This is a genomic window from Streptomyces sp. NPDC040410 (genome assembly GCF_055595715.1).
In genome coordinates this window covers 10,368-51,834 of record NZ_JBVIVK010000036.1, presented here as the reverse complement: position 1 = coordinate 51,834, position 41,467 = coordinate 10,368, and the positions used below count along the sequence as shown (strand labels likewise).

Sequence of the window (41,467 nt, the reverse complement as noted above, 5' to 3'; positions counted from 1 at the left end):
CACCGGCCGTCGACGGATCCTCCGCCTGGCCCGGCACTGGCCCTGGACCAGCCACATCACCACAGCTCTCGAACGGCTCGCACTCCTGCCGAACCCCGGCTGACCAACGGATTCCCAGTCCCCCCGACAGCAGCTCAACACTCGGAGCAGTGGAACCCGGCGCCACCCCGAGGCGACATTCGGGCCCTGGGCCTGCACAGCCTTCGCCCACGGCACGAAAACGGTCCACCGACTCCGTCGGCGGACCGTCAAGAAAGATCGAGGCTAACGCCACCCCGCCAGGCGCGGCCGCATGTCCGGCGAGTGTGGCCCTGCAGTGACAGCAGCGATTGTTGTGAGCGACAAATGAGACGTGCCCTTTTCATTGAGCGGTGTAAGACACCGGCCTGCGAGTCGAACAGACTGATTGCTGACCCAACATGACCCGCGAGGAATTACCCGACTGTCCACGCACTCCGACTCCCGAACCCCAGGTCAGGCTCACCATGTACATGGCAGAAAGTACTCTCCCCGAGAGGGTCTCGCTTCCGGTATCCGGCCAATTCGAGGCCTGGGTGTCGTCCCTCCGGCGGACAGCAGAGCGGGCTGTGATAGCACTTCCTGCCGAAGCGAGGCACGTGCCCGACGCGAGGCACTTCGTTCGCGCCTACGCGACCTACTGGGGTCTGGCAGAAGAAGACCGGGACCGGGCCGAGCTCATCGTCAGCGAACTGGCCGGAAACGCCGCTCGTCACGGCCTGAGTGACATGACGGTGTGCCTTTCGGTCAGCGGCCACGAGCTGAACATCGACGTCACCGACGCGGATCGGCCAGACACACCCTGTGCTCAAGAGGCTGCACCGCCCGTACCGCCGGACGAATCCGGCCGCGGGCTGGCCCTGGTGAGCCTCGTGGCCGACTGGAGCCACACCCAACGCCACGGGGACGGCTGGCGGGCGTGCGCCGGAATCAGCCTCCGGCAGTGACTCTGCCACAGCGCCCCAGGGCCTAAGCAGGCAGTGACGTTCGTGGCGGGTTCGTCGTTGTCTGCGGCAACGACAGCCCGCGTTCACGGCTGCGCTAGGCAGCCTGCGAGCCCATTGGCTGTCGGGGAGATCAAAATGTGCCAGTGCTGGTGGGCTCTGACGACAAACGCAGTATATTTCGGACATGGGGAACGCTCTCACCCTGGCGCGCCTGATAGAGGACATCGGGCAGCCGCTCCTGCGCCTCGCTTTCGATCTGAGTGATGCGGGGGAGCCCCTGACCGGAGTGCTGATCCACGACCCGTCCGACACCGTGGGATTTGAAGCGGGCTGCCTGGTGCTGTGCGTAGGTACGGCATCCGGGAGCGATCTTGTCGGTCTGGGGCGAGACGCCCAGCACGCCGGCGCGTGCGGACTGGCAGTGAAGGCGCCCCTACCGCCCGGAGCGACCGGATGCCCCGTGCCGGTCGTCGAGGTGAACCGAGAAGCCTCCTGGATGCACGTCGCAACGATCATCCAGCAGCGGATCCAGGACTACGCGCGCGCTCAGTGGGAACCTGCCGGCGCCACCAGTGACCTGTTCGCGATAGCCAATACAATTGGTGCGACGATTCATGCCCCCGTCACCATAGAGGACGCTACCTCGGCGGTCCTGGCCTGGTCAGCAGGGCAGGAGGACGCCGACGAGTCCCGCATAGAGACAATCCTGGGCCGCGCCGTGCAGCCGTGGCGGGTTCGCAAGCTTGCCGACAGCGGTGTGTTCCAGCGGCTCAACGCCTCCACGGAACCGGTATACGTCGAACCGTATGAGCCAACGATGCTGCCGCGGGTCGCTGTCGCTGTGCGCGCGGGTTCCGAGGTGCTGGGCTATGTCTGGGCGGTGACCAAGGGACCTCTGCCCAAGGAGCACGCACGCTGGCTGGACCTGTTCGCTCCGGTCGTCGCTCTGCACCTGGCCAACATGCGTGCGGATAGTTCCCCTTGGGCCCGCCAGCAGCGGCGCGAACTTGCCAGCGCGGTACTCGCCGGCGGAGAAGCCGGTGCGGGCGCAGCACACGATGCGGGTTTGCAGAACGGTCCGCTGTGTGTGCTCGCCGTGGGCCTGCGTCCGCGGAAGGGCGCATCGGCGGCGACCGTTGAGGGAGCGTCCCCCGGGGATGCCGCTGCTGCGGCGAACCTGCGCAGACTCGAGGAGGTGCTCACTCTCTATCTCGCTGCAGTGCATCCTTCAGCACTGGCAGTACGGGGCGACAGCGCTGTGTACGTGCTGGCCGCATGGCCCAAGTTGTCCCCGGATGAAGCCCTGGCGGCGGCCCGGTCATTGGCAGAGGACTTCCTCGCGCGCTCCCCCGGCGGCCCAGGCCCCAGTTACCTTGCGGCCGTCGCCTGGCCCGCTGCCGGACCGGGAGACGTCCCGGTCGTGAGGCGTCAGGCCGATGCGGTACTGCGCGCGCTGCGCCGGGCGCAACCGGCCCCCTCCGTGGCCACCGTCGAGGACATGGCGCTTCCCGTGCTGCTCCAGCATCTCGGGGACATCACGCAGTCACTCGATCTTCCGCGAGTAACTGGCCCGCTGCGCCGGCTTGCCGCCCATGACAGCCCGGAACATATCCTCACCACGACCCTGTCCGCTTTCCTGTCAGCTGGATGCGTAGCCGACGATGCGGCCGCACAACTGTGCGTGCATGTCAACACGCTGCGGTACCGGCTGCGGCGCATCCGGGAAGTGTCGGGGCTGGACTTCGAGGATGCGGACCAGATGGTGCTCGCGCAGCTGCAGCTGCGGCTGAACGAAGGGATCTTCCCGCCACCGCAATTGCGGTAAGGGGCATATGACGGGCCTTTTTGGTGCGCGATACGGCGTCTGGGATGTCCGGAAGGGTGAATGCAGCGCAAACGAGGCCGGCCCGGAGGGGGGAGGGCTCCGGGCCGGCCGGCTTGTCAGTGTCCTGCACATGCGTCTGGCAACGGGCGCATTCTGTGCGTCGTGCGTGTGCGGCCTGTCACCGAGTGCTGCGCCGAGACGGGCCAGGATTCGGTGACCACCGCCACCTCATGGACCTGGCTGCCGCTGCTCGGCTCTCTGGTGTCACCCGCCGGTCCGTGCAAGGACCTGCAGGAGGGTTTCCGCTTCGCGGAGAGGCTGGAACTGGACGTCTCCGTGCGGGTCATTGCGTACCCCATGGACTGCGGGGTCGGGCAGGCTGTTGTAGTGGAAAGGGGTGGATGAGTAGTAGGCGCCGGTGTCGAGGAGGGCGACGATGTCGCCGGGGGCGAGCAGGGGCAGGGGGCGGGCTTGGGCGATCAGGTCGCCGGCGAAGCAGCAGGGGCCTGCGATGTCCTGGGGGACGGATTCGGCATGCTTGAAGGTGCCGTCGGGGTCGTGGGCGGTGATGCGGATGGGCCAGGACCCCGGCATGAACACCGTGCGGGTTGCGACCTGGGCGCCGGCGTGAGTGATGGCGATCCGGCGACCGCCTGAGGTCTTGGTGTATTCCACGAAGGCGGCGGTGAAGCCGTTCTTGGCGAGCAGGGACCGTCCGAATTCGGTGATGATCTGGTAGTTGCCGCTGAACAGGGTCGGAGCGTGGGTCTGGAGGTAGGACACGTGCTCGTCGAAGCCGGGTGTCGTCTCGTCATCGGCGAAGTTGACGGGCAGCCCGCCGCCGATGTTGATGCCCGTCACCTGGCGCCAGCCGCATGAGGCGTTGACCTCGTCCGCGAAAGCCACAGCTTTCGCGATGCCCTGGGCGATCAGTTCCAGCGGGCAGCCCTGCGATCCGACGTGGGCGTGGACCCACGTGAGCCATGGGCGTTCGCGGTAGGCAGCGAGTAGCCGCTGCCTGCTTCCGTCGTCCTCCAGCGGAATGCCGAACTTCGAGGTCGCGGTGGCCGTACTCATGGCTGCGATGTCGCCGCTGCCGACTTGTGGATTGACGCGCACACCGATCCGTGAGGTGGGTGGCGAGGAGCGGGTGGCGAGAATCGTGTCGATGCGGGCGAGTTCCTGGAAGTTGTCCGCGTTTATTGCGACTCCCAGATGAAGGGCCTGGAGAAGATCCAGGCGCGTTTTCGCGGGGGAGTCGAAGACGATCTGCTGGGGTTCGAAGCCGGCTGCCAGTGCCTGGGAGAGTTCACCGGGGCTGGCCACCTCGCAGCCCATCCCCAAGGTACGCAGTTCCTTCAGCACCGGCACCAGACAGTTCGCCTTCGCTGCGAACGTGTGCAGAACCTCGACCGAGGCCGGGAAGGCTTTGTGCAACGCCGCAACGCTGTCCCCGACGCCGTCAAGGTCGACGAACGCGGCCAGTACGGCGTTGTCGGGTTCGAGCAGGCGCTCGCGTACGGCCGCACGCAGGATGCGTTGACGTCGCTCGCTTGCTGGGGAGGCCGTCATAGGGTGGTGTTCCGTTCCGTGTTGCGAGTGGCCGCGTACTGGGTGCTGTACGCCACGAAGTCGTCGAAGAGCCGGCGGTGGGCTGGTTGGTGGATCAGCTCTTCCGGGTGGTACTGGACGCCGACGATCCACCGGTCGGGGTCGGTTGACTCGACGGCTTCCACGACGCCGTCTTCGGAAGTTCCGACCGTCCGCAGTGTCGGGGCGGTCCTTGCGATGGCCTGATGGTGCAGGCTGTTCACTCGCTGCAGATCGTTGCCCGACAGCGTGCCGAGGCGGGAGCGGGCCTCCAGCCGGAGCTCATGGGTCTCTGTGTGCAGCGGGAGATCCTGGAGGTGGTTCACCTCGCCCGGCTCTAGGTGCTGGATCAGGCTGCCGCCGAGGGCGACGTTGAGGATCTGGCAGCCGCGGCAGACACCGAGTATCGGCATGCCCAGCTCGTTGGCGTGGGTGATTGCGGTGATCTCCAGCGCGTCGAGGTCTTCGTCGATGACTGTCTCGGGCTGCTTCTCTTCGCCGTAGTGGCGAGGATGGGGGTCGGGTGCGTCGACGCCGCCGGGCAGCAGCAGACCGTCGACGCGTGCCACTATGTTGCGGATGGCGGCGGTGTCGATGCCGCTCACGATGACGATGGGTGTGGCGCCGGCATCTGTCAGGACACGTACGTAGGAGTCCGTCAGGCGCAGGAGGGATGGACGGCCGGGTACGTCTCGCCCGACAGTGACCCCGATCAGGGGCCGGTGAGGGTCTTCAGTCACAGAAGTGGGGGCCTCTCGGAGTGGCACAGGGCTTAGAGGACGCTGTCGAGGAAGGCCCTCGTGCGCTCGTGCTGCGGGTCGCTGATGACCTTGTACGGCGGTCCGGACTCGACGACGATGCCGTCGTCCATGAAGACGACCTGGTCCGCCACTTCGCGGGCGAAGCCGATCTCATGGGTTACGACGATCATCGTCATTCCGCTTCGGGCCAGATCGCGCATCACGGTCAGCACGTCCCCGACAAGCTCGGGATCCAGCGCGGACGTCGGCTCGTCGAACAGCATCAGCTTCGGCTCCATCGCGAGGGCTCGGGCGATGGCGACCCTCTGCTGCTGGCCTCCCGACAGATGGGCCGGATAGGCGTCGGCGTGGTCGGCGAGGCCGACGCGCGCCAGTAGTTCCATGCCCCGCACGTTGGCGACGGCGCGGTCCTGGCCGGCCACCCCGACCGGGGCCTTGGTGATGTTTTCCAGGGCCGTGAGATGGGGGAACAGGTTGAACCGCTGGAAGACCATGCCGATGCCCCGGCGCTGGGCCGCGATCTGTCGCGGCTTCATCTCCCTGACGCGGGGCCCGTGCTTCTCGTAGCCCATGAGTTCGCCGTCGACGTATATCCGGCCGCCGTCGACTCGCTCGAGATGGTTGATGCAGCGCAGGAAGGTCGACTTGCCTGAACCCGAAGGCCCGAGCAGGCACATCACCTCACCGCTCTCCACTTGGAGGTTGATGCCTTTGAGCACCTGGTTTGCTCCGAAGTGCTTGCGCACGTCCCAGGCCTCCACCAACGGATTCGTGATCACGAGTCGGTCTCCGTCCTGGCGTTCCCGGGATTGCGGGGATCGGTGTGGGCGACGCGCGCGACGCGGCTCCGGAACCCGTCAGCCGTCTGCCGCAGTTGCTGCCATGGCGTCTTGGGCAGGGAACGGTTGGCCCCACGGCCGTAGCGGCGTTCGAGGTAGTACTGCGGTATGGAGAGCACCGAGGTGAGGAACAGGTACCAGGTACTGGCGACGATCAGCAGCTCTACCTGGCTCAGGTTCTGCGCTGAGATCCAGCTGGATCGCGTGTAGAGCTCGGGCACGGCGATCAGTTGGAGAAGAGCAGTGTTCTTGAGCATCGAGATCGTCTCGTTGCCCATCGGCGGGATGATCACCCGCATCGCCTGGGGCACGACGATGCGCCGCAAGGTGTACGCGGGGGACATGCCCAGTGAGTAGGCCGCCTCGACCTGGCCGTGATCGACGGAGAGCAGCCCGGCCCGGACGATCTCGGATGCGTAGGCGGCCTCGTTCATGCCCAGGGCCAGCAGGCCGGCGATGAAGGGAGTCACGACCACGTTGGTGTCGGCCGAGAAGAACTGGACGGAGGTGAAGGGAACACCGAGGCTGATCTGTTCGTACAGCAGGCCGAGGTATCCCCAGAAGACGATCTGGACCAGCAGAGGCGTGCCCCGGAAGAACCATGTGTACGCCCAGGACACCACGCGCAGCACCGGATTCGCGGAAAGCCGCATGACCGCCAGCATCACTGCCAGCGCTGTCGCCAGCAGCATCGAGCAGATGGTCAACGTCACCGTCAGCAGGACACCCTGGATGATCCGCTCGTCGAAAAGGAAGTCGGCGATCGTGGTGTGGTCGATATTCGGGTTGCTCCACAGTGAGAGCACCCAGCCCACGCACACGACGACCAGTGCTGCCGCTGCGATCCACCGCCCGGGGTGGCGCCGGGGCAGGGCGGCCATGTCGTGCGTGTTCGCCACAGCCATGGTGGCGGTCATCCGGCGTTCACCTGCGCGGTCTTGACGCCGTAGGACGACAGGCCGTACTTCGCCAGAAGCTTGTCGTAGGTGCCGTCCTTGATGACCGCCTCAAGTGCCGCCTGGAGGGCCAGGACGAGGTCGTGGTCCTTACGGAGCACGCCGATCCCGGTGTACACCGGTGCGTATCCGGTGGGGTTGGCGGAATCGCGTACGACCTCGAACTGCTTGCCGTTGCCGGACGTGCGGGCCGTGTACTCGGCAGCCGCGGCGTCGAAGACATCGGCAGTGGCCTTGCCCGCGCGGACGGCGACCAGGGCGTCGCCCTCGGTTGGCAGCTCGACCACGGTGACGGGCTTCTTCCCGGCGGCCTTGCACTTCGGCGCCTGCGCCCTCATGAGATCTGCCTGCGTGGTGGCCTTGGCGACCGCGACGGAAGTGCCGCACAGGTCGAGCAGGCCGGTGATCTTCTCCGGGTTGCCCTTCTTCACGACGATGTCCATGCCGGCATGGAAGTAGTCGACGAAGTACAGGCTCTTCTGTCGCTCCGGAGTGTCGTTCATCCCGTACATGATGATGTCGTGCTTACCGGACTGGAGCGACGGAATGATGCTGTCGAACGCCTGGTTCTTGAAGTCGAGGGAGACACCGAGCTTGGCCCCCAGAGCCTGCCCCAGGTCGTAGTCGAAGCCGGTGAACTTCTGCTGCGAGTCGAGCATCTCCATCGGCGGGTAGACACCGCTGGCCACATTGATCCCGCCCTTGAAGCGCGCGGGAAGCAGCTTCGCGATCTCGGTGTCGGCGCCGGCCGACGCGGCGGCCGCCTTCGACGCGGGGGCTTCCGGTGCGGCGTTGCAGGCCGTGAGGAACATGGCCGTGGCTACGACTGAGATCGCGGCGACGCGACGTGCTGTGATCATGATGCGTGTTCCGTTCGATTCGACAAGCGTGGTGTGGGCCGGCGCCGGGTGTACTGGCGCGGGCATCACTGAGATTCAGGCATTTCTGCGCATTTGTGTCCGCACTAGAGCCTCTGGAGGGGTAGGGCGATTCTCCATCCCGCTCAAGGCTGAATGTCACGTCCGACTGGACTACGATTTCCGTCATGCCTTTGTCTGATCGGACAACCGATGAGATAGTCACCGTCCGTCACCTCGCGGAGGCCATCGGATCACCGATGCTCACTGTGCTGGCCGCGCCCGGTGGCCTGGAACGCCCGGTACGCGGCACCGTCCTGCACGACGCCGCAGATCCCCTGCCCGGAGGCGCAGACCAACTGCTGCTGATGCCAGGACTGCGGGCCGACCAGCCTGCAGCGGCCGATCTCGTGCGCGACGCCGCCAGCCGCGGGTACAGTGCGATGGTCTTCAAGGTCAGAGGCACGGACACTTCCGCACTCGTCGCCCAAGCGACGCTGAGCGGTCTGGCTCTGCTGGCCACGGCCGATGAGGTCTCCTGGCGCCACCTCGACGCTCTGCTGCTCTCCGTCCTCGGATCGCAAGGCGTCGGCGGCGAACCCGCGACGGACGCCGGAGACGCGCTGTTCACCCTGGTCAACGCAGTCAGTGCCGCGGTCGGCGGATCGGTGGCGATCGAAGACCTGGACCGGCGCGTCATGGCCTACTCGTCCACCCCCGACCAGCAGATCGACACTCTGCGCCGAGAAGGAATCCTCAGCCGCAAGGTCCCGGAGATCGACCACAACCTGGAGCGGTACCGCATCGTGCTCGGCTCCGAGGGCGTGGTCCGGTTCCCGGAGGCGCTCGGTGCCCTGCCGCGAGCGGCCATCGCCATCAAGGCCGGCACCCAGCCCCTCGGTACGATCTGGGCCATCGAGGGCCCCAGTGGCATCGACGCCGAAGGGGAACGGGCCCTGGTCGACTGCGCGCGTCTGGCCGCCTTGCACATTCTCCGCAGCCGCAATGCCTCCGAACTGGAACTCCACAGGCGCGAGAGCGCACTGCTGGGGGCGCTGGACGGGCAGTGGGCCACCCACGAAACGAGCTTCCGGCTGTCCATCCCGCCCGGAGCGGAACTCGGACTCCTCGGATTCGCCGTCTCCGCCGACGCCACAGGCCTGCTCGCGCTGACAGCCCATCTCGGCTACGCCCTGTCCCGCTATGTCCCCTTCCGCCCCGACGCCAGTATCGCCACGACCTCCCGCGCGATCTACGTGCTTCTGCCCGGCGGCGGTGCCCAGGCCGCGACGCGGCTCGCCATGGACGCTCTCACGGCCATCCGCAGCACCTTCGGTGATTTCGTACGTGCGGCGGTAGCGCCCACCAGCACCGATCCAGCGGCCCTCCCCGCGATGCGTCGCGAAATCGACGACATCCTCCGAGTGACGACGGCTCTCCGGGGCGCACCGCGCATCGCCACCCTGACCGACGTCCAGGCGGGACTGCTGCTGGCCCGCGTCGGTGACGAACTCAGCCGCGAACCGCGCCTGCGGCACCCGGGTGTCGCCGCGATGGCCGCCCATGACGCCGAGCACGGAACGGATTTCGTCGCCTCACTGCTCGCCTGGTTGGAGGCCGTGGGCAACGTCGCCGAAGCCGCAGCGCGACTCGACGTGCATACCAACACCCTTCGCTACCGACTGCGCCGCTCCAGCGCACTCTTCGATCTCCCCTTGGACAAGCCCGACGAGAGACTCGCACTCTGGCTCCAGCTGCGCCTCATCCGCCCCTGAGCCGACGCTTCTTTGACGTGCGGCCCGGCGGGAGCGAAGTGTCCGCCCCGCGGCGTGTCGCCGGCGGCCGGGCAGTGGACGCCGCCCTTCGGGTCGACGTGGACGACGCCCGGGCGGCCGGCGGCGGTGGGGTCGTACGGACCCAACTCCCCCCACTGCTTGTAGAAGAAGGGCACGCCGGCAACCTCGCAGTCGATCCGCAGCTTGCTGGCCCAATGGGGGTGCATGGGGCGGGCGGCGGGGCCGCTCTCCCCGCCTGCGATCACCCAGTCCAGGCCCTCCCACCGGCCGCCCGCGGCGACGGGGCAGCGCACGCCGCGGTGGCACTCGGGGGTGGGGGTGGCGGGGTGGGTGCAGCAGCCGTCGCCTGGGTCGGCGAAGCCGCAGTCGAGCGCGGGCCGCAGCCAGCGGCTGAGGTTGACCGGTCCGAGGAGGGGTTCGGCGGAGACGAACCGTACGGCGGCGGGGACCTGCATCAGCTTCGGGAGTGCGGATGCAGTCGGCGATGGCGTACGCGGTCGCCGAGATCCGCCGCATGACCGGACGCGCGGTCGACCTGGACAACCCCGACCACGTCGACCTCAACGACCATCGGGCCTTCGAGATGATTAGGGCCTCGGACACCGTCGGTCTCTTCCAGCTCGATTCTGTGTCAAGTCCAGTCGTGTTGCCTTCCTTCATCCTCGTGCCGCGACGGGGCCGTCACCCTCATGCCGATCACGGCTGCCATGGGGATGGTTGGTCTTCTGTCGATCGCCTCCGAGCCGGATGCCTTCTGTGTCTGCATCCCGTGTCAGTACGCGCCGTCAAGATCAGTTGGCAGAAACTAGTGGGCGTCTGACCTGCTGTGGTACCCAGTCTTTGAGATCACCGGGAGCCGGTGACCTCAGTTGACCTCATTTCTGAGAGTCGAGAGCGGCAGCGTTCATTGCGAGCCAGTCACGGACTTCCTCCGCCTCGCGGTGACGCCCAAGGCTGCTGAGCAGGTCTGCCTGCAACCGCAGTACATTCCCGAGCTGTGACGCGAATTGGGTGGGCCTTGCTGCGACGAGCCTGCGGTAGAGCTCGACTGCCTCGCCCGTCACCCGTAGAGCTCCGGAGAGGTCCGGTTGAGCCTTAAACTGCACCCATGCCGGACTTCGGAGCGCTCGCGCGAGATTGGTCAGTGCGGCGGCTAGATCCGGTTCGGATGCGGCCGGGGTGTCGCGGGCGAGCCGACGATAGATGTCCACGGCCTGCTCCTCAGCGTCCAACGCCTCCTCTATGCGTCCCACGTCCATCAACCAGTTGCCGAGGTTGTTGAGTGAAGCAGCGAGGCCAGGTTCGTAAGCGGCTGGGTTATCTCGGGCCAACTGACGGTGGAGGCACACTGTTCGCTCCTCTACGGCCAGGGCTTCCTCTGTACGCCCCACATCCGACAGAAGAGGGCTGAGGTCGGACAGCGCTCTCGCGAGATTGGGTTTGTATGCAGCCGGATCCTCGCGGGCCAGCCGATCAAAGACGCCCACGGCCTGCTCGGCAGCGCTCAGCGCTTCTTCGAGGCGTCCCATGTCCGACAGACAGAGACTGATGTTGGCCAGTGAACCGGCGAATTCAGGCTCGTACACGGCGGGATTCTCCAGGGCCAGCCGCTGCCGGATCTCCAGTGCCTCCTCACCAGCGGCCAGTGCCTCCTCCGCGCTTCCGATGTCCCACAGCCAATTGCCGAGGTTGTTCAGCGAGGTGGCCAGATACGGTTCGTACGCAGCCGGGTTGCCGCGGGCGAGCCGACGGTAGATGTCCACGGCCTGTTCGGCGGCGTCCAGCGCCTCCTCCGCGCGTCCTACGTCCGACAAAAGATTGCTGAGGTTGTTCAGCGAGGAGGCGACATGGAATTCGTGCGAGGCCAGATTGTCGAGAGCGAGCCGTCGTTGGATCTCCAGTGCCTCCTCACCGGCGGCCAGTGCTTCCTGCCGCCGTCCCACATTTGCCAGCCGATTGCCGAAATTGCTCAGCGAGGTGGCGAGGTCGGCTTCGTACGCGGCCGGATCCTGACGGGCCAGCTGACGGTAGATCTCCACGGCACGCTGCTCCGCATCCAGAGCCTCCCCGTGACGCCCCACGGCCGAGAGGTCAGCGCCGAGATTGGACAGGGCTTGGGCAAGATCGGGTTCGAACGCGGCCGGGTTGCTACGGGCCAACTGCTGCCGGATCTCCAGCGACTCCTCGGCGGCGGCAAGTGCTTCCTGCGGCCGCCCCATCTTCGACAGCTGGATATCGAAGCCCGACATCGCATTAGCTAGTTCGGGTTCGTACACGTCCGGATCCTCGTGGGCGAGCCGACGGTAGATCTCCACCGATTGTTCGGCAGCGGTCAGCGCCTCCGCTCGCCGTCCCGTGTCCGACAACGCGAGTCCGAGGTTGGACAGTGATCTCGCGAGATCGGGGTCGAACGCGGCAGGATCCTCGCGGGCCAGCTGGTGGTAGGTGTGCACGAGAACGTTGGTGAGCCTCAACCCGAGGTCGCTCAGGATGGGCATCCGGGCGGGTACCGCAGTGTTGGCCTTCTCCACCGCGTCGATGTCGAGCGGGACGGTGTCCAGTGCGGCGGTCAGGCCCCGCAGGACGCTTTCGCTATCGGGGATGCGGTGGGCGTTGTAGTGGGAGACGGCCGCACGGGCCAGAACGGTGATCAATTGAGCTTGCTGGTCGGTGGAGGCATCGGTCATGAGGGCCGGCAGCGGGGTGCCGGGACGGGTCAGCAGCATTGAGGCGTGGTACTCGGCCACGCGGTCGGGTTGCAGAGAGCCCCAGTAGCGGTCAGGCCCGGGTGGATACAGGGACCGGAGCCAGTCGGCAGTGTCCAGCGCCCGGCTGGGTGGGAGGCCGGGGATTCTCCGTGCGGTTGCCTCGGCTTCGGTCTGGTTGGCGGCTCCGCACACGACCGCGACGGCCACCGCACGCTGGAGCGTGGCCGTGCTCAGGTCACTCAGTCGGAACGCCGGGGTCCTGGCGGTGTCCTCCCAATAGCGCTGCTCGTGGCGGAGCAGAGTGGCTTCCGCTGGCTGGCCCGGGCTGGCAGCGACCGGGGTGGGGCCGTGCTGCAAGAGGGTGGTCAAAGCCGTCATTTGCAGGGTGAGTACGGAGTCGTAACGCGGATCCGCCAGGTCGGCGGGGGGATGGACCCTGGCTGCCACGGCGGCCCAGTCGGTCCGGCCGAAGGTGGGAAGGTGCCGGAGGAGGGGGGCGAGGTCGACGACGGCATGAATGAATGCGGTGGCGCGGGCAATGGGTGGGGCGCCGCTCGGGAAGAGGGGGGCGAGTTCGATGACGGGCGCTGAGGCGAGGAGTTCGCGGGCCGGTGCGGTGGCGCCGAGGCTGTCGGTCCGCCACGGGCCGTCGGTGCGAGCCAGCAGCAGCAGGCGGGTGCGGTGGCGGGCGGTGCGCAGGCGCTCTATGAGGTGGCGGACCAAATGGGGTCGCGTTTCGGCGTAGTCGACGGTGAGCTGGAGCCGTTGAGCGGTGTCCAGGTTGCTCAGATCGGGCACGGTGGTGACGTCGGCCAGGTCGGCGCGCACATGCGCGCTGATCCAGTCCCGCGCGCGCAGAATGTCGGTGAGCTGCCGGGACAGCCGGGTCTTGCCCTGTCCGCCGGGGCCCGTGAGCACGCGCACCGAAAAGGTGTCCGTGTCCTGGTGGCACCAGCCGAGTAGCTGGTCCAGCTCATGTTCGCGGCCCCGGAATGCAACGGCTTCGGCATCGGCACGCAGGAGCATCGCCGGGGAGCGCAGGTCCCGTTCGCGGGCGGCGGGTGCAAGGAGAGCGGATGGTTCGGCTGGTTCCAGGACGGGTTCCCACCTGGTGTGTTCGGTGATCAGCGCGCGAAAGGCGTCGTCGGCCAGCAGCACCTTTAGCGGCGTGGCGGTCAGGCGCGTGCCGCCAGTGGCCTGGCGGTCCTGGCGCACGACGCCGCACAGCAGGTCGCCGCAGAGTAGGGCGGCTCCAGACATACCCGACCAACGGGTTCCTTTGGTCTCCAGTGGCGACTGGAGAGGGATGGTCGGGTCGGTGCTGAAGACCTCGTAGCGGCCCCCGAGGCTGCCGGTGCCAGGCCGGATTGTGCCGATGAGCTGCTCATCCAGGCGACGGCCGTCGTCGAAATCCTTCTGCATGCGAGGGAATCCAACGACGGCGACCGGGTGCGGGCGGGTGCCGATGAGCTGGCCCCAGCGCTGCGGTGGCCGTACCCGCAGATCCTCCAAGGATTCCGGTGTCTCCCAACCGTGGCCGACAGCTACCTCGACCAGTGCGGCATCCACCACGTCATCCTTGCGCCGCCAGAGGACAGATGCGGGAAACTCGCGATCCCCCATGTCAGGCCGGGTTACGGTCACCGAATCGGCCCCGAATGCGCCGTCGACGACATGCGCGGCGGTCAGCACCAGGCGCGGCGCCACCAGGTAACCCGAGCCGAACCCCCGCTTGTCCTTGCCCGGCCTGCGTGTTCGGATCTGCACCCGGCGGTCGAACTCCACAACAGCCCCCCATTCTTTACTTCCTGACGTGCGGTGTGCTGGCCCGGCCGGGGACTACTCCTCGTCGTGGACGTCGACGTCACCGCCGCCGGGCCGGTGCGGCTTCAGTTGCACCGTGACCGTGTGGGTCGCCTTGTTCCCGGTCTCCTTCTTGCCTCCCAGACCGACGACACTGAACCTCAAGCCCCCGTCCAACCCCCGGGTACGGGTCAGCTCCATGCCGAGCTCCAGCGTGATCTCCCCCAGAGTGAACAGCACCCCCCTGTGGCCAGCGCCCATACCGTCGGGGTCGGCGATCCTCGCCTGGGCCTCGGCGATCTGGTCCCGCAGCAGCGTGATTGCATCAGCCAGGTCCAGCCACTGTTGGTCCGTACCGTGTGCATTGCCCATCGCAGTCCCCCTCTTTGCCTCAACTACTCACAGTGACTATCAAGCACGACCGACATTTGCACATCCGTTTAGTGACGCCGGGCCGCGCGCCAGGTCCAGAGGAGGTGGCCGGCACCGAGGACACCCAGTAGGACGCCCCCGCTATTGGCCACTAAGTCCGTGGTCGGCGCGGTGCCGGCGGTGCGGACGAGAGTGTCGGCGCAGGCCAGCCCCACGCCGACAGCGATGCTGGCCACGATGAACCAGAACCCTTTGCGCGGCTGCGGGTCGCCGGTGGGCTCGCCGGTGACCTGGCCGGGGTGCGTCTGCCGGTACCAGCGTGCGAGGTGGTCCTGGAACTCGGCGTGCCGGAACTGGTACACCGGTCCCACTGCACGCAGCAGCCCCAGCCGGTGGGCGTCGTCGAGGAATGGCATGAGCCCGAAGGGCAGCCTGCGGCGGGCGGCGGCGTGTCCCACGGCCACCGCGTACACGAACCACGCCCGCCTGCCGGAGAACAGCGTCGTCCCGACGACGAGCAGGGCCCAGAAGATCATGCCGGCGAGGACCTCGTCGTCCGTGCGGTTCTCCCACGCCGTCCAGCCGATGAGCGGCCCCGCGATGAAGAAGACCGTCGCCATCCGCAGCAGGCCGCCGAACCGGTCCACCCGCAGCGAGCCGATGGGCGTGTGCGCCCATCCGCCTGCCAGCCCGGAGTCGGCCCCTAGAACAAGACCGAACAGCAGTCCGCCAAGGGCTCCGTACGGGAGCGCCAGCAGGAACGGCCTCACGCCGTCGGGCAGGAGCGCTCCGCCGAAGTCCTCGGTCACCGCCCGCTGGAGCCATTCCCCCGCGTAATTGAAGGCGACGATCGCGGTGACGGTAGAGGCGCCGATGAGTGTCCAGAGAAGCGTGAGCTGTCCGAGGCCGGGTCCCGACCGGGTGGTGACGAGGTGCGTGTAGCGCGGGCGGGAGTACAGGGCGTCGGGCGCGTAGTAGGCGCTGGCGCACCCGCCCAGTAGGAACGCTAGGAGCGCCACAGTCCACGTCCCCCCGTCCGGCATCTCGGTGGACGGCGCGTACCGTCCGATGGCCACGCCCGCGACCACGCCAAGCACGGTCCAGACCGCTGCCTGCACCGCGGCGAGTACCCGCCAGGGGAGCGTACGGGCGCCCAGGAACCACCAGGACAGGTCACGCCTGACGGGCTGGTCCGGCTGGGCCAGGGTCGCGGCGAGGAAGCCGAGCCACTCCCGGACGTGACGCGCCTTGTAGGGGCGACTCGGGCGCAGGTGCGCAGGCAGCTTCTTTGTCGGCGGTCGGGACCTCAGAACTTTCGGGATCAGCAGGTCGAAGAAGTGGCCGCGCAGGGCCGGCACATCCGCGTACGCGTCCGGCCGCAGCAGTTCCCCGGGCGACGTGCCCGGCTCCGCGTACGTGATGCGCAGCAGCCCGAGGTCGAGCGGACTGGCCACCGCCGCCGCGAGCACGCCGACAGGCCCGGTATGTGGACCGGGGCCCTCGAGCGCGGCGAGCAGCTCCTCCCAGGCGGACTCCGAGCCGGGGCGCAGGTACGCTCTGAGGTGTGCGGCGGCGGCCGCGGGCGTAAGCGGCTCCGGCCTGATCCTGAGTGCGTCGTGCAGCAGCCCGCCCTGCGTCTGCAGGGCCTCCTCGAACTCCTCGGTGCGGCAGGTCAGGATCAGCGGGGTCGTGACGTCGCTGAGCGCCGCGAACACCTCGGCCCGCTGCGAGGCGGGGATCTCGTCGAGGCCGTCGAGCACCGGCACCACGTGCGCGTTCTCGACGAGCCGCCCGGGGATGTCCCATCCTCTACTCGGCACGTCCGGACAGGACCGGGACACCTCCTGCGCGATCCAGTCGGCGAAGTCGGCCCGGCCGGCAGACCAGTCCGCAGCCGACACCGGCAACGGCACGACGTCGAGAGGCGGTCGCTCCTGGCCCGATGTGACCGGACGAAGCAGCGCAAGGGTCAGCTGCAGCGCGACCGTGGTCTTGCCGGTGCCGCGTGCCCCGACGACGATCAGCCGGCGCGACCGGGAGGCCAGGAACTTCCGGGCGAGAAGATCCGCCTGATCGAGCGCCTCGTCCCGCGTGGTCGCGCCGGCGAGTGCCACTTCCGTCACCGCGCCCTGCCGGTCGACGTACTGCCAGGTCACCGGTATCGGCCGGAAACCGTCCTGGTCGCGCATCCGCGCCTCGTCCTGCCAGATCGTCTGCATCTGCTGGGCCAGCCGCGCCTTGGTGGCCACGACGGCGTCGTCCGGCGCCGTGACGACGGCCCGCCCGATGGCCCGGCGGTGCCACAGCTGCAACGACACCGCAGCGGTGGCCAGACCGAGACTCGCACCCAGCACCTCCAGGCTGATCTTCCAGTGGTCGGCCCGCAACTGGCGGAGGATCGCCGCCAGTCCGAGCGCGACCAGAAGCAGCCCGACCCCGTACAGGGCGTAGTGCCGCCCCCGTCTGTCCATCAGGCCATGGTGGCAGGAGGCGGGGAGGGAGGGGGAGAGGTTTTGCGCGGCCGAACTCCAGCGGCGGGAAGGATTCCCAGGCGATGGCCTCCCACGTGTGCGACCTGGCCGCCAAGCTCGGGCTGCTGCACCGCGTCGTGATCGTCCACGCGGACCTCGCCGCAAGCTCGCTGCCGAGCAAGCCCGCCGCCTGGGCGTGCGCTTCGAGGTGGTCAAGGCTGGGGCGGAGATCTGTTGGCGCACACCGTCGCCCGGTTCTTCAAGCTGAAGGTCAAGGCAGAGAAGGAAGCCCGAGAGCAGGGCCTCGACCCGGCCACGGCGAAGATCGCTCCGGTCTGGCCTTCATCCTCAGCTAGTGTTCGTGATCCTGTTCGCGTAGCTCGCGTATGCATCCAACAAGGCCGCTGACCAGCGGCGTTGGGAGCTGCGGAAGTAGCAGTCAAGGAATTACGAGACACGGCACCTCATGACACCCGCCAGTTCAACTGGCGGGCCGCATCGAAATGCCGAGGTTAACGAGTCGAGGGCCGGTGCTGGGTGGGCAGCACTCGAACGACGCCGTCACTGTCGGCCGCCCCGCGCAGCTGCTGATTTTCGACTTCCAGGACGTGTATGACCCGCACCAGCTGCTGAAAGTCCGTGTGCAGTTGGGCGTGCTCGGTGCGCAGGCGGGCGAGCTTCCGCGTGAGCTCGTCATTCTTCTGCTTCAGATTGTCGACGACCTTTGGCCGGGCGTCCTGCATCCGTACCAGGGCGTAGAACAAGTCCTTCAGCCCGGTGTGCTTGTGGGTGAGTTTGTTGCGCTTGAGGCCCGTTTCCTCGGCGAGCGACTTGACCGTCAGCTGGCCGTCGGAGCGCAGTGGAGTGCCGACCAGTAGACGGATCATCGCATCGGTGATCGCCTCGATCTCGGCGGCATCGCCGGGGTGGGACGGACTCGCCGCGGCGGCGACCATCGCGAGCACCTGGCCCACCGTCTCGGCGATTCCTGCGGCGGCCAGCCTCCCTGGGTGATCCGCGCTGCCGCTGTTCTGCTCGGCGCCCGTCGGTGCGTTGTCCTTGGCTGTCGTCATGTGTCGTCCTTGCTGACCGTTCGTCCTGCGGCGCCCTCATGCGCGTGAATGATCTTCTCTCGGCTGGCGCAGCACAGCTCGAGCCGACGCCGTATCGGGTGGGGCAGGTGTGGGTCGGCGCAGTCGGCGTCGATCTGGGCAAGCTGCTCGTGGGCCCGCTGCATGTGGGTGTCGGTGCGGGAGATGTTTGCGCAGGCGGGGTTGCAGCGGCTCCAGTTCGGGGTGCGCATGGACGGCTTCGTATCCTTGGCCAGGTCGGGATCGCACAGCGCCTTGTAGGGATCGAGGTTGCAGGTCAGCAGTGCTTGCGGGTCTTCGAAGATCTGCAGCCGGGGGTTGTTCCGTAGCGCCTTCATCTGGCCCTTGGTGGCGAATCCGCCCGCGTAGTGGGCGGTGAACTCGTCCACGGCGGCGATGTAGCGGTCGGCGGCTGGCCCGCTGACCGTTTCTCCGGCGGATAGCCGGTCGCTGGCCTCCGTCAGCGCGTCCGCCAGGGCCAGGGTCTTCTCGAAGTCGAGGATCTCGAGCATGTCGGCCTTGGTGCGCCCGCCGTACGACTCGGCCAGGGAGCTTCCGACATGTCCGTACTGCAGGCCGAGGGCGATGCGGCCGCCGGGACGGCGGTAGATGAACCAGGCCACGGTGCGGCGCAGGCGGCGCAGTGTGATCGGTCCGTGAGGATCGGCCGGGATCAGCTCGTGCGGGCGGGCGAGCCGGGTGGCGGTCGCGTTCGCCCAGTCGATGAACGACTTGATGCGCCCGATGAACCGGTTCGGATTCAGCCCCTCCGCGCGAATCTCGGCCGCGGCGGGCTCGAGGGTTCGGACAGTCATAGACCGGGGGAACAGCAGGCGTTCGTCGTGGAGTTGCTCCAAGACCTTCACGGCGCGGTCCACGAGTTCGATGACCGTCCAGGGCTCGGGGCGGATCTCGCCTTGGGGCAGGGTATTGCCGTCTTCATCGGTGACGCCCTTGAAGTGCCGACCGGTGATGCGGTACCGGACGGTGCCGTCCTCGCGCTCCTCCTGACTGGAACAGCCGCGTTCGAGATGGAGGACTTCCTCGGGTCGCATCCCCGACAGGTAGCCGATGGTCAGCAGCGCGGCCGTCATCAGATGGCCCGCGAGCGACTGAGCCTCGGTGAAGTCGATGGCATTCGTCCAGACCTCGCCGTTGATCCGGCCGGTAGCGTCGACCGCGAGGGCCGCCTCATCGGCGACGGGCAGGCCGCCGAGGTCCGGGCCCAGCTCGAGCAGGCCCATCTCGACCTGGTGGCGGGTCACGCCCAACTGCCCGGCGAGGAAGGAGATATTGATCAGCGGCCGCTCGCCCGCCGCGCCGGCCCGCCAGTGGTTCCCCAGGCGCTGCCCGGTCTGGCCGATGTACGCCGGAAGCGTCCCGCCGCTCGCCTTCAGGTGCTGCAGGTAGGCGCGGACGAGCCTCAGCCCGTCCGCGCGTGCGGCGTTGCTGGGCCGGATGTTCAACTTGAGCCGGCGCCAGGCCCAGTGGGCGTCGATGATGTCCGGCGCGAGGTCGAGGACGCAGCGCAGCGCCCAGACCAGGAGCGGGGACATGGTGGCCGGGTGGATGACGACCTCTTTGTTCTCGCCCGAGTCCCGGCTGAAGTCGGCACCGAGGAAGTCGACGATGGCAGCGCCCGGGTCCTCCCACGGCGGCATCACCAGCCGGTCCTCGGGCAACAAGTGCGGCGCGTAGGCCCACACGCGGGTCAGGGCGAACAGCTGCCGCTCCTCGTGCACTCCGGTGGAGCCCTTATCGCCCAGGTATGCGGCGTACTGCGACAGCATTTCCTGGTCGACGTCGGTGAGCCGCGTGATGCCCCTGGCGTCGAGCCAGCGGGCGACCTTCCTGAACCCGGTCAACGTGGTCATCACCGTGCTGGCCGAGACCACCGCCCGCGACCTGGCGCCGAGCCGGGCATGCAGCACATCGGGGGTAGGGATGTTGATCAGCGCCCAGGCGATGCGCATGAACGAGCCCCGCAGCGAGGCGGGGAAGTTGGACCACAAGAACGCCTTGGTGCTGGCAGTGTCCGTGTGCTGCAGGTGGGCCAACTCCCACCGCAGGTCGCCGAAGCGGGAGACGGCGTCCTCCCGCACACCGGGCCGCCGCCGCTGCGCCGGCACCACCGGGACATCGGTGCCCGGATCGACGAGCGGCACCTCCACGCCGACGGTGGCGTCGAGGGTGCTCACGGATCGAGGCTCCTTTCCAGCAGACGGTCGATGAGCTCCCGCTCGGTCCCGGTGAGCCGCGCCAGCAGCGCCGGGTGCTGGCGCGGATCGGTGTGCTGATCGAGTAGGTCGCTCACACGCCGGTGGTGGGCTTCCCAGTCCGCCTTCCACACGGCGGCCGGCGCCACGGACCGCAAGGACTCAAGGGCCTGGAAAAGGTAGACGATCCGCGGCAGGTGGCGCGCGGTCGCCAACGCGTTGGGGCACGCGAAGCACAACAGGAAGGACACCCGGCACAGACTCCCGCCGCTGAGCGGGCTGTGCTCGACGTCCTCGCACGCGCCCACCGCCGTATCCAGGTTCCCGGCGGCCACTTGGCGGGCCACGTCCAGCGGAAGACCGGCCCGCTCGGCGATGACCCCCGCATCGTCGGGCCCGTCCGTCTGTCGCGCAGTGATCACGCGCATCCGCACTGTGGCGCGGGCGTGCCGCACCGCATCCTCGAGCCCGGCAGCCACCACATCCCGGGAATCTGCGATGACCTGCTCGTCCCGGCGCAGGTAGTGCTGGTCCTGCACCTGCCGGGTGTTGTGACGCGGCCGGCCATGCAGGACCTGGGCGGTGTGCCGCAGCAGCCGGCCATTCAGTGCCGTGGGCAGATCGGGGTGCGCCTCGCGCGCCCAGGCGTCGATGGCGTCGCGCAGCCCGACCGTGGCGTTGCTGAACATCGGGTGTCGCGCACCGCGGGACCACAACAGCAGGTCGCTGGGCTGGCCGAGCAGGGCCAGGGTCTGGCGGGCCTGCTCGGTCATGGAGATGATCTGCCGCATGGCCTCACCTGGGGAGTCCTCGCCCACGTCGACCAGGTTGCTGCTGGAGTGACGCCGCCGCGCGCGCCGCGGTTTGTCGGTGTCCACCCGGTGGATGGCCGGGTGCGCGTCGTCGCCGTCGGCGTTCGGCCACTGGCTCGGCACCGCCAGCTTCTCCAGGACCGACAGGTTCCAGCCCTCGTGGCAGATCAGCAGGACGGCGGCCGCGGCCTTCTCGCTCACCGACGGAAACAGCTGGGTGACCGCCGGCTGCAGACTCCAGGCGCCAAGTCGGCGGCGGCATTCCGCCTGCACCCAGTTGCGGACGAAACCGCTGGGGACCCGCGGCAGGTCCCCGGTCCGGGCGAGGTGATCGAGCAACTCTCCCCACCGCGCATCCGGATGTCCGTCGAGTGCCCCGGCCCGCCAGCGCTCCAGCAGCGCGAGATTGCCGCTGATCCGCCGCTCGGCGCGGCGCACTGTGTGCGCGGCGGCGCTGCGCACCCGCTTCATCTCGGCGCTCGACAGACTCTTCTTCGGCCGGGCCACCACTTGGCGGCGCCGCTTGGACATCTGGGTCACCACCGCCTGCGGCATCCCCGGCGCCTGCCGCAGGAGCACGCCCACGTGCTTCGCCCGGACGAGCCCGCCCGGTGCCTCCGCCCAGGCCGTCCACACCCCGGGCGTGAGCTCGGCCAGCGAGCCCACCGGTGGCTCGACGGCGGCCATGGACCGCAGAAAGTGCCGCACGCTGCGGTCGTAGCTGGTGCAGCTCTGCGCGCTGTCCCAGTGTGCCTTCGCCCGGCGGGCGAACGCGGCCGCCACCTCGCGCCGCAGCGTCTGCGACCCCGGCAGTGCGGAGTAGTCGTACGTGCCCAGGTCCTCGCCGCCCTGTCCCACCGGGCGTACCACCAGCCCGGATTCGTCCACGATCTCGCGCCGCCGGTAGCCGGAGGGCGGCAGCGGCGCCCGTCTCCCCGTCGGGCTCACGCGACATCCAAGATCAGACCGGTGCGGCGTGCCAGGTCGGCGAACAGCTCGCTGTTGGAGGGGTTGTCCTCATCGTTGAGCAGGCTCTCGATCTGCAGCCCGCGCACCGGCTCCAGATAGATCTCCCGCGTGGTCACTTCCGACCGGTGTCCCAGCAGATCCTTGACCATCGTCCACACCGTGCCGTAGGCGTCCTCGTAGTCCCGGCGCTGCGCCGGCGTCAGCCCGAGCCGGCGGTCCAGCGCGTGGTGCAGCAAGACCAGGACCCGCAAGGCCATGCTGTGCCGCAGCATCTTCGGCGTCGCGTACACCTTCAGCCCGGCGCGCTCGCAGCGCTCACTGGCCCGCTCGAAGACCTTCGTCCAGCTCTTGTACGCCATCGGCATCCCGGTCTCGGTCAGCCACAGCATTGCTGGCTCCAGGCCCTCGTCGCCCTCGATGAACATCCGCATGCGCTGCCGGGCCGTCAGCTCGTCGACATGAGCCTCGAACGTCCGGCCGTCCGGAGCCGTCCACCTCGCCCGGCGGTCGCGGGTGATCTCCCGCAGCAGCAGCCGGTCCGCGACCCGGTCATAGCGGCCCCGGCGTCTGGCCCGGCGCACCACCGCGTCCCGCGTACCCAGTCGGTACAGCTCCGCCTGCTGCAGGCCGGCGTGGCTGACGTAGTAGAAGCGCCCGGCACGCTTGGCCACCGCCTTGCCCACCCACCCCGAGTGGTACCGGTGGCCCATCCCGCTCTCGATCGGAGGCAACTCCCACACCAGCAGCGTCCCGACCTCCCGCCGCCGCAGGCCACTGGAGTAGGTGAAGTCGGCGAACGCCACATCCCGGCCGTCGTTGCGTCCCGGCCAGCTCTCGTTCTCCAGCCCGCTCGGCAGCATCCCGCCCAAGCCCACGTCCCGCCACATCCGGTAGCCGCGCGGGGAGAGCCACTTCACGTGCGAGCTGCGGACGTCCGTCGGCGCCAGCTCCGCGACCTCGACCGTGCCGCCGTCCGGTGTGGTCACCGTGTGCGTGAGCACGGGGGACGCCTGCATGAATCCCAGCCTGACGGCGATCTTGTAGAACAAGCCGAGCGCGGCCAACTCCCGCGCCCACCTCGCCCCACCGATGGGAGACGGGTTTCCCTCGCCGCGCAGCCGCCAGTCCTCCCAGTCCTCCAGCACGTCGGCCGTCGCCTCGTCCCAACGAAGTCCGCGGCGCCACAAGTAGGTGAAGAACAACCGGTAGTCCGGCGCATACGTCTCCTTGGTACCCTCCGCCTTCCGGGCGAAGTCCCGATGCCTGAAGACCGCGCTCAACCGGGGATCGACGCGGCCGTCCGGTGCGAGAAGGATCGGCTGTCCGGGGCGAATCCCGAGCGATCGCTCCCGCTCGGCCAAGTCGCCCCACGCGCCCAGCACATCGTCTCGACCGCCATCCGGGGAACCGCCCACTCCGGTCCAGAACAGACGCCACTCATCCACAACTCAGCTCGCTCCGTGCGCAACACAACCTGCCACAACACGGGGACCGTACACAGAAGCTCGAAAGTCCTGGCCAGTAGGATCTGGTGGGCCGGCTTCGGCCGCGGCACATGCAGGACGTGGTCGCCGACATCTCGCTGTTCAGGCCGGGGCCCATGCAGGGCGGCATGCCCGCGCTGTACATCGCCGCCCGGCACGGCGCCGCCCCGAAGTACCCGCACCCGGACCTGGAGCCGGTCCTCAACGACACCTACGGCGTGGTCATCTGGCACGAGCAGATCATCGCCATCCTCGCGACGATGACCGGCTGCGACCGTGCCGCCGGCGACGTCGCCCGCCGTGCCCTGGCCGATGCCGACCGGCTGCCGAAGGTCGAGGCATGGTTCCGTCGCCGGCCGGGGAGCGCGGCTACGCCAAGGACGTGCTGGAGGCGGTGTGGGAGGCCGTCTTCTCCTTCGGCGCGTACGGCTTCTGCCGCGCGCACGCGGTCGCCTTCGCCGTTCCCGCTCTGCAGTCCGCGTATTTGAAGGCGCATTTTCCGGCGTATCTGTATGCGGGGCTGCTGGAGCATGATCCGGGGATGTGGCCGCGCCGGGTCATCGTCGCCGACGCCCGCCGCCACGGCGTGCCCGTGCTGCCCGTCGACGTCAACCACTCCCGCGGGCAGCACAGTGTGGAGCAGACCGGGCAGGGCTGGGATGTGCGGCTGGCGTTCGCCACGGTCAAGGGCATCAGCGAGGCGGAGACCGTCCGCCTGGTGGCCGGCCAGCCCTACACCGGCCTGCAGGATGTGTGGCTGCGCGCCCGCCCCTCCCTGCCGCTCGCGCAGCGCCTGATCAGTATCGGCGCCTTCGATGCCCGCTCCCCCGGCCTGACCCGGCGGGATCTGCTGTTGCAGGCGGTCGAGTTGCACCGGCAGTCCCGCAACCGCACCGCCACGGACGGGCAGCTGCCGCTGGGCGGCGAGTTGGTGACCGCGGCCCCGAGCGGCCTGCCGGAGATGACCAGCCGGGACAAGCTCGACGCCGAACTCGACACCCTCTCCATCGACGTGAGCCAGCATCTGATGGAGCACCACCACCTGCTGCTGCGGGAGCTCGGCGCGACCGATGCCGCTCACCTGCGCGGCATGGTGCCCGGTCAGAAGGTGCTGGTCGCCGGGGTACGGGCCTCCACGCAGACGCCGCCGATCCCGTCCGGCAAGCGCGTCATCTTCTGCACCCTGGAAGACGGCTCCGGCCTCGTCGACATCGCCTTCTTCGAAGACTCCCACGACGCCTGCGCGCACACCGTGTTCCACTCCGGGCTGCTGCTGGTACGCGGCACCTTCGAGGCGCGCGGCCCGCGCCGCACTGTCGTCGGAGAGATGGCCTGGGACTTGGACGAGGTGGCCGCTGCCCGCCGTGACCACGGTCCGCAGCCCGCACTCGACCTGCTCGGCCGCACCAGCCCGGCTCCTACGCCGGCTCAGCCGGCCGCCGGGCAGCGCACGCTCGCCGACGGCACCGCCGGGGCCCGTCTGCACCCGTATGCCGACCTCCAGCCCGCCGGTACCCGCTCGGCGGACCTGCGTCGGCTCGGCCACCGCAGCCAGGGAAGCGCCGGGTGATCACCATGGGGTCCCGCCACATCCTGCACCTCCGCTTCGACGTCCCGGCCCACCACGACGCCGACCTCCCCGAGCGGCTGCGCCGCCTGCTCGAGGACATCACGCCCCGCGTGCAGATGATCGAGCCGGACATGGCTGTCCTGGACCTCACCGGCGCGCTCCCGTACTGGAAGAGGGACGCCCGTAGCCTGACCGAACTCGTCCAGCTGCGCGCACTCGCCCACTGCGGCCTGCACAGCTCTGCGGGGTGCGCGGGCAATCGGATGCTCGCCGCCATGGCCTGCGCCCTCACCCCACCAGATCGGCGCACCGTCATCGACGACTCCCCCGCGGCGATCACAGCGTTCCTGCGTCCCCGGCCCGTACGGGAACTGCCCGGCGTGGGCGCGAAGACGACCGCGACGCTCCCGAGTACGGCCTGCACACCGTCGGCGATGTCGCCGACGTCCCTCAGACCACACTGCAGTGCCTCCTCGGTGCCCGCGCCGGCCGCGCCCTCCACGAGCACGCCCAGGGCCGCGACACCACAGTCGTCGACCCCACCCCCACCCCGGCGAGCCTCAGCACGGAGCACCGCTTCCCCCGCGACGAACTCGACCCGGCCGCCCACCGGCGCATCCTGCTCGCCCTCGCCGACGACCTCGGTGCCCGCCTCCGCGCAACCGGCCAGATCGTCACGGGCGTGACCTGCACGATCCGCTACACCGACCTGAGTGCCACCCGCCGCAGCCGCACCCTGCCCGAAGCCACCCAGCACACCGTCCTCCTGGCCCGCGCCGCATACGCCGGTATACGCCTCCCTCGGGCTCCAGCGCGCCCGGGTCCGCAGCATCGCCCTACGCGCCGATGCCCTCCGTCCCGCCGACCGTGCCACCCGACAGCTCACCCTCGACGCCGGAGACGACAAGCCGCTCGCGATCGAGGCCATCGCCGACCGCGCCCGTACCCGTTACGGGCACCAGGTGATCTACCCGGCCGCCCTCGCCGTCAGCTCACGTCCCTCATCTGCCCGACGCCTGGGTCGAACGGTTTCCCAGAGGGCGGGCCAGGGTCTGGTGTGACCCGAGTCTGGTGCCGGAGGGAGCCCGCTTAGCACGGGACTGCACGCCTGGGCCGCCGCACTGCCTTACCCGGCCTGCTCGTCATCGACGTGGCGGGCTTCGACATTGACACTGTCTTCGCCTTCAAGGCCGCGATCGCCCGAACCTGGGGGAACCTCGGCCAAGGAGCACACCACCCGAGACGCCGGCCAGCCCGGTGTACGGCTGCGGACGTACTACTGCAGTACTCCAGTCGCAGTTCGCTATCACTGCTGGTCAGAGCCGTGTTTCTGAGTGTACTCGGCTGACGCCACGTCAGGTTGTGGAAGTTTGTGACCTCGGATGCGGCGGGCCGTTGTGCTTGTCGTGCAAGACGATGTACAGATCGATGCCTGGTCCGCGGAACTGGAGGAAGTGCTCGTGCGGGTCGGCCACCGGTTCGGTCGGGTGGATCTGCGGCGGAGGATGCGCGCCTACGTGCACGGCCTGATCGGTCCGGTGGGTCGGAAGAACAGCTGGCAGCTGGCCGAACATGCCGGTCACCGCACTCCTTCGGGGCTGCAGCACCTCTTGGGCCGAGCTTGCTGGGATCCCGACGACGTACGCGCTGACCTGCAGGAATACGTCGCCGAGAAACTCGGGGACGCGGCTGGAGTACTGATCATCGACGACACCGGGTTCATCAAGAAGGGCACGGTCTCGGCCGGAGTGCAGCGCCAGTACTCCGGCACCGCCGGGGCTTGTATTTCAATTAGTGCTTGTTCGGGCGGAGTTAGTGAAACGGTGGACCATGACGGTGCGTCCGCCCGTCTCCGCCTTACGGGCCAAGTTCGATCGGATCCTGCCGCATCTCGACGAGCGCCGCCGTCGGCTCTACCTGGCTAGTGCTCTGACCGGGAAGGTTCGCCGGGGTGACGGTCGGGGCGGTTTGATGTGTGGTGACGTCCGTTCCGACCGCTGGAGGTGTGGTGGCTGAGCCTGTCCGTGTGCGCAGACTGACCGACCAGGAGGGGCAGCGGCTGCAGCAGATCGTGCGCCGGGGCAGCACGAGTTCGGTGCGCTACCGGCGCGCGATGATGCTGCTGGCTTCGGCCGGCGGGAACCGGGTGCCGGTGATCGCCCAGTTGGTGCAGGCCGACGAGGACACCGTCCGCGATGTGATCCACCGGTTCAACGAGATCGGCCTGGCCTGTCTGGACCCTCGGTGGGCGGGAGGCCGTCCCCGCCTGCTCAAGCCTGACGACGAGGACTTCGTCGTGGCGACGGCCACCACCCGCCCCGCCAAGCTGGGCCAGCCCTTCACCCGTTGGTCACTGCGCAAACTCGTCGCCTACCTGCGGAAAGTCCACGGCCGGGTGATCCGCATCGGCCGCGAGGCGTTACGCAGCCTGCTCGCCCGCCGCGGTGTCACCTTCCAGCGCACCTAGACATGGAAGGAATCCCCCGACCCGGACCGCGAGGCGAAGCTGGACCGGATCGAGGAGGTCCTGGACCGCTTCCCCGAGCGGGTGTTCGCCTTCGACGAGTTCGGCCCGCTCGGAATCCGGCCCACCGCAGGCTCGGGCTGGGCCCAACGCAAACATCCCGACCGGGTGCCGGCCACCTACCACCGCACTCATGGGGTGCGCTACTTCCACGGCTGCTACTCGGTCGGCGACGACCGCCTGTGGGGCGTCAACCGCCGCAAGAAGGGTGCCGCGAACACACTGGCCGCGCTGAAGTCGATCCGCGCCGCACGGCCCGACGGCGCCCCGATCTACGTCATCCTGGACAACCTGTCCGCCCACAAGGGAACGGACATCCGCCGTTGGGCGAAGAAGAACAAGGTCGAGTTGTGCTTCACCCCGACCTACGCCTCGTGGGCGAACCCCATCGAGGCCCACTTCGGACCGCTGCGGCAGTTCACCATCGCCAACTCGAACCATCCCAACCACACCGTGCAGACCCGTGCCCTGCACGCCTACCTGCGGTGGCGCAACGCCAACGCCCGCCACCCCGACGTACTCGCCGCACAACGCCGAGAACGCGCCCGCATCCGCAGCGAGAAAGGCTTCCCAATGCTGTTGTCAAGCCGCTGTCGTGACAGGCGGTGCGGCTTGATAACACGTACCGTCACGGACCATGGCCCACAGGACATTGACGCGGCGGCGCGCGAGTGCGAGCAGCGCCTGCTTGTGTCCTTTGCCTTCGGCGCGTTTGCGTGCGTAGTACGTCTTCGAGGCCGGACAGCTTTTCAGGCTCGACAGCGCGGAGAGGTACATCGCGTTGAGGAGACCACGGTGGAAGCGCCGGGGTCTGCGGAGGTTCCCGCTGACGCGTCCGGAGTCACGCGGGGCCGGTGCCAGGCCGGCGTATCCGGCGAGCCGGTCGGCGCTGCCGAAGGCGTCCATATCACCGCCGGTGGCGGCGATGAACACGGCTCCCATCTGCTTGCCCATGCCGGGCAGGCTGAGAATCAACTCGGCGTGCGGGTGCTCGCGAAACCGGGCCTCGATCAGAGCATCGGTTTCCGCGATCTCCTCATCGAGGGCCATCACCCCCTTTGCGAGGCGGACCACCATGGCGGCGGCCAGCTTCTCGCCGGGCAGAGACGTGTGCTGGGCCTCCGCGGCCTCCACCGCCGTCCTGGCGAGTGCGGCGGCACTGCGGACCTTGCGGTTGCGCAGCCACGTTTCGATGCGCCTCGCCCCGCTGCGACGGATTGCCGCCGGGGTCTGGTAGCCCGTCAACAAGACGACGGGCCCTTTGTTGGTCAGCTCCAGCTCGCGTTCCAACGCCGGGAATATCTCAAGAAGTTGAGCTCGAAGCCGGTTGATCTGGCGAGTGCGGTCGCATATCAGGTCGGTGCGGCGGGTGGTGAGGGTGCGCAGGTCCACGGCGATCTCGTCGCCGGGCCGCAGCAGGCCCAGGTCGCGACGCATGCGGGCCTAATGGGCACTTGGGGACGGTGCGGAGCTCTGATGCGGGCCAGGGTCGTAGAGCCCTTCGACCAGACGGGCAGGCACCGTCCCCTCTTCCCGGCAGTGTGCGATCAGCTATTGATAATCGTGGTCCAAGTCGCCGGCAGGAGTCATCTCTCATCAGGCCGGGAGCCCCGAGCTCCCTCACGGACAGAGAGCCCTGCCGGCTGCTGGGGTCACGAACGGCCAATCGGATGCTGGGCTTCGAGCCCTTCCATTAGGGAGCCGCGTGCCCTGCACGACTCGGGCCGATGAGGTCCGCCGATCGAGAGGATGTGAGCAAGAGTATGGCCGTCACCTGCGGCATCGACTGGGCCAGCGACCACCACGATGTCGCGTTGACAGACCAGGACGGAACCGTTGTCGCCAAGGCGAGGATCACTGACGATCTCGCCGGGCTGAACACGCTCCTTGAGCTGCTGGCCACTCACGGAGACAGTGCCGATACGCCGATCCCGGTCGCGATCGAGACCTCGCGCGGCCTCCTGGTCGCATGCCTGCACGCAACAGGCCGACCTGTCTACGCGATCAATCCGATGGCGGCAGCTCGCTACCGCGAGCGCCACACGGTCACCCGCAAGAAGTCCGACCACCTGGACGCGACGGTCCTGGCGAACATCCTGCGGACTGACAGAACTTCCTTTCGCACCATGCCGACCGACAGCGAGCTCGCGAAAGCCATAACCGTCCTGGCCCGTGCCCAGCAGGATGCGGTCTGGGACCGGACCCAGGCCGGCAACAAGCTCCGCTCCCACCTGCACGAGTACTTTCCTGGCTTCCTCACCGCCTTCGCGTCGACCCGCGAAGGACTCTGCCATCCGGTCGCCCGCGAACTCCTTGCCACGGCTCCCACTCCGGAAAGGGCTGCTCGACTTACCCGCACACAGCTGCGGGCGGTAGTTCGACGCGCGGGTCGCAAACTCGGCATCGAGGCCGAGGCCGACCGTCTGCGCGAGGTCCTGCGGCGTCCGCAGATGCGGCAGCCTCCGCTCGTCGAACAGGCCATGGGACGGCAGGCGCTGGCGCTACTGCGACAGCTCGACGCGGCCTGCACCAGCGCGGACGATCTCGCTGAGGCAGTGGTCGAGGCATTCGAGACACATCCCGACGCCCCGCTCATCACCAGCTTTCCCGGGCTTGGATCGCTCTCCGCCGCTCGAGTCCTCGCCGAAATAGGCGATGACCGAACACGCTTCGCCGACCCCAAGGGACTCAAGGCGTTCGCCGGCGCGGCACCGATAACGCGCGCGTCGGGCAAAAGCCTCACCGTGATGGCCCGCAAGGTCAAGAACCAGCGGCTCGCCGCGGTCGGCTACGTATGGACATTCTCCGCGATCACCGCCTCACCGGGCGCCCGCGCCCACTACGACCGGCGCCGCGAGGCCGGAGACCGCCACTCCTCCGCACAACGCAATCTCTACAATCGCCTGCTCGGCTGCCTCCACTACTGCCTCAGCAACCGCGTCCCCTACAACGAAGCCACGGCCTTCCCCACCAAGCCCATCGAGTTGGCAGTGGCAGCTTGACTCCAAGCTGCATCGGATGTCTGGTCGGCGATGACGAAGGCGTCCTTGGCGTCCGTCTTTCCCTCGCCCCGGTAGGAGGCCGAGGCACGGTGCACGGTCAGGCCGGTGATATAGACCATCGGCTGGTCATGGCTGATCAGCAGTCCGATCAGCAAGGCGGCTCCGCCGTGGTTGAGATCAACGGCCCACAGCACGTCGGTGTCGAGTGCCAGGACGTCCCCGATCAGTTCCAGCAAGGCCGTTTCGTCGTTCAGGACCCGGCGGGACAGCAGCCGTTCGCCGTCCGCGTTGATCACCACGCAGTGGTGGTGTTCCTTGCCGATGTCCACTCCGGCCCATATCCGGGGCACGGGCACCTCCGCCAGCTCGTCGCGCTCCTGCAGCCCAGCAGACGACCTCGCCGACGTTGCCCTACACAGCGATCGAGTCGCATCTCCCAATTGGCGGTCGAGTCGTCGCGGGGCTCCGGGCGGCCAAGCCTTTCCAGCCATCTCATGGCGAACCGCTGACAGCCATACCCAGAGCCCCTGGGTCCCGCTGATCTTACGAGTGACCAGTTCGAACCACGATCAAGAAAGTAGGGCTTCCGCTGGGGAGGGCGCCCTGTCCTCGAGACCGTGGCCTGAGCCGTCCTACACATGCGGCACACCGCACACGTTTCCCGGATCACCGCGGGCGGCGGCCATCGCTGTCGAGAGCTTCGGCGAGTTCGGCGTGCAGCTGGCTACGGGTGCGCACCAGAATCCGCCCCAGCATGTTCTTGCCGTTCCCGGTCCTGCCCCGACCCCAGTAGTGATCGGTGGTGGTGTCCTCGACGATCTCTTCGTCGCCGGTGGACAGCAGAATGTCACGGATATCGGCATGCGCGCGGAACTTGGTTGCCACCGCACGGCGCATCACGTCGTCCTTGACCCGCTCCCAGTCCCTCCGCAGAGGTTTGGACGAGTCACGGCCCAGCTCCGCTGCCCGCAGCGGCGTGCGAGCACGCCGGACGAGATCCGCGTGACGAGTGCCCTTGAATTTCTGCGCCTGAAAGTAGTGCTCCGAGGTTGGCCACCAGACCCCGTCGAGGTCGAAGCCGTGATCGGAGAAGTTCGAGAAGCATCCATAAGGGACTTCGTCGGCGCCATAGAAGTAAATCGTCATGGGAACCTCACGGGTGTTACGGAAACCCGCACCGTGTCAGGCATGCCCCAGCCCCCGCAACCAGTTTTCTTCGCCGGGCCCGGTCTTTCAGCGCACCAACGACCCGGTGAACCTTCCCGGTCAGAGCACTAGAGTCGGCTGGATGGTGCGAAGTGACGGCCTGCCGGGGCAAGTTGGCGGCATGGACAAGGTGCCGCACCCGGGTCCGCCGGGGGTGATGTCCGGATGCCCGCGATGATCGGGAGTGTGACCCGGGAGCGCTACGACGAGCTGGTCAAGCTAGGGCGGGACTGGGTGGCTGCGATGAGCAGTGTCCAGTGGCGGCTCGGGGATGCGGCTGTGGAGATCGAGCCGATGCGTTCGTATGGGGGTGCGAATCTGTCCGGGAGGGACGACCTGTTCACGGTCAGCGAGGCCCTCCGGATGTTCGCCGAAGACGTCGGCCTGGCTTACACGACGGTCCGCTCCTACCGGTGGGTGTCCTCGCGCTGGCCGACGGAGCGCCGGCGGGCGGACGTCTCGCACACGATCCACAAGATTCTGGCCAGCATCCCCGATGAGCAGGAGCGTTTCGAGACGGTCACCAACCCCCCTGCCAACTCGCGCGGCGGACGGGCTTGGTGGACGCACGACAGCGCGAAGCGGGTCGTGGGCTGGAAGGTCGACTCTCCGGAAAGCGTCCAGGAGAAGGTCGAAGCGATCCACGACCTGGCCACCGACGACGCGGTCGCGGCCGTGGTGACCACCGACTTCCTGCGCCGTCCGGCGGTTGCCGACAAGGCCATGGCCGATGACACCGCCCGGCACGCGGTCAACGAAGCCCAGTTCGACCGGTTCCGCCAGCAGGCCCAGTTCGCACGCCAGGAGGCAGCCCCGCAACTGCAGCGCATGGAGCACAGCACCCAGTTCATGGACCTGGTCGCGGCCTGCGCGCAGTTCGTCAGCACGGCCGGCAGGATCGTTCCCGGTCTGCGTGGCGAGCACTACGACGACGCCGAACGCGACACCGTCGGCCGGGGCCTTGCCCGGGTACGCGCCGCGGCCGACTGGATCGAGAACGCCGTCACCCGCGGCGAGGTCGACCTGGACGAGCAGCTGATGAGGCTGCTGAAAGGCTCGGGTGAGTAGGCGATGGGGCGGGGTGTCCCCGCTCACGTCCACGCCGAAGCGATCCTCAGCGCCCTGCAGGAGGCCCGCCCCGCCGGACTGACCATCACCCAGCTGATGGCCGCCACCGAACGCACCCGCGCGCAGATCCACACCGGGCTCGCGCACCTGCGCCAGGTCGCCGCCGCGCGCGGTCTGCCGCACGTGACCTGGGACAGAAAGTGGGGATACCGGCTGCTGGACGATGCGCCGGAGGTGTGGATCGGCTACGAGCGGGCCTTCGTCAACACCGTCCACCACCGCGTCACCCACTTCATCGCCGGGACCCTCCTCCCGCACCAGACCAAGACCCCCGACGACCCCTATATCCGCACCGTCATGGCCCAGATGGGCGCGCTCGAATCTACCCTTCAATTGCTGGCCAACCTGGAGTGAAGTAGAGCAGGAAGGCAGACAACGGGCCGCGACCGCACCGCAGTTGGCCCCTCACCCCCAGATCGCGGCCCCAACCCCCATGATGCTGCCGAACTACCGCTACCCCTCCGACACCAGCGACGCGGAATGGTTCCTGCTGGAGCCCCTTCTCCCGACTCCCGCATGCCAGACCCCGAAGGGCGGTGCTCCGGAGAAGTGGCCCCGCCGACGTGTGGTCGACGCCATCCGCTACATCACCGACAACGGCGCGAAATGGAGGGCGCTGCCCGCCGACTTCGGCATCCCCTGGCGCACTGTGTTCGGATACTTCGCCCGCTGGGCGAAGAACGGCGTCCTCAAACGGATCCTCGACCAGCTCCGCCGACGGCTGCGACTGCGCCGTCGGCGCTGTCCCTGGCCGGTCCGGGTGATCGTGGACTCCCAGTCCGTCAAGGGTGCGGAGACGGTGTCGAACGCGACACGCGGGTACGACGCGAACAAGCACATCAACGGGAGGAAGCGGCATCTTCTCGTTGACCAGGACGGCCTGCTCGTCGACCTGCTCGTCACCCCCGCCGACGTGCAGGACCGCGACGCGGCCCGCATCCTGCTCACCCGCCTCCATGCCGAGCACCCCGAAATCGTCCTGGTCTGGGCGGACAACGGCTACGGCGGAGAAGAGTTCAGCACCTGGTGTCGGCGTACACGTGAACGTGGCTCTGGCAAGATTTTCGTAGCCGGAGATCATCTCGGTGACACGGTCGGCCGGTCCGCGTAGCGGGCAGCCTGTGGCTGTGCTCCGTTGAACTGGCAAGCCTGTTACCACAGTTGGCCAATGTGCTGGTGGTCTCGGTCGAAGTCTCCGATGCTGTCGTGGCGGTCCGCGCCCGCACGAGATCCGGTGTCCCTGCGGGATGTACGGGATGCGGCCAGCTCAGCGCGTGGTGCCACAGCCGCTACGCACGACACCTTGCCGACGTCACTGCCGGAGGCCGACCTCTGCGCATCGACTTGTCCGTACGCCGCCTGTACTGCGAAAACGCAACCTGCCCGAAGAAGACCTTCGCCGAGCAAGTGCCGGGGCTGACCGTGCGCTACCAGCGACGCACACCACAGTTGCAGCGCCTGGTGCAGGACGTCGGCGTGGTGCTGGCCGGCCGGGGCGGTTCCCGGATGCTGCGGATCGTGAACATCGGGCTCTCGCGATGCACCGTCCTGTCCCAGCTGATGCGGGTGCCGCTTCCGCCACCGGAGACACCCCGTGTGCTGGGGGTCGATGACTTCGCGCTCTACGGCGACACCTACGGCACCCTCCTGGTCGACGCCACCACCCGGCTCCCGCTCACACTCTGGGAGGGACGCGACGCGGAACAGCTCGGCCGCTGGCTCCGCGAGCACCCAGGTGTCGAGGTCGCCTGCCGGGACGGCTCGCTCACCTACCGGCAGGGCATCACCGCTGGCGCCCCGGATGCCGTCCAGGTCAGCGACCGCTTCCACCTGTGGCAGGGCCTTTCCCGCCGTGTCCGGGACATCACCTCCGCCCATCGCAGTTGCCTGACTGCAGCACTGCCCCCGGTCAGCGAGACCCATGCCGTGCCGGCCGAGGAGGCATTCGAGAACACGGCCGCGGACACCCGGGCCGGGCTGCATGCCCGAAGGCTGTTCGAGGCCGTGCACGCTCTGACCTGCACCGGCCGCAGCCACAGCTCCGTGGCCCGGGAACTCGGCCTGAACCGCCGCACCGTAAGCAAATACGCCCGAGCCCGCACCTGGCAGGAAGTGATGCGCCGCCTGCCCCGCAAGCCCTCAACCCTGGATCCGTACCTCGGCTACCTGCAACAACGTTGGGACGAGGGACAGCACAGCGCGAAGATCCTGCACGAGGAACTCCAGACCAAGGGCTACCTCGGCCACTACCAGCGCGTGAAAATGGCCGTCGCACCGCTGCGACGGGGCCTACCCCTGGACGAGCCACGGGAGCGACCGCCCTCCCCGCGCGAAGCTGCCCGCTGGATTACCACCCACCCGCACCGCCGCAGCCCGCACATCAACGAGTGCCTGCCCCGGCTCCTCGACCACTGCCCTGAACTCAGGCACACCCACGACCTGGTCCGCCAGTTCGCCGCCATGCTCGACGATCGAGACGCGACACCCTTGCCCGACTGGCTGAACGACCTCGCAGACAGCGGGCTGGCTCCGCTGACCGGCCTTGCCGGAGCCCTGCACGAAGACCGGGATGCCGTCGTCCAAGGGATCACCACCTCTTACAACTCCGGAGTCAACGAAGGCCGCATCACTGATGTCAAGCTGCAGAAACGCCTGATGGCTGGCCGCGCCGGTGTCTCACTTCTCCGCCACCGCGTCGTCCTGATCGCGCACCTCCGCCGCCGCTTTACGGACCGGCCGACCGTGTCACCGAGATGATCTCCGGCTACGAAAATCTTGCCAGAGCCACGTTCGCGAGTACGCCGACACCTGGGCCCAGGACACCCTGGGCATCACGATCAAGGTCGTCCCCCGCCCCAAGGACGCCAAGGGGTTCGTACTGCTCCCGAAGAGGTGGGTGGTGGAACGCATCGACCCGGACGGCGCCGCAGCACTGGCCGACTCGCCGCACCTGGACGAAATCGAATACCTCGACCTGCGATACAACCCCCTCGATCACCCAAGCACGGACAGGCTGCAAAAAAGGTTCGGCGACCGCGCCCGGATTTTCGACGGCGTGGGATAGCCGGGCTGCCTCTTCGATCGATGCACAGGCTGCCTCCCGCGCCAGAATTCCGTGACGTGATTGGCACGGGCGGTGGCCGCGAAGCGCGGAAAACCCCTCGGCGCCGCCTAGGGCGCGTATCTAGTCGTGATCAATCTGCGGGATTCGCCGTCGTGGCGGGGTCTGCAGCGGTAGACCTTCTTGCGTGACGCGTGTGCAACTGACGGATGAGGAATGGGAGTTCATCGAGCCGTACCTGCCGATCGGCGAGTTCGGCCCGTATCCCGAGCGGCTGCGGCAGCAGTTCGAGGGGGTGATCTGGCGATTCAAGACCGGCGGACAGTGGCGGGAGATGCCGCAGGAGTTCGGTGCCTGGCCGACCGTTCACAACCGCTTCCGGCAGTGGCGTGACGTCGGCGTTCTCGAGGCCCTGCTGGAGGGCCTGATCGCGGAAGCGGCGAAGCGGGGTGAGATCGATCTGTCCCTGGTCAGCATCGACTCCACCACCGCGCGCGCTCACCACGACGCGGCCGGGATGCATCTGGGCGAGGACATTCTCGGCGCACTGGAGAAGGCTGCCATCGAGGCGGAGAAGGTCAGGTCAAAAGGGGCAGCCTCGAAGAACAAGACGGACAGGACACCGATACCGATCCCGAGCGCGAAGAGCGACGACGCATCCGGCGTGGGCCAAAACTTCGGCTGAAAGCCGCCCTCCTGGGACGCTCCAGAGGCGGGCAGACCAGCAAGGTTCACCTCGCCGCCGACCGCAAGTGCCGCCCGCTGGCGTTCGTGCTGACCGCGGGCCAAGCCGCCGAGAGCCCGCAGTTCATCCCCGTCCTCAAGAAGTTACGGGTCCGCGGCCCCGTCGGCCGCCCCCGCACCCGCCCGGACGCGGTCGCCGCCGACAAGGCCTACTCGTCCCGCGGCAACCGGGCCCACCTGCGCAGACGTGGCATCAAGACAGTGATCCCGGAGAAGAAGGACCAAGCCGCCAACCGGAAGAAGAAGGGCTCCACAGGCGGCCGGCCCGTCAGCCACGACGCCGACCTCTACAAGGAGAGGAACACCGTCGAGCGCCTGATCAACAAGCTCAAGGCCTGGCGAGGCATCGCCACCCGGTACGACAAGACCCCAGACAGCTATCTCGCCGGCCTCCACCTGCGCGCCTCGATGATCTGGATCAAAGACCTCACCCGAACCACCGATTGATCACGACTCGATACGCGCCCTAGGGGAGGTTACCCGAGGGCACGCATCTGAGGATCAGCGGAGCAAGAACCTATTCTTGAGTGTTGAAGGGGTGGGACCGGAATAAGAGCGAAACGTGCCACACGCCAGCGGCCAGGACGCCACAGGCACGAACCGGTGTCGTAGGCGGTGGCGAGGACGTCCGCCGACTCGAAGAGACGACAACGCGGACACTGAGGTTGTTTCATAGGGACTGTGAAACGCTGTCACCCAACGGATGCATCCAGGGGGAACTGCGTTTCATGGGCCGTTGCAAACGGCTCGACAGATTGAAACCAATCATGAAACAGTCGGAGCTCGTGAGTAACGACTTCAAGCGCGGGGAATCGCACGACTGTCCGTCGCGCTGGATCGTCCAGGTCCGCGGCGCCGACCTGCCCCACCTGCATGCCTTCGCCCGAGGTCTGGAACGAGACCGCGACGCCGTGAACGCGGCCCTCACGCTTCCGTACAGCAACGGCCCCACCGAGGGTGTCAACACCAAGACCAAGCGGATCGCGCGCCAGATGCACGGACGAGCAGGCTTCACCCTGCTTCGCCACCGCATCCTCCTCGGATAGCAGCACTCTCCGTCACCACCGAAAGTGAGACAGGGCCGTTGGCTGGACAGACCCGCCTCGGGCATACGGCTGAGTGACCACCGCCGGAGCGGAGGTGGCTCCGCCCCCGGCCGACTGGGTACCAGGGACAGCCCCCGGTCCGAGGTGGGGCTGCTCCAAGTGGAGGCGACGAGTGGTGGAAGCCCTTGCCCGAACGCAGGCTGGCGTACGCGCCCTGCCCGGCCATGCGGCGGGGCGCAGCCATGCCAACCGTCCCCCGACCGGAGTGGCCAGGGACGTCAGAGAGACGAGATCACGTGGCGGAACACGACATTGGCCCCGGACCCCTGCCCTCCTTCTCCGGGACCGGGACGCCCGTACAGAGTCGGGATCGACACACCCGTCCACGACGCGGCCGGAGGGCGCGTACGAAGGCGGCGCTCCTCGCCGCATGTCTGGGTGCCCTCGGTGCGATCGGGACCGCGCCGAGCAGCGCCCAGTCGCCGCCTGTCGGCGGGCCACCGTCGGGGCATCCGGCACGGTTCGTGCCGGGCCCCTGCCCACAGACGCCCGAGCCGGTTCCTGGGCGGTGCGGCTTCCTGGAGGTCCCCGAGAACCGCGAGCGCTCCACGGGACGGACCATCCGGCTGGCCGTCGCCATCATCCCGGCAGCGTCGAAGACGCCGGCCGCGGACCCCGTGGTGTTCATGGAGGGGGGTCCCGGCGGAGACGCGTTCGGAGCCATCCCCTTCCTGATCGACTCCGACGTGAACCGCGACCGCGATCTGATCGTCGTGGCCCAGCGCGGCACCCTCCACTCACAGCCGAACCTCGCCTGCCCGGAGATGGATCGGTTCAACGCGACCGCCGTGGGCCTGCGCTACGACGCGCCGTCCACCGGACAAGGGCTGGTACGCGCGGCGAAGGAGTGCCGGGACCGCCTGACGGCCGAGGGAAACGACCTCACGGCCTACAACACCACCGAGAACGCCGCGGACTTCGCCGCCCTCCGCAAGGCACTGGGCATCAAGAAGTGGAACGTCTACGGCTACTCCTACGGCACCGACCTGGGCCTCACCTACCTGCGCCGACACCCCCAGGGCATCCGCTCGCTGGCGATTGACTCGATCGTGCCGCCACAGATCGTGAGCCTGCCGTGGGCCTGGGACAGCGCCCAGGAAGGGATCAACGCAATCTTCGCGGCGTGTGAGGCCCAGCCCGCCTGCAAGTCCCGCTACCCGGAGCTCTCCCGCAGGCTCACGGAGCAGGTCCGGCGGCTGGAGGCGAACCCCCTGACGCTGACCGTACCGCCGCCCGGTGGCGGAACCCCGGTGAAGGTCGTCCTCGACGGGGGCACGCTGGTGAACCTGCTGGTCGCCAACGGCCGACTGGTACCGGCCGTCGACGTCCCCGCGGCACTCTACGAACTCGCCGACGGCAATCCGGAGCGCCTCGCGCGGGCCCAGGCCGCCGGCGCGACGCCCGCCATCGGCGAGTTCGCCCACGGGCTGACGCACTCGGTGGCCTGCGCCGAGTGGGCCCCGGGCTTCTCGAAGCGCGACGTGCTGAAGGCGGGTCGCCGGGCCTTCCCCGGATGGCCGGACTCGGTGCTGGCCCACGCACCGCAGCTGCCCTTCGAGCACGACCTGTGCCGTGTCTGGAACGTCCCGGACCGCACCGCGGTCCAGCGGGTGGCCACCCACAGCAAGGTGCCCGCACTCATCATCACCGGAACCTTCGACGCGAAGACCGGGGCGAGCTGGGGGCCGTTCACCGGCCGCACGCTGCCCCGCTCGACCGCCGTGGTGATTCCCGGGATCACCCACTGGGTGGTGCCCCAGGAGCCCTGCGCCGCGTCGGTCCTGCGCTCCTTCCTGGCGCGGCCGACCGCGCCCGACACCGGCTGCGTGCCGGAAGTCGAACCCAAGCCGTTCACCATCATCCCCTGACCGGAGTACGCACGATGTCCCCTGGTACGACCCCCAGTCAGCGCCCCGCGCGACGGCTCCCGGCAACGCTGGCCGGAGCCGCGGCCGGCGCGCTCGTCGTCGGCCTCGCCGCGATGCCCGCACACGCCCGTTCCGGCACCGACGGCCCGATCGGCACGGTCGCCCGTACGGTGGGCGACGCCCACTTCGAACCGGGCCCCTGCCCCAGGACGGCGGACCCGATCCCCGATCTCGCGCGCGCCCGCTGCGGCACCCTCACCGTGCCCGAGAAGCGTTCCAGGGCCCAGGGGCCCAGGAGCCACGGCGGGCGCAGGATCACCCTCGCTGTCGCGATCATGCCCGCGGAGAGCAGCCGTCCCGCGCCCGACCCGATCGCGTGGCTCGCCGGCGGCCCCGGCGACGACGCGGTCTCCGAGATCCCGATGGCGCTCGCCGGCAACCTGAACCGCGACCGCGACGTGATCTTCATGTCCCAACGCGGCACCTACTCGGCCGACCCGGAGCTCACCTGCCCGAACATCGACCAGTTCAACGCCCGCGCCCTCGGCCTGGTCTCCAACGCGCCGTCCACCGGGCGCCTGCACGTTGAGGCGACCCGGGCCTGCCGCGACCGTGTGGACGCCCAGGGCGCCGACCGCAGCACCTACAACGACATCGAGAGCTCGGCCGACTACGACGCCCTGCGCAAGACGCTGAGTGTCAAGAAGTGGAACGTCTTCGGGATCTCCTACGGCACCCACCTGGCGCTCAACTACATGCACCTGCACCCGAAGGGCATCCGCTCGGTCGGCATCGACGGCATCCTGCCGCCGTCCATCGCCGGCGGGGCCGTGACCTGGAAGGCCGCACGAGAGGGTTTCGACGGCCTGTTCAAGGCCTGCAAGGAGCAGCCCGCCTGCAACACCCGCTACCCGAACCTGAAGGCCACCTTCCTCCGCCTCGTCAGCGAGCTGGAGGCCGACCCGATCACCACCACCGTCACGGTCCCGGTCCACCCGGAGCCGGTGAAGGTCGTGCTGGACGGGGGCAACCTGGTCACCTGGCTGACCTCGGCCACCCACGTGGCGGCCGGGGTGCCGCGTTTCATCGACGAACTGGCCCACGGCAACCCGCAGCGGATCGCCGAGCAGCTCGCGGGCGGCAAGTACAGCCCGCAGGCCATCGGAAGGGTCGCCCACGGGCTGGTCTACGGCGTCTTCTGCAGCCAGTGGACCCCGTACGAGAGCCGGGCCGATATCATCCGGGGCGGACGCCGCGCGTTCCCGTCGTTCCCCCGATCGATGCTGGCCAACGCCCCGCAACTCGCCTGGCTCCACGACGACTGCCGTGCCTGGGACGTCCCCCCGGCACCCCCGTCGGTCAGGGACGTGACGCGCAGCGACATCCCGACCCTCGCCCTGTCCGGCGGGTTCGACGCACAGACGGCGCCGAGCAACGGGGCGTACGTCGCCCGTACGCTGAGTCGCTCCACCGCCGTCACGGTCCCCTACGTCGCCCACGTGGTGTTCGCCGACTCGCGGTGCGCGCAGACGATCACCACGTCGTTCTTCGCCCGTCCGACCGCGCCGGACACCAGCTGCCTCGCGGGACTCCAGCCGCCGCAGTTCGAGATCGCACCGTAAGGCGCTTGCGTGGGCGTCCGCCGCCCACGGTGGCGGGGGAGGGGGGGGGGGGGGGGGGGGGGGGGGGGAGGGGGGGGGGGGGGGGGGGGGTGGGGGGGGAGAGGCAAACAAGGGCTATAAT

The 41,467-nt window shown here is 68.4% G+C and carries 29 protein-coding genes and 9 pseudogenes; 21 read left to right on the top strand and 17 right to left on the bottom strand.

The window, feature by feature from the left end; translation table 11 throughout:
- The first annotated feature begins 419 nt into the window (after positions 1-419).
- Positions 420-965: an ATP-binding protein gene (locus ACZ562_RS36620; RefSeq protein WP_471188620.1), complete on the top strand. Its 546-nt coding sequence runs from the start codon at positions 420-422 to the stop codon at positions 963-965.
- A gap of 184 nt (positions 966-1,149) precedes the next feature.
- Entirely contained in the window at positions 1,150-2,790 is a 1,641-nt protein-coding gene (locus ACZ562_RS36615; protein WP_471188618.1) for a PucR family transcriptional regulator, read from the top strand.
- 264 nt (positions 2,791-3,054) lie between these two features.
- On the opposite strand, the gene ACZ562_RS36610 is transcribed toward ACZ562_RS36615, so the two are convergent.
- The 5 genes from ACZ562_RS36610 to ACZ562_RS36590 all read right to left on the bottom strand — a co-directional run bounded on the left by ACZ562_RS36610 (position 3,055) and on the right by ACZ562_RS36590 (position 7,796).
- Complete coding sequence (locus ACZ562_RS36610) at positions 3,055-4,362, bottom strand: type III PLP-dependent enzyme domain-containing protein (RefSeq protein WP_471188616.1); 1,308 nt, start codon at positions 4,360-4,362, stop codon at positions 3,055-3,057.
- Positions 4,359-4,985, bottom strand: a complete 627-nt coding sequence (locus ACZ562_RS36605; RefSeq protein WP_471188613.1) for a gamma-glutamyl-gamma-aminobutyrate hydrolase family protein — start codon at positions 4,983-4,985, stop codon at positions 4,359-4,361. Before ACZ562_RS36605 ends, ACZ562_RS36610 begins: the two co-directional genes overlap by 4 nt.
- Positions 4,986-5,152: 167 nt before the next feature.
- Positions 5,153-5,905, bottom strand: a complete 753-nt coding sequence (locus ACZ562_RS36600; RefSeq protein WP_471188627.1) for an amino acid ABC transporter ATP-binding protein — start codon at positions 5,903-5,905, stop codon at positions 5,153-5,155.
- An 11-nt stretch (positions 5,906-5,916) separates the two neighbouring features.
- The gene (locus ACZ562_RS36595; RefSeq protein WP_471188611.1) at positions 5,917-6,897 is read right to left on the bottom strand and encodes an amino acid ABC transporter permease; all 981 of its coding nucleotides are present in this window, start codon (positions 6,895-6,897) and stop codon (positions 5,917-5,919) included.
- Positions 6,894-7,796, bottom strand: a complete 903-nt coding sequence (locus ACZ562_RS36590; protein ID WP_471188608.1) for an ABC transporter substrate-binding protein — start codon at positions 7,794-7,796, stop codon at positions 6,894-6,896. Before ACZ562_RS36590 ends, ACZ562_RS36595 begins: the two co-directional genes overlap by 4 nt.
- A 185-nt stretch (positions 7,797-7,981) precedes the next feature.
- On the opposite strand from ACZ562_RS36590, the gene ACZ562_RS36585 reads away from it, so the two are divergent.
- Positions 7,982-9,568 carry a helix-turn-helix domain-containing protein gene (locus ACZ562_RS36585; RefSeq protein WP_471188604.1) on the top strand — a complete coding sequence of 529 codons (1,587 nt, stop codon included), beginning with the start codon at positions 7,982-7,984 and terminating at the stop codon, positions 9,566-9,568.
- On the opposite strand, the gene ACZ562_RS36580 is transcribed toward ACZ562_RS36585, so the two are convergent.
- Complete coding sequence (locus tag ACZ562_RS36580) at positions 9,469-10,044, bottom strand: DUF5131 family protein (protein ID WP_471188602.1); 576 nt, start codon at positions 10,042-10,044, stop codon at positions 9,469-9,471. The two genes, ACZ562_RS36585 and ACZ562_RS36580, sit on opposite strands and share 100 nt — an antisense overlap.
- A gap of 8 nt (positions 10,045-10,052) precedes the next feature.
- On the opposite strand from ACZ562_RS36580, the pseudogene ACZ562_RS36575 reads away from it, so the two are divergent.
- A pseudogene (locus ACZ562_RS36575) lies at positions 10,053-10,217 on the top strand (hypothetical protein); the annotation flags it as partial.
- A 247-nt stretch (positions 10,218-10,464) separates the two neighbouring features.
- On the opposite strand, the gene ACZ562_RS36570 reads toward ACZ562_RS36575, so the two are convergent.
- From ACZ562_RS36570 to ACZ562_RS36540, 7 genes are all read right to left on the bottom strand, one after another.
- On the bottom strand, positions 10,465-14,082 hold the full coding sequence (locus tag ACZ562_RS36570; RefSeq protein ID WP_471188599.1) for a tetratricopeptide repeat protein: 3,618 nt from the start codon (positions 14,080-14,082) through the stop codon (positions 10,465-10,467).
- A gap of 54 nt (positions 14,083-14,136) precedes the next feature.
- Entirely contained in the window at positions 14,137-14,472 is a 336-nt protein-coding gene (locus tag ACZ562_RS36565) for a trypco2 family protein (protein WP_471188597.1), read from the bottom strand.
- Between the two features lie 68 nt (positions 14,473-14,540).
- Positions 14,541-16,943, bottom strand: a complete 2,403-nt coding sequence (locus tag ACZ562_RS36560) for an NACHT domain-containing protein (RefSeq protein WP_471188594.1) — start codon at positions 16,941-16,943, stop codon at positions 14,541-14,543.
- Positions 16,944-17,455: 512 nt separating this feature from the next.
- Positions 17,456-18,016, bottom strand: a complete 561-nt coding sequence (locus ACZ562_RS36555) for a hypothetical protein (RefSeq protein ID WP_471188592.1) — start codon at positions 18,014-18,016, stop codon at positions 17,456-17,458.
- The gene (locus ACZ562_RS36550) at positions 18,013-20,232 is read right to left on the bottom strand and encodes a hypothetical protein (protein WP_471188590.1); all 2,220 of its coding nucleotides are present in this window, start codon (positions 20,230-20,232) and stop codon (positions 18,013-18,015) included. The genes ACZ562_RS36555 and ACZ562_RS36550 overlap by 4 nt, the downstream gene beginning before the upstream one ends.
- The gene (locus tag ACZ562_RS36545; RefSeq protein ID WP_471188587.1) at positions 20,229-22,010 is read right to left on the bottom strand and encodes a hypothetical protein; all 1,782 of its coding nucleotides are present in this window, start codon (positions 22,008-22,010) and stop codon (positions 20,229-20,231) included. The genes ACZ562_RS36550 and ACZ562_RS36545 overlap by 4 nt, the downstream gene beginning before the upstream one ends.
- Positions 22,007-23,476 (bottom strand): site-specific integrase, encoded by a 1,470-nt coding sequence (locus tag ACZ562_RS36540; protein WP_471188632.1) that lies wholly within the window; start codon positions 23,474-23,476, stop codon positions 22,007-22,009. The genes ACZ562_RS36545 and ACZ562_RS36540 overlap by 4 nt, the downstream gene beginning before the upstream one ends.
- A 56-nt stretch (positions 23,477-23,532) precedes the next feature.
- On the opposite strand from ACZ562_RS36540, the pseudogene ACZ562_RS36535 reads away from it, so the two are divergent.
- The 4 genes and pseudogenes from ACZ562_RS36535 to ACZ562_RS36520 form a co-directional block, all read left to right on the top strand.
- Positions 23,533-25,085 (top strand): annotated as a pseudogene (locus ACZ562_RS36535) (helix-hairpin-helix domain-containing protein); the annotation flags it as partial.
- Between the two features lie 5 nt (positions 25,086-25,090).
- Positions 25,091-25,357, top strand: a pseudogene (locus tag ACZ562_RS36530) (Y-family DNA polymerase); the annotation flags it as partial.
- Positions 25,333-26,178: a DinB/UmuC family translesion DNA polymerase gene (locus tag ACZ562_RS36525; protein WP_471188624.1), complete on the top strand. Its 846-nt coding sequence runs from the start codon at positions 25,333-25,335 to the stop codon at positions 26,176-26,178. The pseudogene ACZ562_RS36530 and the gene ACZ562_RS36525, both read left to right, overlap by 25 nt.
- 73 nt (positions 26,179-26,251) lie before the next feature.
- On the top strand, positions 26,252-26,419 hold the full coding sequence (locus ACZ562_RS36520) for a DUF6207 family protein (protein ID WP_471188622.1): 168 nt from the start codon (positions 26,252-26,254) through the stop codon (positions 26,417-26,419).
- A 21-nt stretch (positions 26,420-26,440) separates the two neighbouring features.
- Here the strand turns inward: ACZ562_RS36520 and ACZ562_RS36515 are convergent, their stop codons facing one another.
- Positions 26,441-26,668, bottom strand: coding sequence for a hypothetical protein (locus ACZ562_RS36515; RefSeq protein ID WP_471188630.1), 228 nt, complete (start codon positions 26,666-26,668; stop codon positions 26,441-26,443).
- Between ACZ562_RS36515 and ACZ562_RS36510 the strand changes: the two are divergent.
- Together ACZ562_RS36510 and ACZ562_RS36505 are read left to right on the top strand one after the other, a co-directional pair.
- Positions 26,573-26,863: pseudogene (locus tag ACZ562_RS36510) on the top strand (transposase); the annotation flags it as partial. The gene ACZ562_RS36515 and the pseudogene ACZ562_RS36510 sit on opposite strands and share 96 nt — an antisense overlap.
- A 230-nt stretch (positions 26,864-27,093) precedes the next feature.
- A pseudogene (locus ACZ562_RS36505) lies at positions 27,094-28,176 on the top strand (IS630 family transposase); the annotation flags it as partial.
- Positions 28,177-28,191: 15 nt separating this feature from the next.
- Here the strand turns inward: ACZ562_RS36505 and ACZ562_RS36500 are convergent.
- Positions 28,192-29,052 (bottom strand): annotated as a pseudogene (locus tag ACZ562_RS36500) (IS110 family RNA-guided transposase); the annotation flags it as partial.
- A 320-nt stretch (positions 29,053-29,372) separates the two neighbouring features.
- Between ACZ562_RS36500 and ACZ562_RS36495 the strand changes: the two are divergent.
- Entirely contained in the window at positions 29,373-30,611 is a 1,239-nt protein-coding gene (locus ACZ562_RS36495) for an IS110 family RNA-guided transposase (RefSeq protein WP_471188585.1), read from the top strand.
- 20 nt (positions 30,612-30,631) lie between these two features.
- Here the strand turns inward: ACZ562_RS36495 and ACZ562_RS36490 are convergent.
- Together ACZ562_RS36490 and ACZ562_RS36485 are read right to left on the bottom strand one after the other, a co-directional pair.
- A pseudogene (locus ACZ562_RS36490) lies at positions 30,632-30,961 on the bottom strand (IS110 family transposase); the annotation flags it as partial.
- A 316-nt stretch (positions 30,962-31,277) separates the two neighbouring features.
- Complete coding sequence (locus ACZ562_RS36485; RefSeq protein ID WP_471188582.1) at positions 31,278-31,757, bottom strand: NADAR family protein; 480 nt, start codon at positions 31,755-31,757, stop codon at positions 31,278-31,280.
- A 225-nt stretch (positions 31,758-31,982) separates the two neighbouring features.
- On the opposite strand from ACZ562_RS36485, the gene ACZ562_RS36480 reads away from it, so the two are divergent.
- The 10 genes and pseudogenes from ACZ562_RS36480 to ACZ562_RS36435 all read left to right on the top strand — a co-directional run bounded on the left by ACZ562_RS36480 (position 31,983) and on the right by ACZ562_RS36435 (position 41,346).
- Positions 31,983-32,885, top strand: coding sequence for a DUF6192 family protein (locus ACZ562_RS36480; protein ID WP_471188580.1), 903 nt, complete (start codon positions 31,983-31,985; stop codon positions 32,883-32,885).
- 3 nt (positions 32,886-32,888) lie between these two features.
- Positions 32,889-33,299 carry a RacP protein gene (locus ACZ562_RS36475; protein ID WP_471188577.1) on the top strand — a complete coding sequence of 137 codons (411 nt, stop codon included), beginning with the start codon at positions 32,889-32,891 and terminating at the stop codon, positions 33,297-33,299.
- Positions 33,300-33,378: 79 nt separating this feature from the next.
- Positions 33,379-34,056 carry an IS5 family transposase gene (locus tag ACZ562_RS36470; protein ID WP_471188574.1) on the top strand — a complete coding sequence of 226 codons (678 nt, stop codon included), beginning with the start codon at positions 33,379-33,381 and terminating at the stop codon, positions 34,054-34,056.
- 59 nt (positions 34,057-34,115) lie between these two features.
- On the top strand, positions 34,116-35,702 hold the full coding sequence (locus ACZ562_RS36465; RefSeq protein ID WP_471188571.1) for an ISL3 family transposase: 1,587 nt from the start codon (positions 34,116-34,118) through the stop codon (positions 35,700-35,702).
- Between the two features lie 52 nt (positions 35,703-35,754).
- Positions 35,755-35,853, top strand: a pseudogene (locus tag ACZ562_RS36460) (IS5-like element IS4811 family transposase); the annotation flags it as partial.
- The gene (locus ACZ562_RS36455) at positions 35,845-36,009 is read left to right on the top strand and encodes a hypothetical protein (RefSeq protein WP_471188568.1); all 165 of its coding nucleotides are present in this window, start codon (positions 35,845-35,847) and stop codon (positions 36,007-36,009) included. The pseudogene ACZ562_RS36460 and the gene ACZ562_RS36455, both read left to right, overlap by 9 nt.
- 184 nt (positions 36,010-36,193) lie before the next feature.
- Positions 36,194-37,197 (top strand): annotated as a pseudogene (locus ACZ562_RS36450) (IS5 family transposase).
- Between the two features lie 281 nt (positions 37,198-37,478).
- Positions 37,479-37,796, top strand: a complete 318-nt coding sequence (locus ACZ562_RS36445; RefSeq protein ID WP_471188566.1) for a transposase — start codon at positions 37,479-37,481, stop codon at positions 37,794-37,796.
- Positions 37,797-38,320: 524 nt separating this feature from the next.
- Positions 38,321-39,724 carry an alpha/beta fold hydrolase gene (locus ACZ562_RS36440; RefSeq protein ID WP_471188564.1) on the top strand — a complete coding sequence of 468 codons (1,404 nt, stop codon included), beginning with the start codon at positions 38,321-38,323 and terminating at the stop codon, positions 39,722-39,724.
- 14 nt (positions 39,725-39,738) lie between these two features.
- A complete protein-coding gene (locus ACZ562_RS36435; protein WP_471188561.1) occupies positions 39,739-41,346 on the top strand; it encodes an alpha/beta fold hydrolase in 1,608 nt (535 codons plus the stop codon).
- Positions 41,347-41,467 lie beyond the last annotated feature (121 nt).

Bases quoted from the DNA above. Each gene is read 5' to 3' on its own strand.
- ACZ562_RS36620 (WP_471188620.1), top strand. From the start codon at position 420: ATGACCCGCGAGGAATTACCCGACTGTCCACGCACTCCGACTCCCGAA.
- ACZ562_RS36555 (WP_471188592.1), bottom strand. From the start codon at position 18,016: ATGACGACAGCCAAGGACAACGCACCGACGGGCGCCGAGCAGAACAGC.
- ACZ562_RS36590 (WP_471188608.1), bottom strand. From the start codon at position 7,796: ATGATCACAGCACGTCGCGTCGCCGCGATCTCAGTCGTAGCCACGGCC.
- ACZ562_RS36565 (WP_471188597.1), bottom strand. From the start codon at position 14,472: ATGGGCAATGCACACGGTACGGACCAACAGTGGCTGGACCTGGCTGAT.
- ACZ562_RS36475 (WP_471188577.1), top strand. From the start codon at position 32,889: ATGGGGCGGGGTGTCCCCGCTCACGTCCACGCCGAAGCGATCCTCAGC.
- ACZ562_RS36585 (WP_471188604.1), top strand. From the start codon at position 7,982: ATGCCTTTGTCTGATCGGACAACCGATGAGATAGTCACCGTCCGTCAC.
- ACZ562_RS36485 (WP_471188582.1), bottom strand. From the start codon at position 31,757: ATGACGATTTACTTCTATGGCGCCGACGAAGTCCCTTATGGATGCTTC.
- ACZ562_RS36560 (WP_471188594.1), bottom strand. From the start codon at position 16,943: ATGGACAGACGGGGGCGGCACTACGCCCTGTACGGGGTCGGGCTGCTT.
- ACZ562_RS36470 (WP_471188574.1), top strand. From the start codon at position 33,379: ATGATGCTGCCGAACTACCGCTACCCCTCCGACACCAGCGACGCGGAA.
- ACZ562_RS36445 (WP_471188566.1), top strand. From the start codon at position 37,479: ATGGGCCGTTGCAAACGGCTCGACAGATTGAAACCAATCATGAAACAG.
- ACZ562_RS36435 (WP_471188561.1), top strand. From the start codon at position 39,739: ATGTCCCCTGGTACGACCCCCAGTCAGCGCCCCGCGCGACGGCTCCCG.
- ACZ562_RS36610 (WP_471188616.1), bottom strand. From the start codon at position 4,362: ATGACGGCCTCCCCAGCAAGCGAGCGACGTCAACGCATCCTGCGTGCG.
- ACZ562_RS36480 (WP_471188580.1), top strand. From the start codon at position 31,983: ATGCCCGCGATGATCGGGAGTGTGACCCGGGAGCGCTACGACGAGCTG.
- ACZ562_RS36580 (WP_471188602.1), bottom strand. From the start codon at position 10,044: ATGCAGGTCCCCGCCGCCGTACGGTTCGTCTCCGCCGAACCCCTCCTC.
- ACZ562_RS36615 (WP_471188618.1), top strand. From the start codon at position 1,150: ATGGGGAACGCTCTCACCCTGGCGCGCCTGATAGAGGACATCGGGCAG.
- ACZ562_RS36595 (WP_471188611.1), bottom strand. From the start codon at position 6,897: ATGACCGCCACCATGGCTGTGGCGAACACGCACGACATGGCCGCCCTG.
- ACZ562_RS36495 (WP_471188585.1), top strand. From the start codon at position 29,373: ATGGCCGTCACCTGCGGCATCGACTGGGCCAGCGACCACCACGATGTC.